At 44.9% G+C, this 57,671-nt stretch carries 38 protein-coding genes and 1 pseudogene (1 of these 39 running past the window's edge); 16 read left to right on the top strand and 23 right to left on the bottom strand.

What is annotated here, in order from left to right:
- From corC to MHM87_RS16420, 3 genes are all read left to right on the top strand, one after another.
- Positions 1–778, top strand: partial view of a CNNM family magnesium/cobalt transport protein CorC gene (gene corC / locus MHM87_RS16430; RefSeq protein WP_014948991.1) — the 3' portion only. The gene continues 80 nt to the left of window position 1, outside the view; only the last 778 of its 858 coding nucleotides appear in the window; its start codon lies off the left edge, out of view; it ends in the stop codon at positions 776–778.
- A gap of 106 nt (positions 779–884) precedes the next feature.
- Positions 885–2,390, top strand: a complete 1,506-nt coding sequence (lnt, locus tag MHM87_RS16425) for an apolipoprotein N-acyltransferase (protein WP_239260255.1) — start codon at positions 885–887, stop codon at positions 2,388–2,390.
- Positions 2,391–2,508: 118 nt separating this feature from the next.
- A complete protein-coding gene (locus MHM87_RS16420) occupies positions 2,509–3,807 on the top strand; it encodes an amidohydrolase family protein (protein WP_039230292.1) in 1,299 nt (432 codons plus the stop codon).
- Positions 3,808–4,018: 211 nt separating this feature from the next.
- On the opposite strand, the gene pta is transcribed toward MHM87_RS16420, so the two are convergent.
- On the bottom strand, positions 4,019–6,160 hold the full coding sequence (gene pta / locus MHM87_RS16415) for a phosphate acetyltransferase (protein WP_239260253.1): 2,142 nt from the start codon (positions 6,158–6,160) through the stop codon (positions 4,019–4,021).
- Between the two features lie 44 nt (positions 6,161–6,204).
- Positions 6,205–7,386, bottom strand: a complete 1,182-nt coding sequence (locus MHM87_RS16410; RefSeq protein WP_049586785.1) for an acetate kinase — start codon at positions 7,384–7,386, stop codon at positions 6,205–6,207.
- Positions 7,387–7,775: 389 nt separating this feature from the next.
- Here MHM87_RS16410 and MHM87_RS16405 point away from each other — a divergent pair, with 389 nt between their 5' ends.
- Positions 7,776–8,225 (top strand): Hsp20 family protein, encoded by a 450-nt coding sequence (locus MHM87_RS16405; protein WP_014976128.1) that lies wholly within the window; start codon positions 7,776–7,778, stop codon positions 8,223–8,225.
- 99 nt (positions 8,226–8,324) lie between these two features.
- Here MHM87_RS16405 and MHM87_RS16400 read toward each other — a convergent pair whose 3' ends face one another.
- From MHM87_RS16400 to dapB, 7 genes are all read right to left on the bottom strand, one after another.
- Positions 8,325–8,717: a DUF3224 domain-containing protein gene (locus tag MHM87_RS16400; RefSeq protein ID WP_014948986.1), complete on the bottom strand. Its 393-nt coding sequence runs from the start codon at positions 8,715–8,717 to the stop codon at positions 8,325–8,327.
- A 91-nt stretch (positions 8,718–8,808) separates the two neighbouring features.
- A complete protein-coding gene (locus MHM87_RS16395; protein WP_168462757.1) occupies positions 8,809–9,348 on the bottom strand; it encodes an NUDIX hydrolase in 540 nt (179 codons plus the stop codon).
- A gap of 10 nt (positions 9,349–9,358) precedes the next feature.
- Positions 9,359–11,209 carry a hypothetical protein gene (locus MHM87_RS16390; protein ID WP_239260251.1) on the bottom strand — a complete coding sequence of 617 codons (1,851 nt, stop codon included), beginning with the start codon at positions 11,207–11,209 and terminating at the stop codon, positions 9,359–9,361.
- 213 nt (positions 11,210–11,422) lie between these two features.
- Positions 11,423–11,899 carry a transcription elongation factor GreA gene (gene greA / locus MHM87_RS16385; protein WP_014948981.1) on the bottom strand — a complete coding sequence of 159 codons (477 nt, stop codon included), beginning with the start codon at positions 11,897–11,899 and terminating at the stop codon, positions 11,423–11,425.
- A 117-nt stretch (positions 11,900–12,016) separates the two neighbouring features.
- Positions 12,017–15,238, bottom strand: coding sequence for a carbamoyl-phosphate synthase large subunit (gene carB, locus MHM87_RS16380; RefSeq protein ID WP_239260249.1), 3,222 nt, complete (start codon positions 15,236–15,238; stop codon positions 12,017–12,019).
- A 13-nt stretch (positions 15,239–15,251) separates the two neighbouring features.
- A complete protein-coding gene (carA, locus tag MHM87_RS16375) occupies positions 15,252–16,382 on the bottom strand; it encodes a glutamine-hydrolyzing carbamoyl-phosphate synthase small subunit (RefSeq protein ID WP_014948979.1) in 1,131 nt (376 codons plus the stop codon).
- Positions 16,383–16,753: 371 nt separating this feature from the next.
- Entirely contained in the window at positions 16,754–17,557 is an 804-nt protein-coding gene (dapB, locus tag MHM87_RS16370; RefSeq protein ID WP_014976121.1) for a 4-hydroxy-tetrahydrodipicolinate reductase, read from the bottom strand.
- Between the two features lie 403 nt (positions 17,558–17,960).
- On the opposite strand from dapB, the gene MHM87_RS16365 reads away from it, so the two are divergent.
- The gene (locus tag MHM87_RS16365) at positions 17,961–18,644 is read left to right on the top strand and encodes a cytochrome b/b6 domain-containing protein (RefSeq protein ID WP_049586859.1); all 684 of its coding nucleotides are present in this window, start codon (positions 17,961–17,963) and stop codon (positions 18,642–18,644) included.
- On the opposite strand, the gene MHM87_RS16360 is transcribed toward MHM87_RS16365, so the two are convergent.
- From MHM87_RS16360 to grpE, 6 genes are all read right to left on the bottom strand, one after another.
- Positions 18,645–20,549: a propionyl-CoA synthetase gene (locus tag MHM87_RS16360; RefSeq protein ID WP_239260247.1), complete on the bottom strand. Its 1,905-nt coding sequence runs from the start codon at positions 20,547–20,549 to the stop codon at positions 18,645–18,647.
- A 189-nt stretch (positions 20,550–20,738) separates the two neighbouring features.
- A complete protein-coding gene (locus MHM87_RS16355) occupies positions 20,739–23,327 on the bottom strand; it encodes a bifunctional diguanylate cyclase/phosphodiesterase (protein WP_239260244.1) in 2,589 nt (862 codons plus the stop codon).
- A gap of 731 nt (positions 23,328–24,058) precedes the next feature.
- Positions 24,059–24,544 carry a cytochrome c gene (locus MHM87_RS16350; RefSeq protein ID WP_239246239.1) on the bottom strand — a complete coding sequence of 162 codons (486 nt, stop codon included), beginning with the start codon at positions 24,542–24,544 and terminating at the stop codon, positions 24,059–24,061.
- A 310-nt stretch (positions 24,545–24,854) separates the two neighbouring features.
- Complete coding sequence (dnaJ, locus tag MHM87_RS16345; protein ID WP_014948973.1) at positions 24,855–25,985, bottom strand: molecular chaperone DnaJ; 1,131 nt, start codon at positions 25,983–25,985, stop codon at positions 24,855–24,857.
- A gap of 200 nt (positions 25,986–26,185) precedes the next feature.
- Positions 26,186–28,114, bottom strand: a complete 1,929-nt coding sequence (gene dnaK / locus MHM87_RS16340; protein ID WP_061094681.1) for a molecular chaperone DnaK — start codon at positions 28,112–28,114, stop codon at positions 26,186–26,188.
- 119 nt (positions 28,115–28,233) lie between these two features.
- Positions 28,234–28,857: a nucleotide exchange factor GrpE gene (grpE, locus tag MHM87_RS16335; RefSeq protein WP_014948971.1), complete on the bottom strand. Its 624-nt coding sequence runs from the start codon at positions 28,855–28,857 to the stop codon at positions 28,234–28,236.
- 401 nt (positions 28,858–29,258) lie between these two features.
- Between grpE and MHM87_RS16330 the strand changes: the two genes are divergently transcribed.
- Entirely contained in the window at positions 29,259–32,774 is a 3,516-nt protein-coding gene (locus MHM87_RS16330; RefSeq protein ID WP_239260241.1) for a PAS-domain containing protein, read from the top strand.
- A gap of 81 nt (positions 32,775–32,855) precedes the next feature.
- Here MHM87_RS16330 and MHM87_RS16325 read toward each other — a convergent pair whose 3' ends face one another.
- The 3 genes from MHM87_RS16325 to MHM87_RS16315 all read right to left on the bottom strand — a co-directional run bounded on the left by MHM87_RS16325 (position 32,856) and on the right by MHM87_RS16315 (position 37,229).
- A complete protein-coding gene (locus MHM87_RS16325; protein WP_239260239.1) occupies positions 32,856–33,749 on the bottom strand; it encodes an aspartyl protease family protein in 894 nt (297 codons plus the stop codon).
- A 189-nt stretch (positions 33,750–33,938) separates the two neighbouring features.
- Entirely contained in the window at positions 33,939–34,607 is a 669-nt protein-coding gene (locus MHM87_RS16320) for a response regulator transcription factor (protein ID WP_061485364.1), read from the bottom strand.
- A gap of 243 nt (positions 34,608–34,850) precedes the next feature.
- Entirely contained in the window at positions 34,851–37,229 is a 2,379-nt protein-coding gene (locus MHM87_RS16315) for a TonB-dependent receptor (RefSeq protein ID WP_014948966.1), read from the bottom strand.
- A 263-nt stretch (positions 37,230–37,492) separates the two neighbouring features.
- On the opposite strand from MHM87_RS16315, the gene MHM87_RS16310 reads away from it, so the two are divergent.
- The 4 genes from MHM87_RS16310 to MHM87_RS16295 all read left to right on the top strand — a co-directional run bounded on the left by MHM87_RS16310 (position 37,493) and on the right by MHM87_RS16295 (position 42,141).
- A complete protein-coding gene (locus MHM87_RS16310; RefSeq protein WP_014976110.1) occupies positions 37,493–38,788 on the top strand; it encodes an SLC13 family permease in 1,296 nt (431 codons plus the stop codon).
- 104 nt (positions 38,789–38,892) lie between these two features.
- Complete coding sequence (locus MHM87_RS16305; protein WP_239260237.1) at positions 38,893–40,314, top strand: homoserine O-acetyltransferase; 1,422 nt, start codon at positions 38,893–38,895, stop codon at positions 40,312–40,314.
- The gene (locus MHM87_RS16300) at positions 40,311–41,381 is read left to right on the top strand and encodes a PHB depolymerase family esterase (protein WP_239260235.1); all 1,071 of its coding nucleotides are present in this window, start codon (positions 40,311–40,313) and stop codon (positions 41,379–41,381) included. Before MHM87_RS16305 ends, MHM87_RS16300 begins: the two co-directional genes overlap by 4 nt.
- Positions 41,374–42,141 (top strand): 3-hydroxybutyrate dehydrogenase, encoded by a 768-nt coding sequence (locus tag MHM87_RS16295; RefSeq protein ID WP_049586810.1) that lies wholly within the window; start codon positions 41,374–41,376, stop codon positions 42,139–42,141. Before MHM87_RS16300 ends, MHM87_RS16295 begins: the two co-directional genes overlap by 8 nt.
- Positions 42,142–42,243: 102 nt before the next feature.
- Here the strand turns inward: MHM87_RS16295 and MHM87_RS16290 are convergent, their stop codons facing one another.
- A complete protein-coding gene (locus MHM87_RS16290; RefSeq protein WP_239260233.1) occupies positions 42,244–43,404 on the bottom strand; it encodes an iron-containing alcohol dehydrogenase in 1,161 nt (386 codons plus the stop codon).
- Between the two features lie 237 nt (positions 43,405–43,641).
- Here MHM87_RS16290 and MHM87_RS16285 point away from each other — a divergent pair, with 237 nt between their 5' ends.
- The 6 genes from MHM87_RS16285 (at position 43,642) to tmpT (ending at position 50,945) form a co-directional block, all read left to right on the top strand.
- Positions 43,642–45,984 (top strand): fatty acid cis/trans isomerase, encoded by a 2,343-nt coding sequence (locus MHM87_RS16285; protein WP_239260271.1) that lies wholly within the window; start codon positions 43,642–43,644, stop codon positions 45,982–45,984.
- Between the two features lie 90 nt (positions 45,985–46,074).
- Entirely contained in the window at positions 46,075–46,950 is an 876-nt protein-coding gene (nadK, locus tag MHM87_RS16280) for an NAD(+) kinase (RefSeq protein WP_014948959.1), read from the top strand.
- Positions 46,951–47,209: 259 nt separating this feature from the next.
- Entirely contained in the window at positions 47,210–47,719 is a 510-nt protein-coding gene (dps, locus tag MHM87_RS16275; protein ID WP_014976104.1) for a DNA starvation/stationary phase protection protein Dps, read from the top strand.
- 300 nt (positions 47,720–48,019) lie between these two features.
- Entirely contained in the window at positions 48,020–49,705 is a 1,686-nt protein-coding gene (recN, locus tag MHM87_RS16270) for a DNA repair protein RecN (RefSeq protein ID WP_239260232.1), read from the top strand.
- Positions 49,706–49,829: 124 nt separating this feature from the next.
- Positions 49,830–50,186 (top strand): outer membrane protein assembly factor BamE, encoded by a 357-nt coding sequence (bamE, locus tag MHM87_RS16265; protein WP_012517879.1) that lies wholly within the window; start codon positions 49,830–49,832, stop codon positions 50,184–50,186.
- Between the two features lie 105 nt (positions 50,187–50,291).
- Positions 50,292–50,945, top strand: a complete 654-nt coding sequence (tmpT, locus tag MHM87_RS16260; protein WP_239260230.1) for a thiopurine S-methyltransferase — start codon at positions 50,292–50,294, stop codon at positions 50,943–50,945.
- Positions 50,946–51,065: 120 nt separating this feature from the next.
- On the opposite strand, the gene MHM87_RS16255 is transcribed toward tmpT, so the two are convergent.
- The 4 genes and pseudogenes from MHM87_RS16255 to MHM87_RS16240 form a co-directional block, all read right to left on the bottom strand.
- The gene (locus MHM87_RS16255; RefSeq protein WP_239260228.1) at positions 51,066–52,376 is read right to left on the bottom strand and encodes an HlyD family type I secretion periplasmic adaptor subunit; all 1,311 of its coding nucleotides are present in this window, start codon (positions 52,374–52,376) and stop codon (positions 51,066–51,068) included.
- A gap of 2 nt (positions 52,377–52,378) precedes the next feature.
- Complete coding sequence (locus tag MHM87_RS16250) at positions 52,379–54,061, bottom strand: type I secretion system permease/ATPase (RefSeq protein WP_239260225.1); 1,683 nt, start codon at positions 54,059–54,061, stop codon at positions 52,379–52,381.
- Between the two features lie 43 nt (positions 54,062–54,104).
- Positions 54,105–54,800, bottom strand: a complete 696-nt coding sequence (locus MHM87_RS16245; RefSeq protein WP_239260223.1) for a hypothetical protein — start codon at positions 54,798–54,800, stop codon at positions 54,105–54,107.
- Between the two features lie 212 nt (positions 54,801–55,012).
- Positions 55,013–57,671, bottom strand: a pseudogene (locus MHM87_RS16240) (hypothetical protein); the annotation flags it as partial.

The raw sequence follows: 57,671 nt of genomic DNA, 5'->3' as shown, positions 1-57,671 counted from the left end.
CGAGCCGAGAAGTAAAGAAGAGTTAGTATCGGTTATTACTGATGCTGAACAGAACGAAATCATAGACCCACAAACCCGCGAAATGATTGAAGGGGTTATTGGGGTAAATGAAATGCGAGTAAGGGATATCATGATCCCTCGCGCTCAAATGACCACCATCGATGTAGAGCAAAAGGTAGAAGAGTTTTTACCTGTAATGCTTGAATCTGCTCACTCCCGTTTCCCTGTTATCAGCGAAGATAAAGACCACATCGAAGGTATCCTGTTAGCAAAAGATCTTTTGGCTTTTGCATTTAACGCGGAAAAAGAATTTAACCTTCGCGATATTCTTCGCCCAGCGGTTATTGTTCCAGAAAGCAAACGCGTGGACGTTCTGCTTAAAGAGTTCCGTCAGCAACGCTACCACATGGCCATTGTTGTAGATGAATATGGCGGTGTGTCTGGTCTAGTCACGATTGAAGATATCCTTGAAATTATCGTGGGTGAAATTGAAGACGAATACGATACGGAAGAAGATGGTACCGATGATATTCGCCCGTTAAATAAATCAACATACTCTGTTAAAGCCTTAACGCCGGTTGACGATTTTAACGAGTTTTTTGAAACCAAGTTTAGCGAAGAAGAAGCCGACACTATTGGCGGTATTGTGCTGAAAGCGTTTGGTCATATGCCTGAAACCAATGACGAAATCACCATTGGCGACATTCAATTTAAAGTGACTAACTCTGATAAGCGCCGACTTATTCAACTTAAGGTTTCAGTGCCTTCGCTCGAATAGTGAAGTAACGCAAACTACGCCTGTTTCAGCATAGGGCAGCATGATTTTATGCGTGCTCACCCTATGTTGACGTAACAACTCTATTAACCACGATCAGATGACTCCTATGCTGAAACGGTTTACTCCCCACCTTCTTCTTTTACTAAGTGGTGCAAGCTTAACCCTTGCTTTTGCTCCCTTTAACATGTGGCTTTTAACTATTCCTGCGCTTGCACTTGCTATACGTCAGGTGATAAAGCTCAAACATCGCCCATTTTTAGCCGGATGGCTGTTCGGTGCGGGATGGTTTGGAGCGGGTATAAGTTGGGTTCATGTGAGTATTGCCGACTTTGGCGGGCTTCCCATTGCGGCATCTATTGGCATTATGGCGTTGCTATGTGGCTACTTATCGCTTTATCCTGCGCTTGCCACCAAGCTAACCGCCAAGTTCTTCTCTCCCCACTTGTGGCCAATGGTGTTACCTCTTTTCTGGGTTGCGGAGGAGTGGTTACGAAGCTGGATGCTAACCGGCTTTCCATGGTTATCTTTAGGGTATAGTCAACTAGAGAGCCCTCTTTCAGGCTTTGCGCCAATCATCGGAGAAACGGGAATAAGCGCGCTTATCGTTATCAGCGCTACGCTATTTGCGTTGATACACAATAAGCGAACTTTCGCCAACGCAATGCTAGTGGCGCTGTGCTTATTTACCAGTGGCTACCTTCTTAAACAACATACTTGGGTTGCGCCCCAAAAAACCTACTCAGTAGGCATGGCTCAAGGCAACATCGCGCAAAGTCTTCGATGGGTGCCAGAGCAAGATGGTCCAACCATGGACACCTATTGGAAATTAACTGAAAGCTTATGGGATAACGACCTCATCATTTGGCCTGAAGCCGCGGTTCCCAAGCTTGAGCCATTAGCCCAACCTTATCTTGCTAAAGTTAACGAAAGAGCCTTTCAAGAGAACACGGCACTTATTACGGGTATTGTTAATTACAACTGGGAAACTGATGAAGCGTGGAACAACCTAATTGTGCTAGGTAAACGTACGCCAGATGCCGCTTATCCCGACTATCAATATTTCCACAACAACCGATTTTCGAAACATCATCTATTGCCCGTAGGCGAATTCGTACCTTTTGAAGACTGGCTTCGCCCGCTCGCTCCCCTATTCGATTTACCTATGTCATCATTCTCTCGAGGTGACTATCAACAGGCAAACCTTGAAGCTAACGGCATTCACCTAGCCCCCGCTATCTGTTTTGAAATTGCGTTTCCTCATCAAGTGATGGCAAATGTATATGAAAATACCGACATGATCATAACCGTGAGTAATGATGCGTGGTTTGGTCACTCACATGGGCCTGCTCAGCATTTGCAGATAGCGCAAATGCGCGCCCTTGAGTTAGGCCGCCCTGTCGTTAGAGCGACAAATAATGGCATTACGGCTTTTATAGACCACAGAGGCGAAATAACTGCTCGGCTACCTCAATTCATGGCAGGTAATATTTCGGCGCCAGTTGTCGCAACCAGAGGGTTTACACCGTATTACCATCTTCAAGAGCTAGGTGTTTGGTTTATAGTTATTTTGCTATTTGTTAGTGCGTTACTTCTTAGACGAAGACAGAGTTGATCTGTACAAGTTAAAGGTACCGACACAATAGTCATTCAATAATAATACTAACTCGATGTAGGACATGTTGAACTTGTTTTTTTGCAAAGTTCAATGTGTGCTAATTAAGGAAATACTTGTGAACTGGGTTTCTCTTTTTTCAAAAAAACTACTCACCTTTTCTATCACTGCCATTGTTTGCTCTACTGCTGTTTTCGCAGAGACAACGGTAATTACTGCAGATCGCATGATTGACGTTGCTAACGGGAAAGTCGTCAAACAGGCGGCTGTTATTGTAACGGACAATATAATTACTGCATCTGGTCGTCTTAAAGACCTGACAGTTCCAAACGAAGCAACACGTATTGATTTAGGCAATGCAACGCTAATGCCTGGGTTAATGGATATGCACGTACACTTAACCAGTGATGCAACTCGACACGGGTACAAGCGTTTAGAAGTATCACTGCCCCGCGCGGCTATTACTGGCGTTAAACACGCTAAAGCAACGTTAGATGCAGGTTTTACCACTGTGCGTAATGTGGGTGCACCTGGTTTTGCTGATGTTGCGTTAAGAGATGCCATCAACGCGGGCGACGTAGTGGGACCGCGCATGTTTGTAGCTGGGCCAAGCCTAGGCGTAACTGGCGGCCATTGTGACAGCAATCTTTTGCCCTATGAGTATGACAATTATAGCGAAGGTGTAGCCGATGGCCCGTGGGAAGTACGCAAAAAAGTACGTCGAAATATTAAGTACGGCGCTACCGTGATCAAATTCTGCGCTACAGGTGGCGTTTTGTCTAAAGGCACAAAAGTAGGTGCACAGCAGTACACATTCGAAGAAATGAAAGCCCTCATTGATGAGGCCCATTTACGTGGTTTGACAGTAGCGACTCATGCTCATGGCACTAATGGCATTAAAGCAGCCATTAAAGCGGGTGTAGATTCAGTAGAACACGTAAGTTTGCTTGATGACGAAGCGATAGATTTAGCGAAAAAGAACGGTACTTACTTCTCTATGGATATTTACGTAACTGAATATATTCTGGGTGAAGGAGAGAAAGCCGGTATTCTAGAAGAAAGCCTGAATAAAGAGCGTATTGTTGGTAAAACTCAGCGCGAAAACTTTGAGAAGGCAGTTAAAGCTGGTGTAAATATGGTATTTGGTTCCGATGCCGGGGTTTACCCTCACGGTGATAATCCTAAGCAGTTTGCCCGGATGGTGAAGTTCGGTATGACCCCCATTCAGGCTATTCAAGCTGCTACTATTAACCCTGCCCGCTTACTGAAACAAGAAGCTACCCTTGGAAGTTTGGAAAAAGGTAAGCTGGCAGATATCGTCGCAGTGCCCGGCAACCCACTAGATGATATGAGCCTTATGGAAAAAGTGGGCTTTGTTATGAAAGATGGACAAATTGTGAAGCAGTACGCGATGTGATGAATGGCCGCTAAAAGAAAATCTTTAGTTTGTAGTTCATAGATTGCAGCTTGCTGCACGGAGCAGAGGATAGTCGCTACGCAAGGTCAATAGCTTAGCAAAACATCACACTGCATCAGACTAAGAAATAAAAAACGGCGCTAACTTCATTTGAAGTAGCGCCGTTTTTGTTAGCAGCAACTACCTTACAACAGATAGGTAGTCTACCCTGTTAAACGTTACCTGCCGCCTGGATAGCAGTAAGTGCTATGGTAAATACAATATCGTCAACCAATGCACCGCGACTTAAATCGTTAACGGGCTTTCGCATGCCTTGCAGCATTGGGCCAATACACACTAGATCGAAGCTACGCTGTACCGCTTTGTAAGTGGTATTTCCGGTATTGAGGTCAGGAAAAACAAACACGTTTGCCTTACCAGCAACAGGGCTATTTGGTGCCTTGCTCTTGCCCACACTTTCGATAGCCGCTGCATCGTATTGAAGTGGACCATCAATAAGTAAATCAGGGCGAAGGCTTTGCGCAATTTTGGTCGCTTCTCTCACCTTTTCTACATCGCTTCCTGCACCTGACGAACCAGTGCTGTAGCTAATCATCGCAACCCGCGGTTCAATACCAAACATTTGTGCAGATTCCGCAGATTGAATAGCAATATCAGCGAGCTGTTGAGCGTTGGGATCTGGGTTAATTGCACAGTCGCCGTAAACCAAAACTTGGTCAGGCAACAGCATAAAAAATACTGACGACACCAAAGACGCGTTTTCAGCGGTCTTTATTAACTGGAGCGCTGGGCGAATAGTGTTCGCAGTTGTATTTACTGCACCTGACACTAATCCATCCACGTCATCTTGCTGAAGCATCATCGTGCCCAGAGTTACATTATCTTCTAACAACTCTTGGGCAACCACTTCCGTCACACCTTTATGGCCGCGTAGCGCCACTAAGCTCTCAACATAGTCTTTTTTAATGGCCGACGGCGAGAGAATCTCAACGCCTTCGCTCACTACAACACCTTGCTGTTCTGCTACCCGCCTAATCTCAGTTTCATCGCCTAGCAATACAGGACGAGCAAGACCCCGCTTGGCACAAATAGAGGCCGCCACCACGGTTCTTGGCTCGTTTCCTTCAGGAAGCACAATGCGTTTATTTACCTGCCTTGCACGGTTTGTTAGGTAAAAACGAAACGCTGATGGAGAGAGTTTTTTCTGGCGCGACACTTTTTGGGTAAGTGAATTTACCCAACTTGCGTCTAAACTTTCCGCCGTGTGAACCATCACCTTTTCAATGCGTTTACTGTCATCTACAGGTACTTCCTGATTAAAAGCGTGAAGTGCTTGTGCTGTTTGCCACGTATTGGAATTTACCAGCATAACCGGTAAGCCCGTTTCCATGGCTTGGCTACACAACGCCATAATGTTTTCATCCGGCTGATAGCCGCCGGTAAGCAAGAGCGCGCCTAGCTTTGTGCCGTTTAATGCAGCTAAACAGCACGAAACAAAAACATCGCCGCGATCACCCGACATTACAAGTAGCGCCCCCGGCTTTAAGGTGTGCGTCATGTTGTGAATTTCTCGCGCGCAAAACGTGACACTACTTAAACGCCGCTCAGCCAGCTCGCCTTCGTTTAACAAGCTAGCGTTAAGATGCTTCGCTACGTCAGTGGCGCGAGGAGATACTAAATCAGCGCTCCAGTCAATTGTGCCAAGTAGACTCAAGCCCTTTTTGAAAATAGGCAAATCACGTAACGCTTGGGTTCGCTCTTCGTCGTGCTCAGGGGCTTCGATTGCGCCAATATCAGCGCGTAAGCGACCATGTTCATCAAAAGGCGCGTTAACTTTGTTAAAGATACAGCCCACTACTTTTTGACTTTTGTGACCGCCATAGGTGTCTACAACGATTTCGAGGCGATGATTGATATCCGTGGTCGACTCATTTCCCGGCACAGCCACGAAAACGATGTCGGCATCAAGTGCCCGACTAATTTCTAAATTCAGGCGCTCTGCGTAAGGATGATGGCGAGTTGTCACCAATCCTTCAATAACAGTAACAGCCTCTTGAACACTGCTTTCTTCAAACCGCTCGATGATCTCCTCTAAGAGCTCATCGGTGCTGTCGTTACTGATCATTCGCTCTACGTATTCAAGCTCGAAAGGCGTGATGGGCGACACACTGGCATGGTGCGCAATAATTGCTGTAGAGCGCTCTTCGCCGTTATCGCCTTTGCGTGGCTGTGCAACGGGCTTAAAGAAATTGAGCTTTATGCCTTGTTCCTCGATAGCACGAACAAGGCCCATGCTGACCGTAGTTAGGCCCACACTGGTGCCTACGGGGATCAACATAATTCTGCGAGACATAGTTACTCCTGCTTTTGCTAACGCGTTGGCGTTGCTTATATAATTTACGCGAAGGTTGCAGCTTCTGCGGCTATCACCCATTCTTCATTTGTAGGCACAACATAAACTGCCGTAGACGCGGTATCAGCGGTAATCTTTCCACCTTGACCAAATCGCGCGTCGGCATTTCTTTGCTCATCTAAGCTAATTCCAAAGTGGGCGAAATACCCCATAGTTGTCTCACGAATAAGCGATGAGTTCTCCCCTATTCCGCCTGTAAATACAATAGCGTCTAACGTGGGCACGGCTACCATATAACCCGCGATGTATTTAGCTAAGCGATAGCAAAAAATTTCAATGGCCAATAATGCACCTTCGTGACCTTCAAGCGCCGCATCTTCAAGGGTTCGACAGTCGTTACTCAGCTCTGAGATACCAAGTAATCCAGACTGTTTGTTCAGTAAATCACTTATCTCATCTACGGTTTTGCCAAGCTTCTTCTGCAGCGTTCCCGGTAGACTCGGATCTAAGTCGCCACAGCGAGTGCCCATAACTAAGCCTTCAAGAGGAATAAAGCCAAGGCTTGTGTCTACCGCCACACCTTTTTCTATAGCCGACACACTGCAGCCATTGCCTAGGTGGGCACTGATAATGCTGGTATCTGAAACCGGCTTCTCAAGAATTTTTGCCATGCTATCAAGTATGAACTTGTGACTGGTTCCATGGAATCCGTAGCGTCTTATGCCGTGCTCGCGATAAAGCGACATGGGTAAAGCATAAATAAAGGCTTTTTGGGGTAAGGTTTGAAAGAAAGAAGTATCAAATACGACTACGTGAGGCAGGTCAGGGTAAGCCTCTTGCGCCGTGACGATCCCCTTTAGGTTCGCCATATTATGAAGCGGAGCCATGCTTGCATAATCTTCAATTGCTTTTAGTACGCTATCATCGACAAGTGCAGCCTGCTTAAACTTTTCACCACCATGAACAACACGATGCCCTATTGCGATAGGCTTAACGCCCGTACTAGCGATAACTTCTGAAATTGCGCTTAACGCTTCGGTATGGCCAGCTTTTTCAGGTAGTGCGCGTTTTTCTTTTTTGCCGTTTAACTTGTAAGACAAACTAGCATCACTATTACCTAGTGCTTCAGCAATACCAGACAGTCCAGCCTCTCCAGTGTCAGCGTCAATTATCGCGAACTTTACGGACGAACTGCCGCAATTTAAAACTATAACTTCTTTCTTCATTTTTTAAATTTACAAATAAAAGTGGTAAGACATTTTGCTTAACCAAATTGTAGCATTTATAAACAACCGGATTGGTTAAACAATTGCTAAATATTTTATAAAAAACATCGCATACACTTATTGTATGTGAGGTTTTTTCTCAATATTTATTGAAAAGCATGCGATTCATTTCATGCCGTAAAAAAAGAAACAAATAAAACCAATAAATACATACACTTAAAATTAAATCCAAGTTTTTTGGAAAAAATATGCATTTTCTTTCTTGAAAAGTATTTGGACCATTCCTATATCTGATTTGTCGGCGCTGAAAGGTCAGGTCGACAAAACCGCCGCCGCAGAGTCGGGGCATTTAAACTTTTAACATATTGCTTAATTTTGAGGATATGACTATGCGTACTATCGATCTATCTCCACTTTACCGTTCATTCATTGGTTCTGATCACCTAGCGTCATTAATTGATGCAGCATCTCGTGCTGAGAAGCAAAGTACCTACCCGCCGTATAACATAGAGTTACTTGGCGATGACAAGTATCGTGTAACCATGGCCATTGCCGGCTTTAGTAAAGACGACGTTTCTATTCAGGTTGAAGAAAACACGTTGACGATTACGGGCACGAAGAAAACGGAAGCGGACGATAAAGAAAGCAAAGAGCGTAAGTTCTTACACAAGGGCATTTCAGAGCGTAACTTTGAGCGTAAATTCCAACTTGGCGACCATGTAAAAGTGCTAGCTGCAGATATGGAAAACGGTCTGCTACACATCGATATGGAGCGAGTCATTCCTGAAGCCAAGAAACCTCGTCAAATAGAGATTGGTTCTCGTTTAATTGAAAATTAATAGTTAGTTTCTTGGTTTGTTTCCCAACTTTTAGCGGCGCCTTTGGGCGCCGTTTTTTTTGGCTTAAAAAATCGCTTTTCGTTGGCACTTACCCATTACTCACGCGTTGTCGATTTCAATGGCGTAATCAGCTTTACCCGATTCACCAGACTTAAAGTTACCTCGAAGGTTTTTTCCCGTCAGTTCACCTGTAGCAGACCCTTCAATTGATATAAATTCGCTGCTTGCAACTCCATTCTCAAACTTACCGGCATGCTGAAAAGTAACCGTGCCGCGCATACCGTTTACTACGCCAACGAAGGTTTCAAACCCGGTAAATTTGGCAGACATCTGAGATTGATAAGACATCAAAAACTCGACATTAGATTCGCCACTCATTTCACCAGAATACACCTGCTTAATACTAGCGTGAGATACCTTAATTCCCTCTGATCTTTCACTAAGTGTGTCTTCGTCCCATTGAGTAATGGAAAAGCTTCCTTTGAACGCCATAAATATCTCTTTATAAATGGTTTTTAGTTATAAACTGTAAACCCTAGCTTCTCAGAAAGAAAAAAACAGTCAGCAAATTGTAACAGGGTGTTTAGATAATCCCCTTAAGCATGGCTAACCCCACTGCGTTACAGGTGCTTGCGTCCTTGATTTCTCCACGTTTTATTTTCTCCTTTAACTCATTTAAGGGGAGTGAAACAACGCGCAAGTCTTCTTCCTCAACATCGAGTTTTTGTGCGCCTTGGGTGAGGCCTTTAGCTACATAAATGTGATAACCCTGATTACAAAAACCGTATGCTAAATATTGAAAACCCACATATTCCATTGAATCTGCAGTTAAGCCAGTCTCTTCTTTAAGTTCACCTTTCGCCAATTCAACAGGGTCGACATCAGGGTTACTTTCCCATGCACCTTGAGGCAACTCAAGCTGGCGCTCTTTTATGGTATAGCGATATTGCTCAACCATGTAAACCGTATCGCCTTCTATCGGCAAAATAATAGCGAAGTCAGGCTTTTCCACCACGCCGTAAATGCCTTCGTTTCCACTGCTGCGTTGTATTTTGTCTTCTCTTACGCGAAGCCATTTGTTTTCGTACACAACTTTTGTATCTAGTGTTTTAATATCAGCCATGCCTCACTCCTCACTCACTGTCTTTTTCGTTTCGAAGAAAACCTGCACTTTCTTCCGTCTCTTTAAGTGTTAGGCGATCGTCAGGGTTTTTATTAAACGCTCGGGTTTGTTGATTAACTTGATGAATGGTACTTGCATTGGCTAAGTCTGATTCATTAGTGATTGAAGCGATGGTCTCTCTACAGCGTAAGAATGCTTTAATTTCGTCGACGATTTCCTTCAATTCTCCGTCGTTTTTGTTCATCCCCATTACAAAGCGCGGGGCTTCCAGATTGTTCATACCGCTAGTGGCGAATATAGAAGTGTTAATTCGGCTAGTAATGATCCACGGTGTGATACTGCTTCTAACTACGACATTTTCAGACCGTGTAGAATCGTGAATTGCCATACCTGTTGAAACTCTAGACTCGGTATACGTGCCTTCGGTTTTCATGTACATCAGCAAAGAGTTAAAGTTCAGCTCGCCCCAAAACATGTGAGACGCGTTATTTAAAATACTTCCTGCCGCTCTGAAAGTAAGCCAAGCGAATATCAGCATGAGCAAATTATTGACCATAGAAAAAGCATTATTCAACAGTGCGCTGTTATCTACACCGATATTGATAACCAGATGTAGTAGCTCAGCAAGCTGTACGCCAGATGAGTAAAACAATACCGCGGCAACAACGACGGCAACTTGCGCAATAGCGCTCAACGCTACCTTAGCCCCTTTGGGTAATGCTAACCCCTCACTGAGGGTTGGCTGAGTTTCTATCAGTAATTCCCCTTCGAAACTACCCTTCCCTTCAGCCTGCTCTTTAAGCTTAGGAACAAAATCGGCGTATATTCTGTTTGGGACTTCCTTGTAACGACGGTTGGCCAGCACGATGTTTTCTATATTGATAAAAATCTCATTGGGATGAACAGACTCTTGCATGTTTGCTCGAAATTCGCTGACTTCAGTTTGTGGTGTCACTAAATCCATGCGCTTTTTAAGTAATGGAAATACAAGACCTATCACCACGCCGATACTGATGAAAAGGTATACAAAGTTCAGCCAAGCGCTAAAAAAAGCGTGTTCTTCAGACCAGGTTTTAAGTTCATTGATATTACTTCCCACCACACCATCGAGAAACACACCCGCACCAAGAGGAACGACAAGTGCTAATCCAATGATTACACCAATTGACAACCCTCCCGCTTTAGCAAGTTGCGAGTTTCCTTCGTTATGGATGCCCTTTGCCGTAGAGGTCCAGTTGGCAACAAAATAGATAAGCAATACCAAAGAAAGAACAGGCATAACGACAATTTTTGCTACTTCACCTGCAAAGCCATTACTTACTAAAAAATAGACGATGGCGTAGGTAACTAAGCCCACGATAAGTGTCGCCCCCATGGCTAAAATTTCTTGGGCAAGATGGCGTAGCGGGTAAGGTAAGAAAACAAGCTTAGGAAAAACGCTGTGAACTAGCCGAGCGAGCCAGCCTTTTGGCTCCTCAAAGGTAGTATTTCGTCTTCCCATAAGCATAGAGTGCAGTGACTCTTTTGAGTAAAGCAGGGATTTTTGCTCTGCCTGAGCAGCATCTTGTTCAGATTTTGAGAAGTTGTAGGCCAGTGAAGTGGGAACCGTTCTACCTACAAAAAAGCGCATAAGTTGAAGGATACCAACCGCCGTATGGCGTATTCCCGATACTACTAAAACAAAACCAACCGCTAGCAAGGTATAGCCTTTCACCTTGTTGGCTTCAAATATCGCCGGTACGGTGAAAACAACGTAAACCGCTAACAATAGCGTTAAGACACCCCCCAGTGTTCTAAGCGCTCCTTCTGTCTTAAATGGGTTCTTTATCCCTAGCGTCTGAGAACCAAAATCATAAGCCATGATGTATCCTTTCGAAAACAAAAGGAAAAATCATACTTAGAGTAAGATGATTGAGCAATGATTACTTACTTGAATCTCTCTGCACCGTATCGAAAAGGCTTAGCAACTGATAAAAGATATCAATAAATGAGCTAGTGTATGAGAAAAGCAGAGAATAATTAAAAAGTATGGGAGTGGAGATAGCCAGCAGAAGGACTCTGCTGGCTTGCGTAGTTAGATATATTCTACTTCGATGATTTCAACTTCAACTGCGCCGGCTGGCGTTTGAATCGTTACCATGTCATCAAGCTCTTTACCTATTAGACCACGAGCGATAGGTGAATTAACCGAAATCAAGTTGTTCTTAATATCAGCTTCGTCATCACCAACAATACGGTAGGTGGTTTCTTCATCGGTATCGACGTTTAGAATGGTTACGGTAGTACCGAAAATAACCTTACCCGTATTTTCCATTTTGGTAACGTCGATAATCTGTGCATTTGATAGCTTGCCTTCAATATCTTGAATGCGGCCTTCACAGAAGCTTTGCTGCTCACGGGCCGCGTGATACTCAGCATTTTCTTTTAAGTCACCATGTTCACGTGCTTCGGCAATAGACTCGATAATACGTGGGCGTGTTTTGGTTTTTAGCTCATTTAATTCGTCACGCAGCATTTGAGCGCCGCGCGCTGTCATTGGATACTGACTCATGAATACCGTCTCACTTAGCTAGTAATTTAAACAGAAAAGTGCGCCGCGAAGGCGCACTTTTTATTCGTTCACACAAATGTAATATTGCTAGGATACCTCGTATCCTAGCGTATGTCATTAGTGTTTGAGTCTAGCGTGTAGTTCTTGAACTGACGCCACTTTATTGCGGTCATCAGCAGACTTAGCACGGATAGTTGCGAACGCTGCGTTCATTGTCGTGGTGTAGGTTACCTTGTTTAGCAAGGCTTCACGACGAATGTACACTGAGTCGGTGATGGCTTGACGACCTTCTGTTGTATTAATCAAATACGCGTATTCGCCATTTTTGATTGCATCAACAATATTAGGGCGGCCTTCAGACATCTTATTAACCACAGTACTCATGATGCCTGCATCATAAAGCTCGGTAGCCGTACCGCGGGTAGCTTCAATGCTGAAGCCCGCTTCGACTAACGCTTTTGCCAGTGCGATCATACGAGGCTTGTCGTTATCACGTACTGAAATTAACGCTTTACCTTGCTTAGGTAGTGGCGCACCCGCACCTAAGTTAGCTTTAGCATAGGCTTCTTCGAAGGTATCGCCAACGCCCATTACTTCACCCGTTGAGCGCATCTCTGGGCCTAGCAGTGGGTCAACACCTTGGAACTTAGCAAATGGAAGCACCACTTCTTTCACAGAGTAGAAAGGTGGAATCACTTCTTCTGTTACGCCCTGCTCGGCTAGGCTCACGCCAGCCATTACACGTGCTGCAACTTTAGCAAGAGGTACACCCGTTGCCTTAGAAACGAATGGAACGGTACGTGCTGCACGAGGGTTAACCTCGATTAGGTATACTTCACCATCTTTAATCGCAAATTGTGTGTTCATCAGACCGACTACGCCAAGTTCAAGCGCCATGGCTTTAACTTGTTCGCGCATGACATCTTGAATCTCTTTTGAAAGCGAGTGTGGAGGTAATGAACACGCAGAGTCACCAGAGTGAACACCCGCTTGTTCAATGTGTTCCATGATGCCGCCAATCACTACGTCTTTACCGTCGCAAATAGCGTCGATATCAACTTCAATAGCATCATCCAAGAAACGGTCTAGCAATACTGGCGCGTCGTTGGACACTTTAACCGCTTCATTAAGGTAACGCTTAAGATCTTTGAGGTCATACACGATTTCCATCGCACGACCACCTAGCACGTAGCTTGGACGAACCACTAGCGGGAAGCCAATCTCTTCAGCCATAGTTAGCGCTTGCTCAACGTTAGTTACCGTGGCATTCGCAGGCTGCTTGAGGTTAAGCTTGTTCACCATTTGCTGGAAGCGCTCACGGTCTTCGGCACGGTCAATCGCTTCTGGTGAGGTACCGATAACCGGTACACCCGCCGCCTCTAGTGCACGCGCAAGTTTAAGTGGCGTTTGACCACCATATTGCACGATAACGCCTTTCGGCTGCTCTTTAGCAACGATTTCAAGTACATCTTCCAGCGTTACTGGCTCGAAGTACAGACGGTCTGATGTGTCGTAGTCGGTAGATACTGTCTCAGGGTTACAGTTAACCATAATGGTCTCGTAACCGTCTTCACGCATTGAAAGCGCCGCGTGAACACAGCAGTAGTCGAACTCAATACCTTGACCAATTCGGTTTGGACCGCCGCCCAAAACCATGATCTTGTCTTCGTCAGTTGGCGCTGCTTCACACTCTTCGTCATACGTTGAGTACATGTAAGCTGTACTGGTAGAGAATTCTGCTGCACAAGTATCTACACGCTTGTAGACAGGAGAAATACCAAAGTCACGACGGGTTTCACGAATATCGCTTTCTGCCACTTTGGTTAGCTCAGCAAGACGCGCATCAGAGAAGCCTTTACGCTTAAGTGCGCGCATAAAGTCAGCATCAATACCTGGTAAACCAAGCTCTGCTACTTTAGCTTCAAGAAGAATAAGATCTTCAAGCTGTACAAGGTACCAGCGGTCGATATTGGTAAGGTTAAATACCTCTTCAACCGTCATGCCCATACGGAATGCATCACCGATGTACCAAATGCGCTCTGCACCAGGCTGACGAAGTTCAAAAACCACTTTATTGCGTGATTCAGGGTCTTCAAGGTCAACCATTGGGTTAAGGCCTGTCGCACCTACTTCAAGACCGCGAAGGGCTTTTTGCAGTGATTCTTGCTGGTTACGGCCAATGGCCATCACTTCACCTACCGACTTCATTTGAGTAGTCAGTCGGTCGTTAGCACCGGCAAACTTCTCAAAGTTAAAGCGTGGGATCTTAGTCACTACGTAGTCGATAGACGGCTCGAAAGATGCTGGCGTTAGGCCACCTGTAATGTCGTTTGCTAATTCATCTAGCGTATAACCTACCGCAAGTTTCGCTGCTACTTTCGCAATTGGGAAACCTGTTGCTTTCGAAGCAAGCGCTGATGAACGCGATACGCGAGGATTCATTTCGATGATTACTACACGACCAGTTTTCGGATCTACACCGAACTGTACGTTTGAACCACCGGTTTCAACACCAATCTCGCGCAGTACAGCCATCGCTGCATTACGCATTAGCTGGAATTCTTTGTCAGTCAGGGTTTGTGCTGGAGCAACTGTGATTGAGTCGCCGGTATGCACGCCCATAGGGTCGAAGTTTTCGATAGTACATACAATAATGCAGTTATCTGCTTTATCGCGTACTACTTCCATTTCGTACTCTTTCCAACCTAGCAACGATTCATCGATAAGAAGCTCGTTGGTAGGAGAAAGGTCTAAGCCACGGTGACAAATTTCATTAAATTCATCAATGTTGTACGCGATACCGCCGCCGGTTCCACCCATGGTGAAAGACGGACGAATGATACAAGGGAAGCCGATGCGGCTTAGTACATCGTGCGCTTCATCCATGCTGTGCGCGATTTCCGCACGTGGACATTCAAGGCCGATGTTTTTCATTGCTTTGTCAAAGCGCTCGCGGTTTTCTGCTTTGTCGATTGCATCTGCCGTTGCACCGATGAGCTCACAACCGAACTCTTCAAGTACGCCGTGCTTGTCTAGCTCTAGCGCACAGTTAAGCGCAGTTTGTCCACCCATTGTAGGTAAGATGGCATCTGGACGTTCTTTTTCAATGATCTTGCGAACTACTTCCCAGTGAATAGGCTCGATATAAGTCGCATCTGCCATTTCTGGGTCGGTCATAATGGTTGCTGGGTTAGAGTTAACCAAAATAACACGGTAGCCTTCTTCTCGAAGGGCTTTACACGCTTGCGCGCCTGAATAATCGAATTCACAAGCCTGGCCGATAACAATAGGGCCAGCACCAATGATAAGAATACTTTGTATGTCGGTACGTTTTGGCATAGCGGGCTAATTCCTACTGCTTGTGTTGTTCAATAAGTTCGATGAAGTGGTCGAATAACGGTGCCGCTTCATGAGGACCTGGGCTGGCTTCAGGGTGACCCTGGAAGCTGAACGCAGGCTTGTCGGTGCGGTGAATACCCTGCAGCGACTTGTCGAACAACGAAATGTGAGTTACTTCTAGGTTATCTGGCAAGCTAGACTCATCAACTGCAAAACCGTGGTTTTGGCTAGTGATCATAACTACATTGCGCTTAAGGTCTTTAACCGGGTGGTTTGCACCGTGGTGACCAAACTTCATCTTCACTGTCTTCGCACCACTTGCGATAGCAAGTAGCTGGTGACCAAGACAAATACCGAATACAGGCGTACCGGTTTCGACGATAGTTTTGATTGCGGTTACTGCGTAGTCACATGGCTCTGGGTCGCCTGGGCCATTTGACAAAAATACACCATCAGGATTCATGGCTAGTACGTCTTCAGCAGGCGTTTGCGCTGGTACTAACGTAACTTTACAACCGCGGTCAGCTAGCATGCGAAGAATATTATTTTTAACACCGTAGTCAAAAGCAACAACGTGATATTTGAACTCGCTTGGTGTTACATAACCTTTACCAAGTTCCCAACTGCCCTCTGTCCATGTTTTTGGCTCAGTAATACTTACTACCTTTGCCAAATCCATGCCTTTAAGGCCAGGGAAAGCTTTTGCTTGCGCTAGTGCGCTAGACTCGTCTAATTCATCAGAGCAAATAATGCAGCCGTTTTGTGCACCTTTGTCTCGCAAGATACGCGTCAAGCGACGTGTATCAATGTCGGCAATACCCACAACGCCTTTCGCTTTAAGGTATTCAGACAAAGTTTGCTGTTGACGAAAGTTACTAGCAACAAGAGGTAGGTCACGGATGATTAGACCTTTCGACCAGATTTTATCTGCTTCGACGTCTTCTTCGTTAGTGCCGGTGTTGCCAATGTGTGGATAAGTAAGGGTGATGAGTTGTTCAGCGTAGGATGGGTCGGTGAGAATTTCTTGATAGCCGGTCATGGAAGTATTAAAAACGACTTCCCCAACGGCGGAGCCTGTAGCGCCTATCGCCGTACCTTTAAAAACAGAACCATCCTCTAACACCAAAAGGGCAGAATTAGCCAAGTCAACCTCCAGATTAAGGATAACTATGTGTTTGTGCAGTTTTCTGCACAAACCCCACAAAAAACGGGAGTTATTGATAACAATACATCCCGTTTTACGATCTTTGCAGCTAATAAAACCGCACTCTTCAGCCATTTTGGCGGCCTCAGAATACGAAATTCTGGCAAATTCCGGCGAGTATACATCACTGACCGAAAATGGCAAATTTATTTGTAATAATTTACTAAAATACCGCTTATACCACCATTTTTGCGCAGAACCACCGAAAGTACGGCTTATTGCTCATTTAAAGTGCAACTCTAGTTTAACACTTTGATAACGCCCTCAAGCTCGCCTGCTAATTTAGCTACAGCATGCTGGCATAAAAACGCCTATAGCTTTAAATCCAGTACATCAACCATGGAGTATAGACCAGGTTCTTTTCCATACAACCACTTCGCTGCATGCACTGCGCCTTTCGCAAAAGTAAGTCGACTTGATGCCTTGTGCGTAATCTCCAGGCGCTCACCAATATCTGCAAATAAGGCTGTGTGTTCACCGACGATGTCTCCGGCTCGAATTGTTGCGAAGCCAATAGTACCTTGGTCGCGTTCAGGCTCTTTTCCTTCTCTGCCGTATACAGCGCAGGTTTTTAAATCACGGCCCAATTCGTCAGCAATGGCTTCACCAATGGCCATGGCTGTACCAGAAGGCGCGTCTTGTTTAAATCTGTGATGTGCTTCTGTTATTTCGATGTCAGCCGTTTCACCCAGCACACTTGCAGCTTGTCGAACTAGGGAAAGCATTAAATTTACGCCCACACTGTAATTAGCCGCAAATACGATAGGTATATGCTTTGCTGCTTCGTCGAGTGCCGCTAACTGTGAATCGTTTAATCCAGTAGTTCCAATAACAACAGGCATTTTATTTTTAACGCACCACGTAAGATTACTTTCAATAACCGAAGGCAGGGTGAAATCGATCATTACATCTGCATCATTACCACTTAAATCTGATAGCGCAGTACAATCAACGTCTTTTTTGCCAATGCCCGCAAGTTCGCCCACATTTAGTCCAACCCAAGGTGAATCATCGCGTACCGTTGCCACGCTAAGTTGTGCATCGTCACTTAAATCTAGCGCTTCAACTAAAACCCGTCCCATACGCCCGTTGGCGCCAAATAATCCTACTTTCATTTTTTCGTTTTACACTTTTATAAACCTTCAACTGTGAGGCATTTTGCCAAATGCCGTCACTATTGCAATGTGAGATTCATATTAAATAGGCATAACAAGGAATCGGTAAGATTTAACTACTACCAATCTGCATAGTTCTTTGCCAAAACTTCAAGCTCGGATGTAAAAAAATTCAGTAAACGATGCTTAGGACATGTTGAGCTTTACTGCGCATTTTTGATGCAAAGATCAACATGTCCTAATTGCAACACTAAGACAAACAGAGGTTTTCTGCCGTTGGGCCTACTTGTTTTATAGAGTAAGTTAAGCGACGCTATGGCAATTAACAGATGACCGAGTACTTATGCGTCACCGCTGAACGGCAAGTGTGGATAAGTCAGAATACAACCCAACTAAATTTACTATGCAAAAAACTCTTATATGGGATATTCCCACCCGGCTTTTTCACTGGCTTATTGTAGCGAGCCTTTTAGCGCAATATGCAACAGTTGAATGGCTTGAAAACAAAGTGCAATGGCACTTTTACATTGGGTACTTCACCTTATTCCTTATCGTTTTCCGCATAATCTGGGGATTTGTTGGTACGCAACACGCCAAGTTCAGTAGCTTTATTACTGGTCCCAGAAAGGTTTTCAATTATATAAAAACCTTATTTAATAGGCAGTCCGAACCCGCTATTGGCCACAACCCTTTAGGCGGATGGTTTGTGGTCGTTATGCTAGTGTTGCTTGCCATACAAGCGGTATCGGGATTGTTCATGACCGATGATATTTTCTTAGACGGTCCCTATCGCCAGTTAGCCGGAGAAGAAACACTAGCGCTAATGAACACTCTGCATCACCTTGCCTTTGATGTGTTACTTTACGTTATCGCACTTCATATAGGCGCGGTAATATTTTACAGCGTGTATAAGAAGCAAAAATTGGTTCCTGCCATGGTGCATGGCAATAAGGAGTCAGCAACAGCTGGTATTACTGACTCGCGAATTCTACGTGCTTTTGTTGTGGCGCTCATCGCCGCAGCAGCTGTATATGTGGCTATTGAAGTATACCCGCCAGCTCCACAGGCAGATGAATATTACTACTAGCTAAACAGCCGTGGGCTTGTTGACCAAGCCCTTCTCTCGCATGAGCGTCTCAATCTCACTTACGCTTGACGGATCATCGATGGTTGAGGGTACGGCAACAGATTCATTGGCTGCAATTTGACGCAGCAGTTTGCGGAGTATTTTACCTGACCGGGTTTTGGGTAAACGATTGACGACGATGGCTCGCTTAAAGCACGCCACTGGCCCGATTTTATCTCGAACCCGTTGAACCAAATCTTGCTCAAGTGCCTGTTCATCAACGGTAACGCCGTCTTTTAGCAGTACCAATCCAACTGGCAATTGCCCTTTCAGTGCATCATGGATGCCTATTACACTACATTCAGCAATGGCAGGATGTCCTGCAAGCACTTCTTCCATTTCACCGGTAGATAACCGGTGCCCGGCAACGTTTATGACATCGTCGGTGCGACCCATTATAAATACGTAGCCATCTTCATCTACGTACCCGTTATCTCCGGTACTGTAATACCCTTCAAATTCTCGTAAATAGCCATCAACAAACCGTTGATGGTCTTGCCAAATCGTTGTCAAACAACCTGGGGGAAGCGGTAACTTGATAGCAATAGCGCCTTTTTCACCGGTTATTTGCTGTTCATCAGTTCCTTGCAATACCTTTACGTTAAACCCAGGTGTAGGCACGCTTGATGAACCGGGTTTCGTAGCCATTGGCTCAAGCCCCATCGGGTTTGAACAAATTGGCCAGCCAGTTTCGGTTTGCCACCAATGGTCGATAACAGGAACACCTACTTTCTCGCTCGCCCAGAAGTATGTTGGCGGATCTAGACGTTCACCCGCCATAAATAAGGTACGCAAGCTCGACGTATTGTATTTAGATAAAAACTCAGCATCAGGGTCCGCTTTTCGTATCGCTCTAAATGCTGTTGGAGCTGCAAAAAGCACATTCACTTTGTGAGACTCTATCATACACCAAAATGCACCGGCATCAGGAGTGCCAATGGGCTTTCCTTCGTACAGTACCGTCGTTGCGCCTTTTATGAGCGGGCCATAGACAATATATGAATGACCGACCACCCAACCAACATCCGATGCAGCCCAGAAAATATCGTCCTCACTAATACCGTAAATCGCGCCCATTGAATAATGAAGAGCAACCGCGTGCCCGCCATTATCTCGAACGACCCCCTTGGGTTTACCGGTTGTACCTGAAGTATAAAGAACATAAAGCGGGTCAGTTGCATCGACGGCAACAGGAGAAGCTGGCACGCTAGCTTCAACCAGAGAGAGCCAATCGTGGTCAGTTGCTTCATTTAACTCAGCAATTAACTGAGCGCGTTGATACAACACGCATGCCTGTGGTTTGTGCTCTGCTAATGATATTGCTTCATCAACAAGAGGTTTGTACGGTAGAACTTTATTGCCTTCAATGCCACATGACGCAGTAACAATAACTACCGGTTTTGCGTCATCTATTCGTACTGCAAGCTCATTTGCGGCAAAGCCACCAAACACCACAGAGTGCACAGCTCCCAACCGGGCGCAAGCAAGCATCGCGATCACTGCTTGCGGGATCATGGGCATGTAGATAATCACGCGGTCGCCTTTCGTCACACCCAAGCGAGATAAGCCGCCTGCGAACTCGGCAACACGGTTTAATAGCTCTTTGTAAGTAAAGTGCTGAGTGGTTTGTGTAACAGGTGAGTCATAAATAAGCGCAGTTTTATCGCCACGACCATTTTTTACGTGATGATCAAGCGCTAAATAGCTGGTGTTAAGCTGCCCTCCCCTAAACCAGTCGAAGTAACCATTATCTGTAGGTTGGCATCCTTTTTGAGGAGGTTGAAACCACGCTAGCTTTTGTGCTTGTTCTAACCAAAACTCATCGGGGTGCTGGGTCGAGGCAATATATTCATCTTTATAAGTCATAACCATGTCCTGAGTAGGGTTTATCTTCACCCTACGATAGTTACATGACATCTACTAATAAGACTTCAGGCGTAGATCGACTAACAAATTGATTTACATAAATTTAAACTTTGTACATCCATTTGATAACAAGCGGTATCGAAGCGGTTGTTTCAACGCATACTTGAATAAGCCCTCGACTGCGTAGGGTTAACTACCTTCTTTATATTGCTTCTCACTAATTTTACTTTTCCAATCACCTACACTCATGGGTTTATCTAAGTAATATCCCTGAAATGCTCCGCAACCACATGCCTTAGCTTGATCTAATTGACCCGTTGTCTCTATTCCCTCAGCTACGGTATTTATGTGTAACGCTTTGGCCATGTTGCAAATACTTGTAACTAATAATGTTTTTTGCTGCGAGCCTTCCATCGCTTCGACAAATACCCTGTCTACTTTCAGTTCGGTAATTGGCAAATCTTGAAGATAATTTAAATTTGAGTCACCAAGACCAAAATCGTCGATAGACAAACTAAACCCTTGTTCCGCTAATTCTCTGACGCGACGTTGAATAACGCTCACCCCTCTTATCAATGCACCTTCAGTGAGCTCTAGAGTTAAATTTTTGTGTGACACTCGCCACTTATTTACTATTGCGACAAACTTACTCACAAAATCAGCTCGCGCTAAGTGCTTTGCACTGATATTAACAGACAACTTAGTGTTAATTTTATTTGACTGGCATTCACTAAGTAACCCGCAGGCTTCGTTACACACCCACAGCCCGAGTTCAGCAATAAAATCATTCTCTTCGGCAATAGGAATGAATTCAGAAGGGCTTACTGTACCCATATGAGGATGCTTCCACCTTAACAACACCTCTGAGCTTATAACGTTCTTCGTTGCATCGTATTGAGGTTGTAGCTCAATATATAACTCGTTGTTAGAAATAGCCCTGCTCAGAGAGTGTTTAATGTAATTGTACCGCTCGATATCAATTGCATTAACATGAAAATACTCGTGCTCCGACTTAAAAGTAGAAGTATTTTTTACCTCTCTTAAAGGTTTTCTCGACAATAGTTCTTTTATCTTTTTAAACGAAAAATGCTTCGTTGGAACCGTGCAACTTATGGTTTGCGTTTCAATATTTAAGAGGCTGTTGTGCAGGGTTATTGGCGCTAGCACGTGATCGTGGATAAGAATAGCGCAATCGTGTGCAGCATTTAGAGACTGTGCTTCTTCACTAAAATATTGATGAAGATGAATATAAAAAGCGCCTCTCTCACATTTGAATATACTGGCTGAATTGCGCTTGTTAATTTCGAATATGCGAATGAAGCGACTAGCCAAAATTCTCAGAATATAGTCTATCGTTGGCTCTCCAAACGCATTTTCGTATTCTTTTATGTTACAGATAGCAACGCGCATAAACGTGGCAAATGGTTTAGATGACTTGTCGTCATGAGCTTTATCGCCAAGGTATCGCTCAAATTGGTGTAAGTTCGGAAGACCTGTCACCGTATCGATTAAAGCGAGTTGTTTGTAATGCTCAATTTCGTGGTTTTGATTAGTGATATCGCGCACTGAGGCGATAATTAATTGTTGATTATGTACAGAGCATTTCGACAAATTAACTTCACAGGCAATACGTTTACCATTTTTATGGCGAAGACATTCGTTTACCGAGCCATTTTCGCTACACCATGCTAAACCCGCTGGTATGTTTATGAAACAAGAAGGCGCATCGGTATTTTGCACCTTGGTTGATATTAATTTTATATCTTGCCCAATCAGCTCTTCGGGCTCAAAGCCTAATACAGAATAAACGCGTTCATTTGCAGTTAGAATAGTGCCATGTTCATCTATGCTTAACACCACGCTATCCACATTATTCAATAAACTGGTCAGATAATCTGTGTAGTTATGTTGTGAATCCGATAGACGCTGTATTTCCGTTTCATCCTGCACTGCGCCATAAAGCCGGGTTAATTTAATTCCGCTAGCATTTCCTCGCTGAACCTGTAAGAACACGGTTAGTTTTATACTTTTTCTGCGACCTTGCTTGTCGTGAAATTCAAAGTGCTTTACGAACTCTCTATCTTCTTTAAGCGCTTTAAAAACGCGCTGCTTTAAGTCTCTTCTATCACTCGAGGTAAGCATATCGAGCACTTCATTAATGCCGACGCTTTTTACACGAGGTAAGCCTAATAAGGCTTTCATCACCTCAGTCAGAGAAAGTACGCCTGTGAATCTGTCAATCTCCCACGCGCCCACTTTAGAAATTGAACTCACCTCTTCTAACAAGGCAAGCTGTTCGGATAACTTGTCTGAATAGGGATGACGCGCCAGCTCATATTGGTAACTAAGCTCTACTTTTTGGCGCGTAATATCTATCAATGTATGTTGTAGAGGGCTCAATACACTGTGGCGTACAAAAGTGAGAACAACACCCATTACTTCATTTTGCATATCTCGCACGGTAGCAACTACTACATAGCTATCAGCATAATGTTCGAGTGAAGGGGGAAAGATAAAATCTTTGCAAGGTATTGGAGCGCTCAAAGGTGTAAGCGGGAGCATGAGCAATACATGTGAAGGAAAAACAACACTCTCGGCTTCTAATGATAGGTGGTTTACGTCGCAAGATAATACCGTTGCTCTTCCATTGCTAGGGTTTACCGAGGCAAGTAATATACACAGAGCCTCTGTTTTCGTTCGACTTTCATTGAGCAACACAGAAATGTTTTGCTGTGTTGTGCGCATGGTTGACAACATGCGTTCACTGCGTAAATCCATCTAAGCAAACCTTTTGATATCTCTTCGAATTCAGCACAAACGATAGCAGCACGACAATAAAAGGATGAAAAGTTGTGTCGTGGTTTTAAGCGCATTACAAGTTTTGCTGTTTCAGTTGTCTACGAGCTGTTTTATATTTTTTAAAAGCAGGACCTGCGAAGATTGGGTACCTAAACGCGTACCTTCAGTCGAAGAAAATTATCGCCAAGCCTGAGTGTTTAACATAGCCAAGAATTGTACAAATTTCCAGCAAAAACCCATTGAAACGTTTCGAACCCGTGGAAAGTTCTTATTATTACGAATTAACTATTTGAAATCCGGGATAGTACTTGCGAGCTCTTTTATCTGAATAGGATCTAACACTACTGAGCTTAGCGCGCTAGAAACAGTTTGCCGACATCGCTAAACGGAGATACTAGTTCCGTCCATTTTGGCCCGCTATTCATTGATATATTTTGCGGTACACGCAATCCGGGTATTGAAACGTAGTGTGTGGCGATGCCTGGTGCTTATTACCTACAAAGCTCTGGACGAAAAAGTACACTGCTGTTTGTGGAAGGTTGCGAGTCTGCGCTTCAGCGCCGCTCTCAACCTATCTTCATGATTTAATTATAAAATACTAATTAACACATCGAAGTATTAATCGAGGTTTTGGGTCAGTAAAATGCAATAGGCACATTCTTACTGACCCGATATTAGAGCGCTTTCACGTGTTGAAAAACAAGCTTGGGCTAGTCCTTCTTATAGTCGTCATGGCATGACTTACAGCTTGCACCAATTTTACCGATTGCACCTCTATACGCGCTTTCATCACCCGCTTTAACAGCTGCTTGAAGCCCTTGCGCTGCCGTTTTAAGTGCCATCACTTTCTTTTCTACATCTGAGAAATTTTCCCAAATTTCATCTTTTGCGCCAGTTTCAACCTCAAACTTACGGGTATCAACTGATAAATAATCGCCCATCATGTCAGCAAGTTGTTCTAGACGTACGGCATTTGTTTCCATAACGCTTTCGTCAAATGGTAGAGCACCTTTTGCCATGCCACCTAACGGTCCCATGTTACTGCGTACTAACTGAAAAACGGCCTGGCGATATTGTGTTGCAGCTCCCGCGTGTTTTTCTGACGTTGCTTCTGTCACGTCAGCAGCTAATACCGAGCCTGATAAGATTGCGCCTGCCGTGGCAGCGCTCAGTAGCAATTTACTTGAAAATTTCATGCCTGTTCCCTTGTTAGGTAAATATTATTCATTGGTCTCAAACGGGCTTTTAAGCCTTGTAATCAGCAAGCTAAAAGTCCCGATACTTGGGTTATCGTGACGAATAGTCGGATGATGCGCAAGATTTTTAGCGGTAAAAGTAAGTAAAGAAAAGACTAACTCCCCCTTTCCTTCTTAAAGTGAGCACTTTCTATTACAAATACCAATCTGCATGGATAATTGGCCACTCATAAGAGCGCGTTTAAATGCCTTTCAAAAAGAAAAAAGCCCTCACTGAGGGCTTTCAAATGAAGTATGTACTACTAAGCAATTAGTTCGTTAAATCGTCAAAGAACTTTTTAACGCCGTCAAAGAAGCCTTGCGCTTTCGGGCTGTGCTTACTTGACGCTTTACCCATCGACTCTTCAAGCTCTTGAAGTAGTTCTTTTTGGCGAGATGATAAGTTTACTGGTGTTTCGACCACAACCTTACACATTAAGTCGCCCATGGCACCACTTCGCACTGATTTAACACCTTTACCACGTAGACGGAACATTCGGCCAGTCTGCGTTTCAGGGCTGATTTTCAGTTTTACTTTCCCATCTAGCGTTGGCACTTCTAGCTCGCCGCCAAGGGCTGCCGTAGTGAAGCTTAACGGTACTTCACAGTACAAATTGTTGCCATCGCGCTTAAAGATATCGTGCTCACGTACGTGGACCTGAACGTATAAATCACCTGGAGGTGCACCGTTCTCCCCAGCTTCACCTTCGCCTGATAGACGAATACGATCACCGGTATCTACGCCAGCTGGAATTTTAACGTTAAGGGTCTTAGTCTTTTCTTTACGACCGTGGCCATGACAGCTGTTACAAGGATCTTCAATGATCTTGCCTTTGCCCGAACACGTTGGGCAAGTCTGCTGAACAGCAAAGAAACCTTGGCGCATTTGAACTTGGCCATTGCCGTGACAGGTTGGACAGGTCTTAGGTGAAGAGCCTTTCTTCGCACCAGAACCATCACAGACTTCACACTCGACCAAAGTTGGTACGCGAATATCTACGCTCTTGCCACGAACCGCTTCTTCAAGCGTTAGCTCTAAGTTGTAGCGGAGGTCTGAACCTTGACGTGCGCGAGATTGACGACCTCCTCGGCCACCGCCGAAGATATCACCAAATACATCACCAAAAATATCGCCGAAATCGGCACCACCACCGAAGCCACCGCCACCACGGTTAGGATCTACTCCCGCGTGGCCATATTGGTCGTATGCTGCACGTTTCTGCGAATCTGACAGAATTTCGTAGGCTTCCTGGATTTCTTTAAATTTATCTTCCAGGCCTTTATCGCCTTGCGTACGGTCAGGGTGATATTTCATCGCCAGCTTCTTATACGCCTTTTTAATTTCGCGTTCGCCTGCGCTTTTATCTACCCCGAGTACTTCGTAGTAGTCTCGTTTCGACATATCGTTTACATATCCTACTTTTTGTCGATAAGCATTTTATGCTCATCGAATCTACATCTGACTGTTGTAAAAATAACCTGAACACACATTCAATAAAGCCAAGTCATTTACACAACAAAGGCGCAACAAGAAATTCCTGCTGCGCCTGAACTGCTTACACGGCCCGCTAACATATTAGGTAACGGGCCTGACACAACAGTTTACTTCTTGTCGTCGTCTTTCACTTCTTCGAATTCAGCGTCAACAACGTCATCGTCTGCTTTACCAGAAGAAGCTTGCTGCTCTGCACCTTCTGCGCCACCGGCTGCAGCTTGCTGAGCTTGCGCCGCTTCCATCAGCTTGCTAGACGCTTGGATAAGCTCTTGCGTTTTCGCTTCGATGTCCGCTTTGTCTTCGCCTTTAACTGCAGTTTCAAGTGCTGAAAGTGCCTCTTCGATTGGCGCTTTGTCTTCTGCACTTAGTGCATCGCCAACTTCTTCAAGCTGTTTACGTGTGGCGTGAACCATACCGTCAGCTTGGTTACGCGCTTGAATCAGCTCTTCAAACTTCTTATCAGACTCTTTATTCGCTTCCGCGTCAGCTACCATTTTTTCTACTTCTTCATCGCTTAGGCCTGAAGAGGCTTTGATAGTGATCTTCTGCTCTTTACCTGTGTCTTTGTCTTTCGCAGACACGTGTAGGATACCGTCAGCATCAAGATCGAATGTTACTTCGATTTGCGGTACACCGCGTGCTGCTGGACGAATACCTTCTAGGTTGAACTGACCAAGAGACTTGTTGCCACTTGATTGCTTACGCTCACCCTGTAGTACGTGTACTGTTACCGCAGACTGGTTGTCTTCAGCAGTTGAGAACGTTTGCGACTTCTTCGTTGGAATTGTCGTGTTCTTCTCGATAAGCACAGTCATCACGCCACCCATAGTCTCGATACCTAGAGACAGAGGTGTAACGTCTAGAAGTAGTACGTCTTTAACGTCGCCAGAAAGTACACCACCTTGAATTGCCGCACCTACTGCAACTGCTTCATCAGGGTTTACATCTTTACGTGGCTCTTTGCCAAAGAATTCAGTCACATACTTCTGTACAAGCGGCATACGTGTTTGACCACCAACTAGAATGATGTCGTTGATGTCGCCTACAGAAAGATCTGAATCAGCTAGTGCCTTCTTAAGCGGCTCAAGTGAATTCTTAACTAGGTCTTCAACCAAAGACTCAAGTTTTGCACGAGTAAGCTTAATCGCTAAGTGCTTAGGACCTGTTGCATCAGCAGTGATGTATGGCAGGTTAACTTCAGTCTGTTGTGAAGAAGAAAGCTCAATCTTTGCTTTTTCACCGGCTTCTTTAAGACGCTGCATAGCAAGCGGATCTTTACGAAGGTCGATGCCTTGGTCTTTCTTAAACTCTTCAACTAGGTAGTTGATAACACGGTTATCGAAGTCTTCACCACCTAGGTGAGTATCACCATTTGTTGCAAGTACTTCAAACGTGTGTTCGCCGTCTACTTCATCGATTTCAATGATAGAGATATCGAACGTACCACCACCTAAGTCGTATACTGCAACAACGTTGTCGCCTTGCTTTTTGTCCATGCCGTAGGCAAGAGCAGCAGCAGTTGGCTCGTTGATAATACGCTTAACTTCAAGACCTGCGATGCGACCCGCGTCTTTAGTTGCTTGACGCTGAGAATCGTTAAAGTAAGCAGGAACAGTAATTACTGCACCAGTTACTTCTTCGCCAAGATAGTCTTCAGCGGTCTTCTTCATTTTCTTAAGTACTTCAGCAGAAACCTGAGGAGGCGCCATTTTTTCGCCTTTTGCTTCTACCCACGCATCACCGTTATCAGCACCTACTATTTTGAAAGGCATGATGTCGATGTCGCGCTGTACTTCTTTATCTTGGAAGCGACGACCAATTAGACGCTTAATTGCGAATAATGTGTTAGTCGGGTTAGTTACCGCCTGACGCTTTGCAGACTGACCAACTAATGTTTCACCATCGTTTGTGTAAGCGATGATTGAAGGGGTTGTACGATCGCCTTCCGCGTTTTCAATTACGCGAGGTTTGTCGCCGTCTAGAACTGCGACACATGAATTCGTTGTACCTAAATCGATACCAATGATTCTACCCATTTTGTGTCTCCGAATGATTTTCTTAATACTGCACTTTTAGTGGGGTTATTCCCCGTCTTTTCAATAGATGCCAGTAAAAAAAACTGACATTTTTGTGTGTTTGTCGCAAAAAGCGTAACTTACGCTTGCGTATCCACACCGCCGCTTGGTGCACGCGATACCATAACCATGGCAGGGCGTAGCAAACGACCATTAATCTGATAACCTTTCTGCATCACAGCCATCACTGTATTTGGCTCGTGGTCTGCACTTTCTTGCATCGACATTGCCTGATGCAAATCAGGGTTGAAGGTTTCGCCCTGCGGATCAATAAGGCTTAATCCAAATTTCTCAATAGTGCTTAAGAAAGTTTTGTGGGTCATTTCCACACCTTCTAAAAGCGGCTTAACCGCTTCATTGTCGCCATCGGTCATTTCGATCGCACGTTCTAGGTTATCGATAACCGGAAGCAATTCGCCAGCAAAGCGTTCAAGAGCAAATTTACGCGCCTTTTCTACTTCACCTTCTGCACGACGACGTGCATTGTCAGCGTCTGCGCGCGCGCGAAGCACGCCATCTTGCTGCTCTTTGATTGTGGCTTGCGCCTCAGAAAGTGCCGTTTCTAGCTCGTAAATGCGTTGTGCATTTTCATCAAGCTCTACGCCTTCTGCTTGTGACGCTTCTACTTGCGCTTCTTCAGCATTTTGTACAGTTTGATCAACTGTATTTTCTTGTTCTGCCTGCACGTCGCGATTATCGCTCATGCCTACCTCCAAACGTTTTTCTTAATTAGGCATTGCCCAATAACGTTAAAATTATTGGGAATAAGTCTGTTGCGCTTAGTTATGGGGCTAGATTTAAGGTGTTCAAGGGTATCCACAATATTTTTGTGGATGTAATGCTAAAAAATTTATAAGTAGGGAAATGAGACTAACGTACTCATGTCAATTCGCTAACGCCAAGCTCAACCTAGGTATATTCACTTCGGCTCAAATGCGGTGCATATCCCCCCGCCATTAAACCTATTGTTTGCCCGGAGAGCTCCAATATCTACTGCCCTGTTCCGTGAACCTGTGACGAGTGTAAAAACCGTGTTAATGTAATTTCCAGAGAAAAGCGCACTACTACCATTTCAACTCATCGAGCGCTACGAGACGGAATATCTATGCTAAGTATCTGGACGGTTGGCACTATTGTTGGTTGTTATCTCCTCGCGCTTTTCGCTTTAGCATTTTGGGGCGATAAGCGTTTACGTGACAACCGGCAACACCCAATATTGTACAGCCTTGGATTGGGCGTGCATTGTACATCTTGGGCATTTTTCGGCACTACCTCTCAAGCAGCACAATATGGCTGGGCAGTTATCCCTACTTATTTAGGGATTATGCTGACTATGGCATTTGCGTTTCCTGTGGTGCTTCATATAAGCAGACTGTGTCAACAACACAACATCAGCTCTTTAGCAGACCTCATCTCACTTAAATACCAGCACTCCCACTTGATTGCCGCGCTTATCACTTTACTGTGTTTTTTCGGTGTAGTGCCCTACATCGCCCTGCAGTTAGACGCCATTACGAAATCAATAAATTTGTTGACTGACGACGCGCATACAAGCACGCCATGGTTAAGTATCTACGTAGCTATCTTGCTCGCATTATTTGCCATTATCTTCGGTACCCGTACACTCAACTTGACCGACAAACACCCCGGTCTGCTACTTACTATAGCGTTTGAATCGGTTATAAAGCTTGTTGCCCTGTGCGCTGTAGGTGTTTTCGTTTGCTTCTATCTGTTCGATGGTGTGTTGGATTTGGTGTCTAACGCCGCTTCAAATGCCAGTGCTCGAGAAATCATTTATGCTGATAGCGCACCCTGGGTTTATGTATCACATGTTGTTTTGGGCGTTTGTTCTATGTTCGTTTTGCCAAGACAGTTTCATATGAACTTCGTTGAGCAGAACGGTGAGGGGGAGCTTAGAACAGCAAGGTGGCTATTCCCCCTCTATTTATTTGGCATGACCCTTTTTATTATTCCTATTGCTATTGCAGGAAAAATGCTGCTGCCAGTGGATACGAGCTCTGATGCGTATGTGCTTGCCCTACCTTTACATGCTGAAAATATCGCGCTGTCGTCATTTGCTTTCATAGGAGGTCTTTCTGCAACCACCAGCATGGTGATTGTTGCAACCTTGGCGCTGGGAATAATGATCTCGAACAATGTTGTCACGCCACTTTGGCTAAAAGCGCGACTAAAGACTTCGCCCAACCGTTCAATGCAGCCAAACAAAATACTGTCTATACGTCGTATAACCGTTGTGGTCGTACTTAGCATTGCGCTCTGGTATCACTTGAATATAAGTCAGGCTGCACCTTTGGTTAAAAGCGGGGTGATTGCTATTGCATTATTAGCACAGTGCATGCCTGCACTTATGTTTGGTCTTTACTGGCCGAAAAGCAACAAAGCTGCCGCTATTTGCGCCTTATTGGTAGGGTTCACATGTTGGGCAGCATTCCTCCTCTACCCAAGCTTACTGTCGAGTTATTATTTCAACCCAGCACCCACTGACCAAGCGCTTGGTTTGGGCTTTGCCTTTTCCTTATTGGCTAATTGCCTAACATTCATTACGGTTGCATTGATTACATCAAGACGTGGCATGAAGCCAAATGATACGCTCCTCACAGATCACGACACACCTCGTTTACTGGTAAAAGTGAGGGACTTAATTGCACTCACCGAACGTGTGCTCGAAAGTGCCACGCACTCTCAACTGGTTAAGCAGCTATCAGTTGACGTCAATCGCGCCGCTAGCAGTGGTTATGCCAGTCAGGCGCTTATCGACAGGGTAAATAAGTTGCTTGCTGCACAAGTAGGAGCACCTAGTGCTCGTATATTACTGGGTGCCATAGCAGATACAGGCAGCGATAGCTTTCCAGAACTGGTTGACTGGGTAGAAGAAGCTTCTCAGTCATTTCAGTTTAACCACGAGGTACTTCAATCGTCAGTGCAAAACATTGAGCAAGGCATAAGTGTGCTTGATGACAAACTGCAGCTACTGGCGTGGAACGAACGTTACGTGGAGTTATTTGCCTACCCTAAAGGATTTCTAAAAGCGGGCATGCCCATTACCGATATACTTAGCTACAACGCAAACCGAGGGTTGTTTAGCCCCTCATCTATCGAAAAGCGCGTTAGCTACATGCTGGAAGGCACCCGTCATAAACATATTCGCAAACAGCCTGACGGAAAAGTGATTGAACTTAACGGCGCGCCGCTACCTGGTGGCGGCTACGTGACTACCTATAGCGATATCACTGAATACATAGCAATTCAAAAAGAATTAGAAAGTGCAAAAGAAGACTTGGAGGCAAGGGTTGCGCAGCGTACAGCAGAATTAGAAGAAGCCAAACAACACGCTGACAAAGCTAACGAGAGCAAAACGAAATTTCTGGCCGCAGCTGGGCACGACCTCATGCAACCTTTCAACGCCGCAACATTATTTGCCAGCATGCTCAGCAAAAAGACGCAAGGCAGTGAACTGGCCACACTATCTGAAGGCGTGGTGAATTCTTTGGACAATGCGCAGAGCTTACTTTCAATGCTACTTGATATGACGAAATTAGACGCTGGCGTGCTTACCCCTCAAAAGACTGAATTTCCAGTCAGTGATATGTTGTCTTCATTGGTGCAGGAATTTAGTGTCATTGCAAAGCAAAAAGGTATTGAGCTCAGGTATGTACCGACCAAAGTTATGGTGTACTCGGACAAAGTGCTACTGCGACGGGTGCTTCAAAACTTGCTGTCCAACGCAGTCCGCTATACCGCAAAAGGTCGTATTTTGGTGGGCGTGAGACGCACAAGAATCACAAATACCGAGCAGGTTATAAAGCTTTGTGTTTACGATACTGGGCTAGGTATCGCCGACCACCAACAGCATGAAATATTTAGTGAGTTCCACCAGCTAGAGAGCAACAACAAAGGCGAAGGAATTGGATTAGGCCTGACTATTGTAGATAAGATATGTCGGCTACTCGGTCATGAAGTCGGGCTGACTTCATCGCCAAATAAAGGAAGCTGCTTCAGTGTGGCTGTATCTAGAGCATTTCAAAGCGAAGCCTCGATACCCACCGCGCACGTAAGTAACACTAACCATGTTGACTCTCCTTTTAATAACTCGGTATTAACGAAGAACTCAGCAAGTGCGCCAAATAATTCAGTAAGCGTTCAAAAAAGCGCATTAGACAGCCGTTCTCGCCCTGTCTCCTCGCACTCCCATCAAATGCCCTCTTTAGACTCAGCGAATAAAAACAACAATGCATTTTTAAAAGACACCCGTTTTCTACTTGTAGAAAATGACGAGCAAGTGGCAAATGCAATGTGTACCTTACTGAGAGATTGGGGAGGGAGTACAACATTGATAGCGGGCGGAGCAGAAGTGTCGAGTATTTCACAAGAACACTTTGATGTGCTCGTCGCCGATTATCACCTAAATTATGGCGAAACCGGTTTTGACGTTGCAGCGATTCTTTCTGAAAATAACGTGAGTTTTGCCTTAAAGATTTTAGTCACTGCCAATAGAAGTAACGATATAAGAGAAGAAGCGGCGGAGCAACAATTTAGCTACCTGCCAAAACCCTTAAAGCCTGCGGCACTTAAGCGACTGCTAAAGCAATCGCTTGTTTAATAGAGAACTCGTGATCGCATTTATAGTACGGCAGTAGGTATTTCGTCTTCTTTTGGTTGCAGGTTTGCATCAAGATGCGTTTTACTTTTGCGGTAACGCGATGTGAAGTTTCCCGTAACGATAATCAAGTGTTACAACGAAGTCTTTCAACAAATCATAGCCTATTAAGCCAACTACCCGCTTTCCACCTATCCGGCTACCCGTTCTTTCATACTGACTTTCTAAGTTTGTCTTTTGCCCCTCAGCAGGAAAGCTAACCTTAACGTCACTAATCTCGAATGGACCAAACTTCACGACATCTGACGTAGCGAACTCATTGACCCCAGAACTATTGGCACCAAATGACGTGCTTGCGCCTTCCACTTTTTCTAGCAACCCAACCTTGGACGCCGCTCGACGGTTAATCAAAATTGTACCGGCGTTACCAGTATCGACTAATAGCCACAACGCAACACCGTTAATTTCTACTTGCGCGATAGGCATTCCACTACCCTGTTGAGAGTTGGCTCGAACATTTGCCACCTCCCCCATATCTATCGAATCACGCGTCACCAAACGAATTTTTCTGTGGGGATAGTCCAATTGAACGATGAAGTTATTGAAAAAACCTGCCCCCAGTAACATACCATTAGAGTGATGACCTAAGCTGGATTCGACAAGTGAATCCAGCTCGAAATCACTACTGAATATTTCAACATTTACATTGTTGTAAGCGTTTCGCCTTTCAACGTCGTACACCCCTTTAACGGTCACGGGGCGCCCTTTATCAAGGTCTAAATCATGCTTCCCGATAAACGCGCGATTGATACTGTTTATTTGTGCTCCTGAATCCAGCATGACCCGAGATTCGATGCCTTCTATGGTAACAGGCAAAAAAACGTGACCGTTGTCCAGGGTGAAATCTGTCCATGCTGTAACGGCACTAAACGCATTGAAAGAACTAAAGAGAAGGGAAAGTAAAATAAATCGCGTCATAAATATCCTTTTACGCCAGTAAACTAATCCTTTGAAATCTTACGCTAGCACATGAGCTGATTGAGAGCGAATTAGCACGATGAATCGTACGTGCGAAAATCCCTAATCTAGTGGAAAGCATCTAATACATGTTAGTGCTTAAACGATATCAATATGATCATAGTCTTGAAGACGTCTATCGCTTTCCGTTTAGCTTAAATGCATTGCATTTTTGAACGCGATACCGGCCTTGGTTCTGTTAATAACACCAAGCTTTCTCAATACTGCAGATACATGCTGTTTAACGGTGGACTCAGAAATGGCCAGTTCGTAAGCAATCTGCTTGTTAAGCAAGCCGTCTGATACCATTCGCAACACTTTAAGTTGGTGAGGGGTAAGTTGCTTTAATCGATTTGTGAAATCATCTTGGCCAGAGTGGCCATTCACATTCGATGCAGAGGCATTTGGCATCGTAGCTGATGCATTATGAACTGAAGGCGGGATCCAAGTTTCACCGTCTAACACCGTATTTACCGCGTCAATAATGCAATCGACCGAAGCTGATTTGGGTATAAAGCCGCTTGCGCCTAACGCAAACGATTTTGCCATAACATCAGGCTCTTCTTGTGCGGTAATAACGACAACAAGTACATCAGGATAGAGAGCATGTACCTCAGCAAGGCCATTTAACCCTTCATTGCCTGGCATAGTGAGATCTAAGAAGAGCAGATCGATGTCGTCATTTTCTTCAAGACTAGTGAGCGTATCGGGGAACGTGGAGGTTTCTACAAGTTCGATATGCTCCACACTAGCTAACGCATGGCACATCGCAGCCCTGAACAGAGGGTGATCGTCAGCAATCAAGATTTTCACAGACATAATGCTATCAACTTGTAACTACCTTGTTAATCAACATACTACCACGCCGATAAAAAAAGGTTAATCTTATTGGCGTATCTGTAATTGCGTATCTGTAATTGGGTAAGGGTCCGCACCACGCCCTTCACTGCTGGACATATCCGCCGGCCAACCCAATCGAAAGAGGTCGAGCAAACGTGAGCACGCCTAAGCGCAATGGCCTAGGCGTGAAACGTGTTGCTGGTCTTCTTCAGAACATACCTTTTAGAATCGATAACCTACCGTAAGGTGAACTGTACGTGGGTCACCGTAATAACCGATAAGTGTGGTATCGCCACCAAGGCCCGGACCAAAGTTACCTTCATCGTCTTGCGTGACAAAGTCATAACCACCAACCAAATACTCTTCATCGGTCAGGTTTTTGACGTGTAGTCCAGCATACCAGTCGCCTTCAACGCTTTCCCAGCGCGCGCTTAAGTTCACCATACCATAGGCATCTTGTTGAATAAGATCGCTGGTTTCAAAGATAAGATAATCATCGCGATAGTAGTAGTTGGCGTTGAAAGTAATATCCCCAAAACTCGTTTCTAGTAGGTAGTTGGCATTAAGATTAAAGGTATTCTCTGGCGTACTTGCTAGACCAATCAACGGAGGGATTGCATTGTTTTTCTTAATCTCAAAGTCAATATATCCGTAGGCAACGTCAAACTGAAGGTTATCCGTGGCTACCCACGTCATCTCCAACTCGGCGCCTTTTGCAGCCGTTTCTGCAGCATTGCGCAGTCGCTGGTCAAGGGCTGTTGGATCAGACAAATCTCCTTCTACACCAATATACTGACGATCTTTGTGGTCGTAAGAGAACAATGTGATATTCATACGAAGTGCGTCGGTTAAGTCACTCTTCACACCCACTTCGAAGCTGTCAACGACTTCTGGTTCAACACCAGGCTCGTTAGTCTGAGCTCGAGGGTTAAACGTGCCCGATTTGAAGCCTTGTGAATAGCTCGCGAAGAACATGGTATCGCGGTCCATTTGATACTCCACGCCCACTCGCGGGGTAAAGCGCGACCAACTTTCTACCGCTGGCGCGTCTAACACTTCATCGCCATCGGTGTCTGTCCCAAGTACTTGAGGTACTAATTGTCCGTCGGGACGCACGTACCCATCAATCCAGTCGGTATAAGGATAAACATTGGCGAATACCAGACCGTTATTTACAAACGCGGTCTTTTCTTCATCGGTGTATCGGGCACCAAGCGAAAGCGATAGCTTATCGGTTACGTCATAGTTCATTTGCGCATAGGCAGCCCAGCTTTCTGAGTTATTACAACCCGTCACTTCCCGCGTCAACCCTGAGGCACCAAGCGATTGACCTAACACACCTAAAATGGCATCAAAATTACCGCAACTCTCACCATCGTAAAAGTAGAGCCCTGACACTAAGCTAAACGCGTTCCCGGTATAATTCGCTTGAATCTCGTGAGTATCATTACTGTCGTCATACTCTGCCGGTACATCAAAAATAGGCAGGGGCGTATTGTCAAAATCAATGTTGGTAGGTGAATAGCTCTCTCTATGCGAACCAATATATTTAAGCTCTAAATCATCATTCACTCTGTATCGTGCCAGCCAGTTATAGCCTTCTAACTCGACTTTATTCCATGTAGGTAAGCTGGTGTACGAATCGAAAACCGAATCAGGCACGGGCGCATCAGTTAATATACTTGGGATTAAACGGTAGCCGCCTTTCGCATTTGATGTATCTTCGGTCTTATCCCACCCAATACGGAAAAACAAATCTTCACTCGGGTGAACTTCTAGCGTTACACGGGCTGCCCAGAGATCTTTGTTATAATTCTCTTTATCTTGATTGGGCAACGCGCTTACCAGATATTCGCCGAAGCCGTCGCGGTTTAAGTTGGCATAACCCACGCCTAGATACACCGTGTCTTCAATCAATGGTATTTGACCTGTCACTTTGATATCACGCTGACTGTAACTACCTACCGTAGCTTCAACGTTCATCTGTGTATCGCCGGTCATTTCTTTCGTAACGTATTTAACCGCGCCACCAATGGTATTCTTTCCGTAAAGCGTCCCTTGCGGGCCACGTAACACCTCAATACGCTGTACGTCTAACAAATCAAGTACGGCTCCTTGTGGGCGAGCAATATAAACATCATCTACATAAATACCCACGCCTGGTTCATAGCCCCAAAGCGGGTCTTGCTGACCCAATCCGCGAATAAATGCCGTCAAGGTGGAGTTGGTACCGCGACTGGTTTGTAGCGTAGTGTTGGGCGAAAACTGCTGCACTTCAGTCAGCACGCTAATCCCTTTTTCTCCAAGTTCAACCGCACCAATAGAAGTGATAGCTACCGGCGTTTCCTGTAATGACTCTACAGTTTTTCGCGCTGTCACCTCAATGCGTTCTAATTTTCCTTTTTGCGCTTCGGCATCGGCATCAGCTTGACTATCCTGAGCAAATACTGGCGCTGTGCTTAAAACGCTAGCCACCGCTAGGGCACAAAGGCTGCGAATGGGGAGCTTAACTGAATCGCTTTTGCGTTCTACTGTGCTAACAGAGGCTGAATGTGATTGGTAGGGTAAAACCAAGCCATTTGTGTGTATTGATTGAGACATAGTGAGTCCTTGTTGTTCTAAGTTCTGGTCACTGCCGGATGTATTGCCTACGGTCAAAATCACTTTAGTTAATTAATTGTTAATAGTATGTAGTACCATCGTACTATGGGATTTTGATAAAAGTAACGTCAAACTTTATGTCTGTTATGAACGCTTTTTATCTGATTTGTATACACTTTGTGGTTTTGAGTGTAAGCAAATCTTAAATCGACTTAACTGTTTCGGATCATCTGCGGTCACAGATTTTTTAAGGAATAATAACTATGTTAAGTATGATTGGCTTAGTAGGCGGTCTGTTGTTGCTTATTGTTTTGACAATACGCGGAATGAACCTCTTTATTGCCGCACCTTTGTGTGCGCTTGTCGTTGCGATTACCAATAATATCGGCGTCTTCACCGGCGACGTGAACTTCGTTCAAACTTATATGAGTGGTTTCTCTGGCTTTATCGCCTCTTGGTTTTTCATGTTTTTACTTGGTGCGTTATTCGGTAAATTCATGGAAGACACAGGGGCAGCAGATGCTGTTTCTCGCTGGATCATCACCAAAATTGGTTACAAGCGTGCCGTATTAGCTGTTGTGCTAGCTTGCGCTATTTTGACCTACGGTGGTGTTAGCGTGTTTGTGGTAGCGTTTTCTGTTTACCCTATGGCGGTGAGTTTGTTTAAAGATGCCAACCTACCCCGTCGCTTCATACCTGCCGCCATGGCATTCGGGTCGGTAACATTTACGATGACCTCGGCAGGCTCGCCAGAAATCCAAAACTGGATCCCTATAAAGTATTTAGGCACCTCCCCTTTTGCCGCGTGGGAAGTTAGCCTTGTCGTCGCCATATTCATGGCATGCTTCGGTTACTGGTGGCTGGCTAAGATGATCAGAAAAGCCGTTAATAACGGCGAGGTGTTTGAAGCCAGAGCAAGCGACCCTGAAGTGCGAGACAGAGCGCTACCCCACCCGCTTACCGGAATTGTGCCGTTAGTCGTTGTGTTAGTCATTTCGTTTCTATTCCATGAAGAACTCGCTCAGCTTGCGCTTATTCTGGCGTTAGGCGGCGGCGTACTGTGTTTGCTGGCGATTAACTACAAACATTTTCACAGTTTACCGGTTGCCATAAATGCGGGTACCACCGGCGCATTGATCGCCATAGGTAACACCGCCGCTGTTGTAGGTTTTGGCTCTATAGCAAAAAACACCGAAGCGTTTCAAACAACAGTAGCGCTTATGACCCAAATCCCTGGTAACGAGCTTATTGGTGCCGCCATTGCCGTAAGCGTGATTGCAGGGTTAACAGGAAGTGCATCTGGCGGACAAGCCATTGCCTTACCCTTGGTGGCTCCGCATTACCTTGACCAAGGCGTAGAGCCAGAACAGCTACATAGAATTGTGTCTATATCATCAGGCGCATTAGATTCGTTACCTCACAATGGCTATGTGGTTACTACCATACGCGCCATTTGTAACGAAACCCATCAGGCTGCCTACTGGGCGGTTGGTGCGCTAACTGTTGTGGTGCCAGTTATTGGCCTTGCCATGGCCATTGGCCTGTTTAGCATTATGTAGCATTAGTCAAAGCCAACGATATGGCCTAAGGCCGCACGATATATAAGTCACTCTAGCAAAACATTGCCATCTAAAGATGCGGTCTGAGAAAAGGATAAGAAAGTATGAATTGGAACAATACGCTTGCTTCCACGTTAGTGTGGAATAAGAGCAAAGGAATCAATAAGCTATTGAAACAGCTCAGCTCACAACGAGTACAGAAACCGTTAGCATTAGCAAACTTGGTTGAGGTGTTTTTAGTTAAAAAACAGCGCTCATTGGTGGGATTATTTGCCACACTAATGTTGACGGTACATTGCCAGGGCATTGCTGGCGAATCCGACGATACATCGCCATCGCTCAGTTCTTCAAAAGCACCTACTTCTGAGCCCGTTTCTTCCTTGCCAAGCGCTTCGCTGATGGTAGAAAAACGCGTTTTTGAAATGCCTCATTTCACAACCTTTGGTGGTAAACAAATTAAAAACGTAAAAGTTGGCTGGGAGGCGTACGGAACACTAAATGATGCTAAGAGTAACGTTATACTGATTACCCACTATTTTTCTGGATCTTCTCATGCCGCTGGAAAGTACGATGAAAACGATCCAGCGCCAGGCTACTGGGATAGTATTATCGGCCCCGGCAAGGCGATTGATACAGACCGCTTTTATGTAATAAGCGTTGATACGCTGGCCAATCTAAATGCTTACGACCCGCACGTTATTACAACCGGTCCTACGTCAATAAATCCAGATACAGGTAAACCCTATGGCTTAGACTTTCCCGTCGTGACAATACGTGATTTTGTCAATGTTCAAAAAGCACTTCTCGAAAGTTTAGGTATTAGCAAACTGTATGCGGTTATTGGGCCTTCTATGGGCTCTATGCAAGCTATCGATTGGGCGAGCGCTTACCCAGACTGGGTTGAACGTATGATTTCAGTTATCGGCGCAGGTCAAAGCGATGCATGGACTACCGCGGCATTGGAACACTGGGCAACGCCAATCACTCTAGATAAAAACTGGAACAACGGCGCTTATTCCAAAGAGCAAGCCCCTCTTAATGGCTTAGCTGCCTCGCTCATGTTAATTACGCAAAATGCCCTTACCCCTTCTTTTTTCAACCAAACCGGCAACACGTTAGGGTATAAAAATGTTGAGTCGGCGCCGCTTAATGACATACGTCAATCACACAGTATTGTGAACTGGCTACGTGAGCGAGCGAAGACCCGGGCAAAATCTATGGACGCAAACCACCTTTTATATTTGGTTCGAGCTTGCCAGCTCTTCGTTGCTGGACATCAAGGTAATCTTGAGCAAGGGCTGGCGTCGATAAAGGCGAAAACGCTGTTTATTCCAGCTCAAACTGATTTGCTTCTTATGCCCTACTTATCGCAAAGTGCACACCAAGGTTTAACTGCAATGAATAACGACAGCACATTGGTTACGCTAAATGGCAAATTAGGTCATTTAGAAGGCGTGACGAATGTATCCGCTCAGGCTCAGGCTATTCGCCAATTTTTAGAAAATGATAAGGCAGCAATGCAATGATGAAATCTACCCCCTTTTTACGCCACGCGCTTTGTCTGTCTGTATTAAGCGCACTTGCCGTTAGTGTACCGGTATTCGGTAACGAGTCATCTGCGCAAGACGCGCTCCCTTCACTCACCATTGATTTAAAGAACGTTACCGTATCTGGCTTATCGTCAGGCGGTTACATGGCAACACAATTTCAATTAGCACACAGCGACTGGGTAAAAGGCGTTGGCGTTATTGCTGGTGGCCCGTACTTCTGTGCACAAGGTGATATAACCACTGCCCTGGCACAGTGCGTGAACAAGGTAGAGGGAGAAATTAACCTTGAAGCGCTGAATGAAAAAGCCAAACAGTATGAAACTGAAGGAAAAATTGCGTCGCTTTCCAATATGAAAGACGCAAAAGTCTGGCTTTTTCACGGTACGCAAGACACCAGAGTGATTGCACCAGTGAGCGATTTATTATTTGAGCAATACAAATTGTGGACAGACACACAAAATATTGCCTATATCAATGACAAACCGATGGCTCACCTTTTTCCCACCAAAAACAATGGGGTTAACTGCATGAAATCGGAGAGCCCCTTCATTGGAAACTGCGATTACGATGCAGCAGGTGCCATGCTCTCTCATCTTGTTGAAGATGTTTCGACACCCGACGAGTCACTGTCAGGGCAAATTCATTCAATTGATCAGCAAAAAATAGCGGGTGGCGATGCCAAAACATTAGCAAGCGAAGGTTTTGTGTATGTGCCTGAAAGCTGTGCACAAGGCGAGCCGTGCAGAGCCCATATTAGTTTCCACGGCTGTAACCAGTATGCCGATGCCGTTGGCGATGCCTACACTACCCAAACGGGGTTGAATGAATGGGCTGATGACAACAATATTGTTGTGCTTTATCCGCAAACTAAGAAGTCGTTATTCATGCCGTTAAATCCACAAGGCTGTTGGGATTGGTGGGGCTATGCCTCTGGCAATTACGCCAACAGGAACGGCGCACAAATAAACGCAGTAAAACAGCTGCTGTTTTCATTAAATAGTGCACCTTCACTAAATAAATCCAACGGAAGTAACAATGACTAAGCGCACAATATTTATCACGGGTGGAGCAAGCGGCATTGGCTTTGGCATTGCTGAGTCAATGATGAAACAAGGGCACCATGTGATCATCGCCGACATAAACGAACAGGCAGCAAAAGAGGCTGTGACTCGACTTGCGCATTTAGACGGTTCGGCCAGCGCAGTAGCCGTAGACGTGTGCGATGCAGAGCAAGTAGCAGCGCTACCTGAGGTACTAGGGAAACATACCGTTGATGTGCTCATAAACAATGCCGGTATTCAGCACGTTTCACGCATCGAGGACTTCCCTGCAGATAAGTGGCAGCAGCTTATAAATATCATGCTTGTTGGCCCTGCTCTGTTAACCCAAGCGTTTTTACCTGCCATGCGTAAGCAAAATTACGGGCGCATTATCAATGTAGGATCTATTCACTCGTTGGTAGCCTCGCCCTATAAGTCTGCTTATGTAGCGGCGAAGCATGGGCTGTTAGGGTTCGCAAAAACTATCGCGCTTGAAACAGGAGATTGCGATGTAACTATCAATACCCTTTGCCCCGCCTATGTGAAAACACCATTGGTGGAGAAACAAATTGCAGCACAGGCAAAAGAAAATAACCTTACCGAGGAAGAGGTAATAACAAAAATAATGTTAGAACCCATGCCTAAAAAGCAATTTGTTAGCGTTGAAGAACTTGCAGATACCGCAAGCTTCTTAATGTCGCCCAGTGCTCGCAATATAACAGGGCAAACTATGGTACTTGATGGGGGCTGGACGGCTCGATAACCCGCAAGCTTTTTAACGCTTAGCTTTTTACACAATATTTCTTTTCACATAAAAAAGACTGCAATAAGCAGTCTTTTTTCGTTTAATGTTTTCGCAAAAGCGTTATTCCCAAAGAGATACGTAGATGGCAACCATTTCTTCAATGGTAGGTACGCGTGGATTGTTGCCGGGAGAACCTGATGCCAAAGCTTGTTCTGCCATTGTTGACGTCGCTGCAAAAAATGTCTCTTTATCAATACCGAAGTCGGCAGGCGTAGGTACCTGCAAATCTGCATTCAGTGCTTTTAGTTCGTTGATAAGCTTTTGATTCGCCACCTCATCTGAGTCACTTTGCGTAGCAACACCCATGGCGCGAGCACATTGTGCATAACGCACTGATGCACTTGGAATAGAAAAGGCGGTAACCGCGGGCAACAACATGGCATTCGACAATCCGTGAGGCACATGGAACGCTGCACCGATAGGCCGGCTCATTCCGTGAACAAGGGCCACTGAGGCATTTGAAAAAGCAATGCCCGCGAGCGTTGAGCCCAGCATCATTGATTCTCTCGCCGTTTCATTTGTTGGGTCTGCAAATACAGTGCGTAGATTAGGCGCAATTAACGCCATGGCTGATAACGCCTGTGCATCACTGTAAAGATTGGCTTTGCGGCTAACAAACGCTTCAATAGCGTGAGTAAGCGCATCAATGCCTGTATCGGCTGTTACGCGGGCAGGCAAACTTTGCGTTAATGAATAATCGACCAAGGCTGCCGTTGGCATAAACCCTAAACCAACACACAACATTTTTTCTGTGGTATCTTCGTCGGTGATAATGGTAAATCGCGTTGCTTCTGAGCCCGTTCCCGCTGTTGTGGGAATAGCAATGATCGGCAGCCCCGCTTCATCTACAACCCGCGGGAATTTGTAGTCTCGCATTTCGCCGCCGTACTTACCCAAAATAGCGATGGCTTTTGCGCTATCGATGGGGCTTCCACCACCTAAAGCAATGATGCTGTCATAAGCGTGGGTTTTGAACGCATCCACACCGCGATAAATAGACCTCACCGTGGGCTCTGGCACCGTATCTGAAAATACATCGGCGCTTATTCCTGCCTCCTCCAGCACTTGCACTATGGCAGCACTATGTCCCAACTCGACCATAACTTTATCGGTAACCAGTAAAGGTTTATGGCAGTTGAGTCCTTTTAGCGTTTCAGCAACCCGCTGACTCGCCCCTTTCCCTATGTGCATCACTCTTGGCAGAATAATTTGATGAGACATGTTTCCCTCGCTGCGAATTCTTTTCATCAGCATACATAGTACAACGCCCAAAGCAATGACAATGTAAAAATAATGTTACCGCCCCACTACCTCTCCAGCTTTCCTCCAAATAGATACAAATGCGTGGTTGTTTCCATTGCCAAGCGTTAATGGTTAATTATTAACATCACCGTACGTGAAATGAGTGATAAACTGATTGGAACTTTTCTGTGGACTACGATTATGAAGAAACTCGGTATGATTTCGTTGCTGATAGCAATTATCGCTATAGCGATATGGCAATGGCCGAAACCTGACGCTCCTTTACTTTCATCAAACAACGTCATGCCCGCCATGGAGAATTTGCCCGACAATTTCTTTGATACACAAGTAAACCCAGTACTAACGCAGCGCTGTGTTGTCTGCCACGCCTGCTACGATGCGCCATGCCAACTAAAAATGTCATCTCCAGAAGGTATAGCCAGAGGTGCTAACAAAGAAAAAGTCTATGAAGGCACACGACTCACCGCTGCCCAACCCAATAGAATGTTTCTCGACGCCCACAACGTAAACGCATGGCGAGAGCGTGGCTTTTTCGACGTGCTCGAATCGAAAGAAAAACCTAACGCTTCGCCGACCCAATCTTCGGTGCTAGCGCAAATGCTTTTGCTAAAAAAACAGCACCCTTTGCCCAACACCGCTCATTTAGGTGACAATTTCGATATAAGCTTAAATCGACAAAACCAATGCCCAACAATAGATGAAATGGGCGGGTACATAGCAGGCCAGCCCCTGGGAGGCATGCCCTACGCACTGCCAGCCCTGTCGGATGCAGAGCACTCTACACTCATTCAGTGGTTAAACCATGGTGCGCCGTTACCTTTACCCAAAGCGCTCTCACAAGAACTGAATGAGAACATAACTGATTTGGAAGTATGGCTTAATGGGGATAGCAACAAGATGCAGCTTTCCGCACGCTATATTTACGAACACTTGTTTACGTCTCACCTCTATTTCGAAGATATTTCAGAAAAAGGTAAAACGCCTCAGTTTTTTAATCTAGTGCGCTCGCGTACACCACCCGGACAAGCGTTAGATATTATTGCTACTCGCAGACCCTTCGACGATCCGGAGGTCGAGCGCGTTTACTATCGTCTACAGCCAGTGCATTCAACTATTGTGAGTAAAACACATCAAGCGTACGCCATTAATAAAACACTGATGGATAAATGGCAATCGTGGTTTGTCGACGCAGAATTTTCTGTAGAAACATTGCCATCATACAAACCCCAAGTGGCGGCCAACCCATTAACGGCCTTTACCTTATTGCCAGTAGAAAGTCGTTATCGATTTATGCTTGAGCGCGCGCAAAACACCATTATGGGTTATATCAAAGGTCCCGTGTGCAGAGGACAAGTCGCGCTTAACGTCATTAACGATCGATTCTGGGTGTTCTTTGTCGACCCAGACATTGCAGCCTCTGAAAAAGTAAATGCTTTTTACGCTTCTCAAAAAGAAAACCTCCACCTTCCCGCTGAAAAAGATAGCTCAGCCCTTGCGGTAAACTGGGTTAAATACGCAAAGCGCCAAGGCGAATATATGCGTGCAAGAACCACCTTTTTGAACAATGAATTCAAAAATGAAGAGCATTTGAGTGTGTCGAGTATATGGGATGGCGACGGCGATAATACCAATGCCAGCTTAACCGTATTTCGTCATTTCGATAATGCCACAGTTGTTAAGGGGATGGTTGGCCAGCCCACTAAAACAGCATGGGTGATTGACTATGCCTTGTTAGAGCGCATTCACTATTTGCTTGTGGCTGGCTTTGATGTTTACGGCAATTATGGCCATCAGTTATTGACCCGTTTGTACATGGATTTCTTGCGCATGGAAGGTGAATCGAACTTCCTTAATCTGCTTCCTCCAACTACCCGCCATGACCTTCTCGACGATTGGTATCAAAACGCAAGCCCTGAACTTACCGATTATTTGGAAGGTGATATCAACAGTTTCGAACAACCTTCTGGCATAGCGTTCGAAACAGATAATCCTCAACAAGAACTTTATCAATTGTTATCGCAATACTTGGCTAAGGTTCAACCGAACGCCTCAACCTACAATAAACGTTTGCTATCAGCTGAACAGTTCGAAGCATTAGAGCGCTTAGATTCACTTCCTGCTCAACAAGCGACCTTGATGCCTGAAACTACCATGATTGTGATTCAAGACGACAAAAACCCAGACAACATTGATGTATTCACTGCCCTTAGAAATAGTGCGCATTACAATGTAAATAGCCTATTTGAAGAAGAGGAAAACCGGGAGCCTTCTAAAGATTCAATCACGCTAGTTCATGGTTTGTTGGGCAGTTACCCTGACGCATTCTGGTATATCAATGCCTCAGAAATAACGTCTTCGATTGAGAAGCTTAAATCTATTAAAAGCGAAGCCGATTACAAAGCCTTGCTCAACGATGTTGGCATGCGCCGAACCAACCCTAACTTTTGGGCGTTTAGTGATAAACTAATGCAATGGTCTAGCGAGCGCTATCCTATTGAAGGCGGTCTTCTCGACTATAATCGGTTAGAAGATCGCTAAACCTTGCGCTGTGTGCCGTTTAACGCTTTTCTTTTGCAAAAAACCTGTGCTAATGTCCAACCATTGGAAATGAAAGGACATTAGCATTCCATGCCCTATCAAACCGTTGCTTTAATTGGAAAACCTCAGCACGCTGCAACCCACGACAGCCTGAACATTCTTGCCGAATATTTATTGGCAAAAGGCTGTAAATTATTGGTTGAGGAAAGTATTGCTGAAGAACTTGAAACCGAAAACTTCAAAAGCTGTAACCTTGTCACTATTGGCAAAGAGGCTGACCTTGCCGTTGTGGTAGGCGGTGACGGCAGCATGCTTGGTGCAGCACGTGTGCTCGCTCGCTTTGACATTCACGTTGTCGGTGTAAACCGCGGAAATCTCGGCTTTTTAACTGATATCCACCCCGATGATATTGTTCAACAACTTGACCTTATCTTTAACGGTGAATGCGTAGTAGAAGAGCGCTTCTTACTAGAAGTAGAAGTTTATCGACACGAAAAGCTTAAAAGTAACAACTCTGCTGTAAACGAAGTGGTGCTTCACCACGGAAAAGTTGCCCATATGATGGAATTTGAAATTTACATCGATGAGCAATTTGTATTCAGTCAGCGCAGCGACGGATTAATAGTAGCCACACCTACAGGTTCAACGGCTTACTCTTTATCAGCGGGCGGCCCTATTATTATGCCCAAGCTAGATGCACTTACGTTGGTACCCATGTTTCCTCACACACTGAGCAGCCGTCCAATCGTTGTTGATGCTGACAGTCAGGTATCGATGAAAGTATCAAAGGTTAATAGTGACTCGCTACAAGTGAGTTGCGATAGCCATATTGTTCTGCCGGTGCTACCTGGCGATGAAATTCGAATAAACAAAAGCGTAGACAAACTCCATCTTGTTCACCCTAAGGGCTACAGCTACTTCAATGTACTTCGTAAAAAGTTAGGTTGGGGTAGTAAGCTTTACTAACCTCCCTGCTCCATTTAGTTGATTCCATGTGCATTTATTACATAAGCCTGTAGCATTTTCTTGATTGCTACAGGCTTGAAAAATAAAGATTTTTTAATCTTCTCTAATTTCCTTAACGAAAACCAAGACTTATAGAAATATAAGTTTTCGGCATACCTGTTGCACCTATTACAACAAGTCGTCAGCACAAGGTCTTTGTTATTTGGCCTAAATGATGTTTCGCATCCCGCTGACTTATTTGCATTCAATAGGAGATATCATGAGTAACACCAATATCAAATTTACAGCCCCTGGAATGGATAATGATGCAGCTGCCAAAACAATCAAGGTATTGGATCAGCGATTGGTTGCACTATTAGATTTACAGTTAACGTTGAAGCACATTCATTGGAATGTAGTAGGACCAAATTTTATCGGTGTGCATGAAATGTTGGACCCGCAGGTAGATGCGGTACGCGAAATGACCGACACAATTGCAGAGCGAATTGCTACATTAGGTGGCGTACCGAAAGGTACACCAAAAGCCATTGTTGAAGGCCGCAGCTGGAACGATTATGAATTGGGTAAAGGTTTAGTACTTGACCACCTTAAGGCGCTGGATGCCGTATATGACGGTGTAAATGGTGACCATAGAAAAGCGTTAGAGCTTTTAGGTGAAATTGACCCAGTATCGGAAGATATGATCACCGGCCAACTTGCAGATTTAGAACAGTTCCAGTGGTTTGTGCGCGCGCACATTGAGTCTGGCAGCGGTGAACTACAGCAATAGAATACATTCACTGTGTTTGCAGATTGTGATTCGAACTATCTGCAATAGATTAAAGTTGTAATGTTAAGGAGAGCTTCGGCTCTCCTTTTTAAGTTTTCCCTTCGCGGCGAATCCGAATTATCGGTTATTCATAACCCACCCTTAAAAGATCGAACCTATACAATTGATTTTACGAATATTATTATCGACGCCGGTTGTTTTTAAATAAATTTTTTGCGACTTAACTTTACACAACACAAATACTGTATATATTATCAGTTACTGTATATATCATCATGTTCAACTTATTCGAGTGTGGTTATGTTAGCGCATCTTTCTATTTCAAATTTTGCTGTTGTAAAACAATTATCGGTTCAACTGGAAAACGGGTTGACTGCTATAACCGGTGAAACCGGTGCAGGTAAATCCATCGCCATTGATGCTTTAAGTTTGTGCTTAGGCGAGCGCGCTGATGCCAATGCGGTGCGAAAAGGCAGCGCAAAAGCGGAGATCATTGCTCACTTTTCTCTAAACGGCAATGTATTAGCTAAAGCCTTCCTCGATGAACATGAGCTCACCTCAGATGAAGATGAGAATAGCTGCTTTATTCGCAGAGTTATTTCAAAGGAAGGCCGTTCAAAAGCTTTTATCAACGGTATTCCCGCCTCACTTCAGCAGTTAAAAGGCTTAGGCCAGTTTTTGTTGGCCATTCACGGTCAAAATACTCACCTACAGTTGCTGAAAGAAGACCATCAAAGGGAATTCGTCGATGGTTACGCTAAGCACAACGACATATTAGTGCAGGTTAGAGAAACCTACTCTCTTTGGCGTGATAAGCAGCGCACGTTAAAGGCGCTTCAAGAACAAGCCCAGCAGCGCGAAGACAGAATTCAGCTGTTAACTTATCAGGTTCAAGAACTTGATGAATTCGCCATTGAAGAGGGTGAATTTGAAGAGTTAGAAATAGAGCACAAACGCCTGAGTAACGGGCAAAGCCTTTTAGAGCAAGCACAGACTAGCGTATACAATTTATATGAAAGCGATGAAGGCAACGCACTGTCAGTTATACAAAGCAGTATTGAACGTTTAGGCGAATTAGAGGCGCACGACGCTAGTTTAACGCCAATCATTGCAATGCTTAATGATGCAGCAATTCAAGTAGAAGAAGCGGCAGGAGAGCTACGTAGCTACTGCGATCACTTAGAGATCGATCCACTTCGCTTACAGCAAGTTGAGGCGCGCTATGCGAAGGCGATGGAACTTGCCCGTAAACATACTGTGATGCCAGAGGGACTTTATCAGCATCACCAAGAGCTAGCCGCCGAATTCAATGCTTTATCGGAACAGGAAACACTGTTAGGTACGCTTGAAGGCGAAGTAGAAGAAGCACGAGCAACGTATTTAACCGCGACCAAAGCGCTTTCTGAGAGCAGGCAACGTGCTGCTGGTAAGCTAAGCGAAGATATTGAAGTGCAAATTCGCCAAATGAATATGCCCCACGCAAAAGTGGATATTCAGATTCAATACGACGAACTTAAGAAGCCGGTGAGCACAGGTCTAGATACCGTAGAATTTAAAGTGTCTACCAACCCTGGTCAAGATGCAGACAAATTAGAAAAAGTCGTATCAGGTGGTGAACTTTCTCGTATAGGACTGGCTATTCAGGTTATCGCGAGCGGCCATCACGCTACCCCTACTATGATTTTCGATGAAGTCGATACGGGCATTAGCGGCCCAACAGCATCAATCGTTGGCGGGCTTTTACGTAAATTAGGTAAACAATCGCAAGTAATGTGTGTTACCCATCTACCTCAAGTAGCGGCACAGGCACATAATCAATTGTTTGTTACCAAGCTTACCGACGGGGAAAGTACTGAAACCCAGATGTTGGCGTTGACGAAGCAAGACAGGATCGATGAGCTTGCAAGACTATTAGCCGGTGATAAAGTAACCAAGTCGGCGCTAGCGAATGCAAAAGAACTGCTTAAAAGCGCAGCATCGAACTAAAATGCAGTTGATTGGTCATAGTTGTCAATGTAGCATGCCTTCGCGCTTGCAATAAAACAGTCTCGAAATTCGCTTTAGCGAAGTTCATTGACACTAACAAAGGCAATACTGGACAAATTAACGCATGAAGTTGCAACACCTATTAGTAATTCTTGGTATCACACTAACATCAACCGCTTGCTCGAACTGGATTTATCGAATCGACGTTCCTCAAGGAAACTTCCTTGATCAAAGAGATGTGGAAAAGCTGCGCGTTGGAATGACAAAAGAACAAGTTATTTATGTACTAGGTAACCCTGTTGTTCAAGACTCATTCGACGATGACACTTGGTACTACGTTTACGATATGAAGCGCGGTATGAAAAAGCGTGGTGAAGATTTTCAAAAGCAAATGGTGATTAACTTTGTAGACAACAAAGTGACAACGGTTGAAGGTGACTTCGAGTTATCTGAAGACTTCAATACACCGCTTGATAACTAATTTTGTTTAAAAGGTAGCGTTTCTCGCTACCTTTTTTGTTTCTAATACCCTTCATAAAAACGTCTGTTTTTTTAGAGATATATCGCTTACTTACTTGAGGTTTATATGGAACATAGTTTTTGGCACAGTAAATGGCAAAAGAACGAGATTGGATTTCACGAACCTGAAGGCAATGCACTTTTAGTAAAGTATGCGTCTTTTCTGTTTGGCGACGATAGTTCTAGCACATCTTTAAAGCGCATTTTTGTACCACTATGTGGAAAGACCCGTGATATTGGTTGGTTACTGGCTCAAGGTTGTGAAGTGGTTGGTGCTGAGCTAAGCGAAGTGGCTATTATACAGCTTTTTGAAGAGCTGGGAGCCGAGCCTACCGTTACCCCAACAGCAAAGGGTAAGGTTTATGCTAAAGACGGCTTAACCATACACGTGGGCGATATTTTTAAACTCACATCAAGCGACATAGGTGACGTTACAGGTGTTTACGACAGAGCCGCTTTAGTTGCACTGCCCAGTCCGCTTCGCGAGCAATACGCTGCGCATTTAATGGCCATTACTCAATGCGCCCCCCAGCTAATCATTTCTTTCGAGTATGACCAGAATGAAATGGCCGGCCCTCCCTTTAGCGTAAACGAAAAAACCGTCGACGCTCTTTATTCAGCGGACTACAACATTCAAAGGTTAGAGCGCTCGGTGCTTGAAGGCGGTTTGAAAGGCAAAGTAGACGCTGATAATTTGGTGTTTCAATTACTCGCTAAATAAACTTATTTTGCATTGAAACTCACAAATACTTGACTGAAGCGTTAGCAACTTGGCTGTTTAAAAATCGTTTTATTGTTGAGTGACGTTAAGCGACACGAAAAAACCTGTTTACGTGAGGGGTTATTTTTCTCGCCATGCCCGATCAATAGTGTCGGAAAGTGGTTGAAGTAAATATTCTAGAGCGGTGCGCTCACCGGTTTGTACAAACACTTCTGCTGGCATCCCGGGAATAAGACCTTCTGAAGGAAGCTTCGCAAGCTCTTCTGCTGCTATACTTACGCGAATGATGAAATAAGTCATACCCGAACGCTCGTCTAACATGCTGTCAGCTGAGACATACTGAAGCATTCCTGTCAGTTCAGGTGTTGTCCTTTGCTGAAAACCAGAGAGTTTGACTCGTGCACTTTGCCCCACCAGTAAGTCATCTACATCCGTAGGTAATACTTGTCCTTCAACAATAAGCGCGTCATTGTCTGGAACAATCTCCATGAGCAATTGCCCTGGGACTACTACTCCTCCTTCGGTATGCACATTTAAACCTACAATTAACCCATCAACAGGGGCTTTAACGACCATTTGTTGCAGGTGGTGTGTTGCAGCATTAGCACGCTCTTGTAAATCAATGATCTCTGACTCAACATCTTGCAGTTCAGCTAACACCTGCTCATGGAAACTGCGCTTCACTCTGATAAGCTCTAAGCGCTTTTCATCAATACTCGCTTTCGCACTGGCAATGGATGAAACAAGTTCGCCAGCCCTTCCCTCAAGTTGGGCCAAATTCCTTTCTAGCTCAAGCAGACGCTCATTTCCTACTAACCCTCTAGCTTTAAGGTTTTTAAGGTTGACCAGTTCGTCTTTACTTATTTCTATTTGGGTTTGAGTAGAGGCTTGTTGACTTTCAAACCCCGATATTTGTGATTTGAGGTTTTCAATTTGTTGATGCAGAATTTCTTGTTGGGACACCTGAACAGAACGCCGAATCGAAAATAAGGATTGCTGAGCGTCAATCAGGCTATTTTTATCTTCATGCTCTCTATGTAAAAACCGCGTGAAATCGGGCTGGTCAGTATTGTCCCTCTCGGCTTGTAAACGACTACGTTTCAACTCTGCTGTGAACAGTGCCCCCGCGACTATTCCTAATGAAGACTTTGCTTGAACGGGATCTAAAATTACCAATGTATCGCCCTTTTTCACGCTCTGTCCGTCAGAAACCAATATTTGATTAACAATGCCTCCGTCAAGGTGTTGAATTTGTTTACGGTTGGAGTCTACTTTTAGTTGACCTACTGCGATAATAGCACTGGCGAGTTTCGCTGAAGACGCCCAAGCCGTCGCTCCTACAAGAAATACCAGTAAGATAGTCAGGCCAGACACAATGGGCCCTTTCAGTGATGTCTTAATTTTAGGTAAATCGTCGTTAGCTATATTCATTTTTAGGTACCTGTTTTTTGAACAGCAGGCCTGACGAGTTTAGCCATGATTTCATTGGTGGGGCCAAAAGCAGCAAGCGCACCGTTTTGCATGACTAATAACTTATCCGTTAAGTTCATGAGAGCTGGGCGATGCCCTATCACTAGAACTGTAGCGCCATGTTCCTTCAGCGCTTTTACCGCAGCAGCGACGGTACGTTCCGCTTCTGCGTCTAAAGAAGACGTGGGTTCATCAAGTAGAATGAGCTTTGGCAACCCAAAAACTGCCCGCGCTAGCGCTATTCTCTGCCTTTGCCCACCAGACAAAACGTCATCAAAGTTATCAGCAGCGAAGTTATAACCATTATCCAAGCTAAGGATCATTTCATGTACACCTGCAAGCTGTGCTGCCTGCATAATTTCGTTTGGATCTGCATCGGTGAAGCGGCTGATGTTCTCCGCAATCGTTCCAGGAAAGAGCTCTACGCTTTGAGGTAAGTAACCTATATGTGGCCCTAGTACTTTTCTGTCCCATTGGGAGTAAGTCGCTCCATCAAGGCGAATTTCACCGTGATTAGGTTCATAAAGCCCTAAAAGCAATTTTCCCAAAGTACTTTTACCCGCTGCATTAGGCCCTGTTATTCCAATGACCTCACCCGGATTTATCGTTAAGCTTACATCTCTTATCAGCGGCTTTTCACTGTTCGGAAACTGAAAAATAACGTTTTGAACGGTCAACTTGCCTTTTGGTTCTGGCAAAGGCAGCGGCTCAGTCAAGGGGGGTAAATTATTTTGATATTCTAGTAATCGTTCCCTCGCATCACGGGCAGCAATAACCAAGCGCCATCCAGTTATAGAGGCTTCAATAGGTGCTAGGCCTCTTCCCATTACAATTGAGGCGGCAATCATCACACCAGGTGAGGATTCTTGCTCAATTACAAGGAATGCTCCCATTCCCAAAATACCTACCTGGAGCGCAAACCTCAGGCCTTTAGATATTGCCGAAATACCGCTACTACGGGAATTGGCAAGGCCTCCAAAACTCAAGCTTTTTAAATGAGGAATATTCCATTTAGCAAGAATATGACTGCTCATCCCCATTGCATAAACTGCATTCTGGTTTTTTCCGCACACATCCGTATAGCGATGAGCCTGGCTAGATGCATTTTGACTGTCTTTTTGCGCGACACGGGTCATCTTCTCGCCTAAAAGCGCCAAGCTAAAAAGTACAATAGCGCCTGCCAGCGCAATATGCCCTAACATGGGGTGGAGTATATAGATTAACGCTAGATAAAGCGGTGTAAACGGTGCGTCCATTATTGCAGTGAGTGCCGGCGATGAAAGAAAACTGCGCACGGTGTCTACATCACGTAGTGGCTGGCTATGCCCTCCCTGTTCAATAATGTTTTTAAATAAGTAACCGCTCACTGTTTTATCGAAAGCATTACCTAAACGAGTGAGTAAAATCCCGCGAACGATGTCTAACGTGGCCAACACAATCAGTGCAACCAAAGCAAAAATAGTCAGGAAAAGTAGAGTGGCATGACTGCCTGAAACCAATACTCGATCATAGACCTGCAACATGTATAGAGGGGAGACCAGCATCAACAGATTAATGGCTAAACTAAACAAAAAAACATAAAGGAGCGCTGACTTAATATTAGCCAACGCTTTGTTCACAGGCATCAATCCATTGCCATTCTTCATAGTCACTGTCCGTAAAGATTAAGGCGTGCTTAGATTTGGCGTTTTACACTCTTCTTCGAACAAGCATCAATATCAAACCTAGTGACAATATTGACAGCGCTGAAGGTGCATTAGCTTGAACGACTGGATCGTACTCTATTTGAAATGCCAAATCGACATCAAAACCGTATAAGTTTACTGCTCCCGATGGGGAGAATGAATTCAGTTGCATTCCGGGTGCACCAAAGACATTTGATGTCGCAGCATTAACCCAACCAAAAGCATAATTATTGTTATTTATTAAATCGGCACCAATATTTAGAAAATAATCGCCCGGCCCTAATTCGAAATTAACCAGTTCAATTTCATGTAGAAACATTCCGGTAACCCCAGCAACAGCTTCTTTGGTGAAAATTCCCCCCGGACCAGAAGCGCCTGTCGCACTAAATAATGGCGTGTTATGGTCAAATCCCGGTTCATTTTTAAAAAGCCTAAGTGAAATGAAGTCACTTGCAAGACCGAAAGCTGAATTTTCGATAGACCAGAAGGTAATCTTGGTAATTGAGGAAGTTTGTGACAGAAAGAATTCATCTAATAATGATGGGGGCCCGAAGTTTGTATCCGCAACAGATCCGACAGCTGCTGGAAAGTTGACGGGGGCGTTAGTAATCAACGCTGCGTTCGCTTTTGAAGAACTCAAACTTAGTATACACAGCAGTACGGTCAACACTAATCCATACTTTGAACACGAATGTTTCATATATCTTCCTTAATCTCGGTGTTATTTGCTATCTAACTAACCAACTATAAGTCTACATACAAAACGTTACTGCTTGTTTGCAACCGCGTGACCTTACTACCTTGTAGTTTTATTTTAGCAATTATTAAGCCACTAAAATTTCATTTAAAATTCAATACGCTAAAAATAAAGTTGGGTGTCGCCACCCAACACTGTATAAAAACCAGACACCTTTATCGAATCAAGTAATCGTCATATTGCGTAAACTGCAAATCACTATCCTCGAACTCTAACGCAAGTTCAGCATTTATTGCCTGTTTTTCATCGCAAGCAGTAAGCGCTGCCGACTGCTTGCCTCGTTGTAAAGCGTAATTCAGCGTCATCGCTTTGCTCATACCAGCACTATCCGTTGATAGTTGGGCGAAATCAAATTCAACATTGCCCTCAACTTCGGCAGACAAAGACAAACTGCTCTCGCTAGGCGCTCCTTGGGCTTCTATCAAGTCAGGCACCACTGGCAGTGTTGAAACCATATCGTCTTTGACCTCTATAGATTCTTCTTCAAGTTGAGTCAGCGTGACTTCACCCGTTGTTTCCAGCTCGTTCGATACTGCGGCTTGGCTTTCATCTTGCTCATCGTCAGATTCAATCGGATCTGATATCACAGGTAATGTAAACATAATATCGTCATCGATTTGAATGACTTTCGCTGTTGGATCAAGCAGTGACACTTCATCACCATAAACCGCTTCACCAAAGCCTACAGATACGCCTTCATCTGGTTCCTCATCCGAGTCGATGGGTTCTTCCACCACCGGCAGTGTTGAAACGATGTCTTTTTTGCCTTCGAGTGCCTTAGCTGACTCGGGACCAACATCGTTTGTATTCGCCGCGTTATCGCTTGGGTTAGATGACACTTTTTCGCTGTCATTTTCATCTGACTCAACAGGGTCTGATACTACAGGTAACGTTGACATCACGTCTTTATCATGAGCTGGTAGTGCCAGCTCCTGCGTGTTGTCCTTATCGCCTGCTGCAGCATCAACATCTAATGCCATTACAGATGCTCCAACCAACCTTACTGGGGTAGGCAATATCGACTTAACGTCATTTTCAGTTGTTTCGGGAATGGTTACCACATTTGGCAGCGGTGTTACCCTTGAACTATTGTCAAATTCATCAGCTGGGTTAATTAATTCTGGTGTAGGTAGAATGGCCATCATAGCGTCCTGCGTTACTTCTAAAGTACTGTTAGCGACGTTTGCGACATTGTCATTCCCACGGAACCCCACTTGAATAGCGTCAATGAGTAATTCACTGCCTGTATTAGCCTCTCCTGACGCTGCAACTCCACTGTCGTCAGCATAACTTCCATAGACAAATTGTCCGTTGACATCATAAGCGCCTGCGGTAACCACAAAGTAGTCGAATGCACTTTGAGTAGTAAAGTTCATTGAGACCTCACCACTAGCGCTACCGGTAACCAAATATTCATCAACTAGGTTACCGCTTTCATCAAAGAACTGGACTCTGGCTTGTTCATCAAGATTTCCTGATTCATTAGCATACAAATCAGTAAAGATAATTTCGCCACTCATCGCTGATGTATCAATATCGAACCGAATTCCCTCGGTACCGTCTAACTGCTGGAAGAAAGAGCCCGTTTGTGATGTGCGCCCAGATACACCTAAGTGTCCGAAAGCAACATCTTGCCCCTCAATACGCCAAGAGTCCCAACCAACGAAAGACATTGCTGACCATGCTTCATTTAGATCGGCGGTATTCGATTTGTGCGCCAATGTAATTCCTTCATCGGTCCAACCATTCTGCCACGCATTTGGATCGAAAAAATTAAAGAAACCAGGAACATCACCAACACGTGTACCAACGTCTACATCATCTACAACACCCACATCATATGTGCCAGACGCAGTGACAAGCTGAACACTAACTTCGTATAGACCAAGGTCACCGTACTCGTGTAACAAAGCGCTTGGATCGTTAAAGCTTTCAGACGTGCCATCCCCCCAATCGACTATCACTTCCAAGACATCCTCATCACTGGATATTTGCAATTCAAGCTGTACTTCTTGGTCGCGAAGGGTAAATTCCTGAATAGACCCCGTTGCCGTAGGTTCGCTGATTTCTTCGTTTACCGTTATTGTGGTGATGGCAGCAACAAACTCTCCATCTTCATCAGTAATAAGGAGCTCTATGGTTGGGTTAGTAATTGTTCCGTCATAGCTATGAACGTAATCCCCTGCTCCGGTGTAAACAGAAGTTGTTCCATCTCCCCAGTTAATGACGGCATCTGAAATAGTATCGTCACCTGGATCGACCACCTCTCCAAAGTTGATAGTAAACGGTGCATTAGCATCAACGCTCGCGTCCGATGAAACTGACGTAGCCGGCGCTACATTGTTGATGGTGACATCGACGGTGCCTGCGTCAAACGTGCCTTCGTCATTCACGATCTGCACACTGATAGTGGCACTACTGTCACCATCTGCGAAGGTATGAGTAACATCACCTAGCTCAGTAACCGACTGCACCGTAGAGCCATCACCCCAGTCAATAAGGTATTCGGACACAGGATCATCACCGGGCTCTACCAAGTCTGCTAACGTGAGGGTGTACACACTGCCCTCGTCTGTCTCACTAGCGCCGCTTACGGTGATGGATGGTGCGACGTCGTTCACTGCAACGCCAAGGCTTGCTGCTGTATAGGTGCCGTCTTCATCGGTTACTATCAAGCTAATAACTGGCGCGCTATTGCCATCAGCAAAGGTATGGCTGTAATCACCCGCTCCTGTGTAGGCTGTGGTCGTGCCATCCCCCCACTCTATAACCGCATTGGTCACCGTGTCATCGCCAGGATCAAGGATGTCGCTA

Source organism: Alteromonas sp. Cnat3-28, from assembly GCF_022348265.1.
Taxonomy (GTDB): domain Bacteria; phylum Pseudomonadota; class Gammaproteobacteria; order Enterobacterales; family Alteromonadaceae; genus Alteromonas; species Alteromonas macleodii.
This window is presented reverse-complemented; position numbering and strand designations above follow the sequence as displayed.

Coding starts and splice junctions, on each gene's coding strand:
- MHM87_RS16395 (WP_168462757.1), bottom strand. CDS start 9,348: ATGGCTGATATTAAAACACTAGATACAAAAGTTGTGTACGAAAACAAA.
- MHM87_RS16360 (WP_239260247.1), bottom strand. CDS start 20,549: ATGACTTATAAAGATGAATATATTGCCTCGACCCAGCACCCCGATGAG.
- MHM87_RS16255 (WP_239260228.1), bottom strand. CDS start 52,376: ATGAATATAGCTAACGACGATTTACCTAAAATTAAGACATCACTGAAA.
- MHM87_RS16250 (WP_239260225.1), bottom strand. CDS start 54,061: ATGAAGAATGGCAATGGATTGATGCCTGTGAACAAAGCGTTGGCTAAT.
- dps (WP_014976104.1), top strand. CDS start 47,210: ATGAGTAACACCAATATCAAATTTACAGCCCCTGGAATGGATAATGAT.
- dapB (WP_014976121.1), bottom strand. CDS start 17,557: ATGAAAGTAGGATTATTTGGCGCCAACGGGCGTATGGGACGGGTTTTA.
- MHM87_RS16410 (WP_049586785.1), bottom strand. CDS start 7,386: ATGAAGAAAGAAGTTATAGTTTTAAATTGCGGCAGTTCGTCCGTAAAG.
- recN (WP_239260232.1), top strand. CDS start 48,020: ATGTTAGCGCATCTTTCTATTTCAAATTTTGCTGTTGTAAAACAATTA.
- MHM87_RS16325 (WP_239260239.1), bottom strand. CDS start 33,749: ATGACGCGATTTATTTTACTTTCCCTTCTCTTTAGTTCTTTCAATGCG.
- MHM87_RS16405 (WP_014976128.1), top strand. CDS start 7,776: ATGCGTACTATCGATCTATCTCCACTTTACCGTTCATTCATTGGTTCT.
- MHM87_RS16320 (WP_061485364.1), bottom strand. CDS start 34,607: ATGTCTGTGAAAATCTTGATTGCTGACGATCACCCTCTGTTCAGGGCT.
- dnaJ (WP_014948973.1), bottom strand. CDS start 25,985: ATGTCGAAACGAGACTACTACGAAGTACTCGGGGTAGATAAAAGCGCA.
- MHM87_RS16400 (WP_014948986.1), bottom strand. CDS start 8,717: ATGGCGTTCAAAGGAAGCTTTTCCATTACTCAATGGGACGAAGACACA.
- MHM87_RS16300 (WP_239260235.1), top strand. CDS start 40,311: ATGATGAAATCTACCCCCTTTTTACGCCACGCGCTTTGTCTGTCTGTA.
- MHM87_RS16285 (WP_239260271.1), top strand. CDS start 43,642: ATGATTTCGTTGCTGATAGCAATTATCGCTATAGCGATATGGCAATGG.
- nadK (WP_014948959.1), top strand. CDS start 46,075: ATGCCCTATCAAACCGTTGCTTTAATTGGAAAACCTCAGCACGCTGCA.
- lnt (WP_239260255.1), top strand. CDS start 885: ATGCTGAAACGGTTTACTCCCCACCTTCTTCTTTTACTAAGTGGTGCA.
- carB (WP_239260249.1), bottom strand. CDS start 15,238: ATGCCAAAACGTACCGACATACAAAGTATTCTTATCATTGGTGCTGGC.
- MHM87_RS16245 (WP_239260223.1), bottom strand. CDS start 54,800: ATGAAACATTCGTGTTCAAAGTATGGATTAGTGTTGACCGTACTGCTG.
- bamE (WP_012517879.1), top strand. CDS start 49,830: ATGAAGTTGCAACACCTATTAGTAATTCTTGGTATCACACTAACATCA.
- MHM87_RS16305 (WP_239260237.1), top strand. CDS start 38,893: ATGAATTGGAACAATACGCTTGCTTCCACGTTAGTGTGGAATAAGAGC.
- MHM87_RS16355 (WP_239260244.1), bottom strand. CDS start 23,327: ATGGATTTACGCAGTGAACGCATGTTGTCAACCATGCGCACAACACAG.
- pta (WP_239260253.1), bottom strand. CDS start 6,160: ATGTCTCGCAGAATTATGTTGATCCCCGTAGGCACCAGTGTGGGCCTA.
- MHM87_RS16330 (WP_239260241.1), top strand. CDS start 29,259: ATGCTAAGTATCTGGACGGTTGGCACTATTGTTGGTTGTTATCTCCTC.
- MHM87_RS16315 (WP_014948966.1), bottom strand. CDS start 37,229: ATGTCTCAATCAATACACACAAATGGCTTGGTTTTACCCTACCAATCA.
- MHM87_RS16390 (WP_239260251.1), bottom strand. CDS start 11,209: ATGGCTTATGATTTTGGTTCTCAGACGCTAGGGATAAAGAACCCATTT.
- MHM87_RS16365 (WP_049586859.1), top strand. CDS start 17,961: ATGCAAAAAACTCTTATATGGGATATTCCCACCCGGCTTTTTCACTGG.
- MHM87_RS16310 (WP_014976110.1), top strand. CDS start 37,493: ATGTTAAGTATGATTGGCTTAGTAGGCGGTCTGTTGTTGCTTATTGTT.
- MHM87_RS16295 (WP_049586810.1), top strand. CDS start 41,374: ATGACTAAGCGCACAATATTTATCACGGGTGGAGCAAGCGGCATTGGC.
- greA (WP_014948981.1), bottom strand. CDS start 11,899: ATGAGTCAGTATCCAATGACAGCGCGCGGCGCTCAAATGCTGCGTGAC.
- MHM87_RS16350 (WP_239246239.1), bottom strand. CDS start 24,544: ATGAAATTTTCAAGTAAATTGCTACTGAGCGCTGCCACGGCAGGCGCA.
- MHM87_RS16290 (WP_239260233.1), bottom strand. CDS start 43,404: ATGTCTCATCAAATTATTCTGCCAAGAGTGATGCACATAGGGAAAGGG.
- grpE (WP_014948971.1), bottom strand. CDS start 28,857: ATGAGCGATAATCGCGACGTGCAGGCAGAACAAGAAAATACAGTTGAT.
- dnaK (WP_061094681.1), bottom strand. CDS start 28,114: ATGGGTAGAATCATTGGTATCGATTTAGGTACAACGAATTCATGTGTC.
- tmpT (WP_239260230.1), top strand. CDS start 50,292: ATGGAACATAGTTTTTGGCACAGTAAATGGCAAAAGAACGAGATTGGA.